At 58.0% G+C, this 57,671-nt stretch carries 51 protein-coding genes, 1 tRNA gene and 2 pseudogenes (1 of these 54 running past the window's edge); 24 read left to right on the top strand and 30 right to left on the bottom strand.

The genetic code is table 11. The features are described from left to right. Positions 1 to 176: 176 nt before the first annotated feature. The 4 genes from RRU01S_RS07995 to RRU01S_RS08010 form a co-directional block, all read right to left on the bottom strand. Entirely contained in the window at positions 177 to 1,055 is an 879-nt protein-coding gene (locus RRU01S_RS07995) for a dienelactone hydrolase family protein (RefSeq protein WP_045229909.1), read from the bottom strand. Positions 1,056 to 1,171: 116 nt separating this feature from the next. Further along, positions 1,172 to 1,573, bottom strand: coding sequence for an MAPEG family protein (locus RRU01S_RS08000; protein ID WP_045229910.1), 402 nt, complete (start codon positions 1,571 to 1,573; stop codon positions 1,172 to 1,174). A 104-nt stretch (positions 1,574 to 1,677) separates the two neighbouring features. Beyond that, complete coding sequence (guaB, locus tag RRU01S_RS08005) at positions 1,678 to 3,183, bottom strand: IMP dehydrogenase (protein ID WP_045229760.1); 1,506 nt, start codon at positions 3,181 to 3,183, stop codon at positions 1,678 to 1,680. Between the two features lie 176 nt (positions 3,184 to 3,359). Further along, positions 3,360 to 4,343, bottom strand: coding sequence for an MBL fold metallo-hydrolase (locus tag RRU01S_RS08010; protein ID WP_108722588.1), 984 nt, complete (start codon positions 4,341 to 4,343; stop codon positions 3,360 to 3,362). Between the two features lie 213 nt (positions 4,344 to 4,556). Between RRU01S_RS08010 and RRU01S_RS08015 the strand changes: the two genes are divergently transcribed. Further along, positions 4,557 to 5,954, top strand: coding sequence for an MDR family MFS transporter (locus tag RRU01S_RS08015; RefSeq protein WP_045229762.1), 1,398 nt, complete (start codon positions 4,557 to 4,559; stop codon positions 5,952 to 5,954). A 38-nt stretch (positions 5,955 to 5,992) separates the two neighbouring features. On the opposite strand, the gene RRU01S_RS08020 is transcribed toward RRU01S_RS08015, so the two are convergent. The 3 genes from RRU01S_RS08020 to RRU01S_RS08030 all read right to left on the bottom strand — a co-directional run bounded on the left by RRU01S_RS08020 (position 5,993) and on the right by RRU01S_RS08030 (position 8,523). Further along, positions 5,993 to 6,718, bottom strand: a complete 726-nt coding sequence (locus tag RRU01S_RS08020; RefSeq protein WP_045229763.1) for an RlmE family RNA methyltransferase — start codon at positions 6,716 to 6,718, stop codon at positions 5,993 to 5,995. Between the two features lies 1 nt (position 6,719). After that, entirely contained in the window at positions 6,720 to 8,261 is a 1,542-nt protein-coding gene (locus tag RRU01S_RS08025) for a Ppx/GppA phosphatase family protein (protein ID WP_081880029.1), read from the bottom strand. Between the two features lie 185 nt (positions 8,262 to 8,446). Then, positions 8,447 to 8,523 (bottom strand) — tRNA-His (locus RRU01S_RS08030). Positions 8,524 to 8,919: 396 nt separating this feature from the next. Here RRU01S_RS08030 and RRU01S_RS08035 point away from each other — a divergent pair. Next, positions 8,920 to 12,516, top strand: coding sequence for an ATP-binding protein (locus tag RRU01S_RS08035; protein ID WP_045229764.1), 3,597 nt, complete (start codon positions 8,920 to 8,922; stop codon positions 12,514 to 12,516). Positions 12,517 to 12,710: 194 nt separating this feature from the next. Then, on the top strand, positions 12,711 to 14,285 hold the full coding sequence (locus RRU01S_RS08040; RefSeq protein WP_081880037.1) for an ABC transporter permease: 1,575 nt from the start codon (positions 12,711 to 12,713) through the stop codon (positions 14,283 to 14,285). Positions 14,286 to 14,502: 217 nt separating this feature from the next. Here the strand turns inward: RRU01S_RS08040 and RRU01S_RS08045 are convergent, their stop codons facing one another. From RRU01S_RS08045 to RRU01S_RS08065, 5 genes are all read right to left on the bottom strand, one after another. Further along, positions 14,503 to 15,315, bottom strand: a complete 813-nt coding sequence (locus tag RRU01S_RS08045; protein ID WP_045229765.1) for an ABC transporter permease — start codon at positions 15,313 to 15,315, stop codon at positions 14,503 to 14,505. A 2-nt stretch (positions 15,316 to 15,317) separates the two neighbouring features. Continuing rightward, entirely contained in the window at positions 15,318 to 16,226 is a 909-nt protein-coding gene (locus RRU01S_RS08050) for an ABC transporter permease subunit (RefSeq protein ID WP_045229766.1), read from the bottom strand. 13 nt (positions 16,227 to 16,239) lie between these two features. Then, on the bottom strand, positions 16,240 to 17,382 hold the full coding sequence (locus RRU01S_RS08055; protein WP_045229913.1) for an ABC transporter ATP-binding protein: 1,143 nt from the start codon (positions 17,380 to 17,382) through the stop codon (positions 16,240 to 16,242). A 78-nt stretch (positions 17,383 to 17,460) separates the two neighbouring features. Beyond that, positions 17,461 to 18,558, bottom strand: a complete 1,098-nt coding sequence (locus tag RRU01S_RS08060) for a polyamine ABC transporter substrate-binding protein (protein ID WP_045229767.1) — start codon at positions 18,556 to 18,558, stop codon at positions 17,461 to 17,463. Positions 18,559 to 18,691: 133 nt separating this feature from the next. Continuing rightward, complete coding sequence (locus RRU01S_RS08065) at positions 18,692 to 20,110, bottom strand: helix-turn-helix domain-containing protein (protein WP_045229768.1); 1,419 nt, start codon at positions 20,108 to 20,110, stop codon at positions 18,692 to 18,694. A gap of 237 nt (positions 20,111 to 20,347) precedes the next feature. Between RRU01S_RS08065 and aceA the strand changes: the two genes are divergently transcribed. Together aceA and RRU01S_RS08075 are read left to right on the top strand one after the other, a co-directional pair. Continuing rightward, entirely contained in the window at positions 20,348 to 21,637 is a 1,290-nt protein-coding gene (gene aceA, locus RRU01S_RS08070) for an isocitrate lyase (protein WP_045229769.1), read from the top strand. Positions 21,638 to 21,724: 87 nt separating this feature from the next. Then, positions 21,725 to 21,970 (top strand): SMc00767 family acetate metabolism repressor, encoded by a 246-nt coding sequence (locus tag RRU01S_RS08075; RefSeq protein WP_045229770.1) that lies wholly within the window; start codon positions 21,725 to 21,727, stop codon positions 21,968 to 21,970. Between the two features lie 8 nt (positions 21,971 to 21,978). Here RRU01S_RS08075 and RRU01S_RS26455 read toward each other — a convergent pair. The 3 genes and pseudogenes from RRU01S_RS26455 to RRU01S_RS08085 all read right to left on the bottom strand — a co-directional run. Further along, positions 21,979 to 22,080, bottom strand: a pseudogene (locus RRU01S_RS26455) (LysR family transcriptional regulator); the annotation flags it as partial. A 53-nt stretch (positions 22,081 to 22,133) separates the two neighbouring features. Further along, complete coding sequence (locus tag RRU01S_RS08080) at positions 22,134 to 22,769, bottom strand: LysE family translocator (protein ID WP_045229771.1); 636 nt, start codon at positions 22,767 to 22,769, stop codon at positions 22,134 to 22,136. 238 nt (positions 22,770 to 23,007) lie between these two features. Then, positions 23,008 to 23,880, bottom strand: coding sequence for a LysR family transcriptional regulator (locus tag RRU01S_RS08085; protein ID WP_045229772.1), 873 nt, complete (start codon positions 23,878 to 23,880; stop codon positions 23,008 to 23,010). 82 nt (positions 23,881 to 23,962) lie between these two features. Here RRU01S_RS08085 and RRU01S_RS26060 point away from each other — a divergent pair, with 82 nt between their 5' ends. Further along, positions 23,963 to 24,289 (top strand): hypothetical protein, encoded by a 327-nt coding sequence (locus RRU01S_RS26060; protein WP_131367775.1) that lies wholly within the window; start codon positions 23,963 to 23,965, stop codon positions 24,287 to 24,289. A gap of 115 nt (positions 24,290 to 24,404) precedes the next feature. On the opposite strand, the gene RRU01S_RS08095 is transcribed toward RRU01S_RS26060, so the two are convergent. After that, positions 24,405 to 25,589 carry a BaiN/RdsA family NAD(P)/FAD-dependent oxidoreductase gene (locus RRU01S_RS08095; protein WP_045229774.1) on the bottom strand — a complete coding sequence of 395 codons (1,185 nt, stop codon included), beginning with the start codon at positions 25,587 to 25,589 and terminating at the stop codon, positions 24,405 to 24,407. A 128-nt stretch (positions 25,590 to 25,717) separates the two neighbouring features. Here RRU01S_RS08095 and RRU01S_RS08100 point away from each other — a divergent pair, with 128 nt between their 5' ends. From RRU01S_RS08100 to RRU01S_RS08125, 6 genes are all read left to right on the top strand, one after another. Continuing rightward, entirely contained in the window at positions 25,718 to 27,154 is a 1,437-nt protein-coding gene (locus RRU01S_RS08100; RefSeq protein ID WP_045229775.1) for a glutamine synthetase family protein, read from the top strand. A 10-nt stretch (positions 27,155 to 27,164) separates the two neighbouring features. Then, complete coding sequence (locus RRU01S_RS08105) at positions 27,165 to 28,451, top strand: NAD(P)/FAD-dependent oxidoreductase (protein ID WP_045229776.1); 1,287 nt, start codon at positions 27,165 to 27,167, stop codon at positions 28,449 to 28,451. Positions 28,452 to 28,605: 154 nt separating this feature from the next. Continuing rightward, the gene (gene zwf, locus RRU01S_RS08110; protein WP_045229777.1) at positions 28,606 to 30,081 is read left to right on the top strand and encodes a glucose-6-phosphate dehydrogenase; all 1,476 of its coding nucleotides are present in this window, start codon (positions 28,606 to 28,608) and stop codon (positions 30,079 to 30,081) included. A gap of 13 nt (positions 30,082 to 30,094) precedes the next feature. After that, positions 30,095 to 30,793 carry a 6-phosphogluconolactonase gene (gene pgl, locus RRU01S_RS08115; RefSeq protein WP_045229914.1) on the top strand — a complete coding sequence of 233 codons (699 nt, stop codon included), beginning with the start codon at positions 30,095 to 30,097 and terminating at the stop codon, positions 30,791 to 30,793. A gap of 84 nt (positions 30,794 to 30,877) precedes the next feature. Beyond that, a complete protein-coding gene (gene edd, locus RRU01S_RS08120; protein ID WP_045229778.1) occupies positions 30,878 to 32,698 on the top strand; it encodes a phosphogluconate dehydratase in 1,821 nt (606 codons plus the stop codon). A gap of 5 nt (positions 32,699 to 32,703) precedes the next feature. Then, positions 32,704 to 33,069: a nuclear transport factor 2 family protein gene (locus RRU01S_RS08125; RefSeq protein WP_045229779.1), complete on the top strand. Its 366-nt coding sequence runs from the start codon at positions 32,704 to 32,706 to the stop codon at positions 33,067 to 33,069. A gap of 9 nt (positions 33,070 to 33,078) precedes the next feature. Here the strand turns inward: RRU01S_RS08125 and RRU01S_RS08130 are convergent, their stop codons facing one another. From RRU01S_RS08130 to RRU01S_RS08155, 6 genes are all read right to left on the bottom strand, one after another. Then, entirely contained in the window at positions 33,079 to 33,435 is a 357-nt protein-coding gene (locus RRU01S_RS08130; RefSeq protein WP_045229915.1) for a hypothetical protein, read from the bottom strand. A gap of 301 nt (positions 33,436 to 33,736) precedes the next feature. Next, a complete protein-coding gene (locus RRU01S_RS08135; protein ID WP_045229916.1) occupies positions 33,737 to 34,825 on the bottom strand; it encodes an ABC transporter ATP-binding protein in 1,089 nt (362 codons plus the stop codon). Between the two features lie 20 nt (positions 34,826 to 34,845). After that, positions 34,846 to 36,522 carry a beta-galactosidase BglA gene (gene bglA, locus RRU01S_RS08140; RefSeq protein WP_045229780.1) on the bottom strand — a complete coding sequence of 559 codons (1,677 nt, stop codon included), beginning with the start codon at positions 36,520 to 36,522 and terminating at the stop codon, positions 34,846 to 34,848. Positions 36,523 to 36,529: 7 nt separating this feature from the next. Next, positions 36,530 to 37,690 (bottom strand): carbohydrate ABC transporter permease, encoded by a 1,161-nt coding sequence (locus RRU01S_RS08145; protein ID WP_045229781.1) that lies wholly within the window; start codon positions 37,688 to 37,690, stop codon positions 36,530 to 36,532. Position 37,691: 1 nt separating this feature from the next. Further along, entirely contained in the window at positions 37,692 to 38,705 is a 1,014-nt protein-coding gene (locus tag RRU01S_RS08150) for a carbohydrate ABC transporter permease (protein WP_045229782.1), read from the bottom strand. Positions 38,706 to 38,815: 110 nt separating this feature from the next. Continuing rightward, a complete protein-coding gene (locus RRU01S_RS08155) occupies positions 38,816 to 40,177 on the bottom strand; it encodes an ABC transporter substrate-binding protein (protein WP_045229783.1) in 1,362 nt (453 codons plus the stop codon). Positions 40,178 to 40,462: 285 nt separating this feature from the next. Here RRU01S_RS08155 and RRU01S_RS08160 point away from each other — a divergent pair, with 285 nt between their 5' ends. Further along, positions 40,463 to 41,485 (top strand): substrate-binding domain-containing protein, encoded by a 1,023-nt coding sequence (locus RRU01S_RS08160; protein ID WP_045229917.1) that lies wholly within the window; start codon positions 40,463 to 40,465, stop codon positions 41,483 to 41,485. Positions 41,486 to 41,500: 15 nt separating this feature from the next. Here RRU01S_RS08160 and folD read toward each other — a convergent pair whose 3' ends face one another. Together folD and RRU01S_RS08170 are read right to left on the bottom strand one after the other, a co-directional pair. Next, entirely contained in the window at positions 41,501 to 42,400 is a 900-nt protein-coding gene (gene folD / locus RRU01S_RS08165) for a bifunctional methylenetetrahydrofolate dehydrogenase/methenyltetrahydrofolate cyclohydrolase FolD (protein WP_045229784.1), read from the bottom strand. 82 nt (positions 42,401 to 42,482) lie between these two features. Continuing rightward, positions 42,483 to 44,291 (bottom strand): GumC domain-containing protein, encoded by a 1,809-nt coding sequence (locus RRU01S_RS08170; RefSeq protein ID WP_045229785.1) that lies wholly within the window; start codon positions 44,289 to 44,291, stop codon positions 42,483 to 42,485. A gap of 202 nt (positions 44,292 to 44,493) precedes the next feature. Between RRU01S_RS08170 and flgB the strand changes: the two genes are divergently transcribed. From flgB to fliP, 10 genes and pseudogenes are all read left to right on the top strand, one after another. After that, positions 44,494 to 44,883, top strand: a complete 390-nt coding sequence (gene flgB / locus RRU01S_RS08175; protein WP_045229786.1) for a flagellar basal body rod protein FlgB — start codon at positions 44,494 to 44,496, stop codon at positions 44,881 to 44,883. A gap of 1 nt (position 44,884) precedes the next feature. Continuing rightward, the gene (gene flgC / locus RRU01S_RS08180; protein ID WP_045229787.1) at positions 44,885 to 45,301 is read left to right on the top strand and encodes a flagellar basal body rod protein FlgC; all 417 of its coding nucleotides are present in this window, start codon (positions 44,885 to 44,887) and stop codon (positions 45,299 to 45,301) included. After that, a complete protein-coding gene (gene fliE / locus RRU01S_RS08185; RefSeq protein ID WP_045229788.1) occupies positions 45,301 to 45,648 on the top strand; it encodes a flagellar hook-basal body complex protein FliE in 348 nt (115 codons plus the stop codon). Before flgC ends, fliE begins: the two co-directional genes overlap by 1 nt. Positions 45,649 to 45,666: 18 nt before the next feature. Then, positions 45,667 to 46,455 carry a flagellar basal-body rod protein FlgG gene (gene flgG, locus RRU01S_RS08190; protein WP_045229789.1) on the top strand — a complete coding sequence of 263 codons (789 nt, stop codon included), beginning with the start codon at positions 45,667 to 45,669 and terminating at the stop codon, positions 46,453 to 46,455. A gap of 16 nt (positions 46,456 to 46,471) precedes the next feature. Further along, positions 46,472 to 46,960, top strand: a complete 489-nt coding sequence (gene flgA / locus RRU01S_RS08195; protein WP_045229790.1) for a flagellar basal body P-ring formation chaperone FlgA — start codon at positions 46,472 to 46,474, stop codon at positions 46,958 to 46,960. Between the two features lie 83 nt (positions 46,961 to 47,043). Next, positions 47,044 to 48,081 (top strand): annotated as a pseudogene (locus RRU01S_RS08200) (flagellar basal body P-ring protein FlgI); the annotation flags it as partial. Further along, on the top strand, positions 48,081 to 48,608 hold the full coding sequence (locus tag RRU01S_RS08205; protein WP_052816045.1) for a MotE family protein: 528 nt from the start codon (positions 48,081 to 48,083) through the stop codon (positions 48,606 to 48,608). The pseudogene RRU01S_RS08200 and the gene RRU01S_RS08205, both read left to right, overlap by 1 nt. After that, positions 48,605 to 49,330, top strand: coding sequence for a flagellar basal body L-ring protein FlgH (gene flgH / locus RRU01S_RS08210; protein ID WP_045229791.1), 726 nt, complete (start codon positions 48,605 to 48,607; stop codon positions 49,328 to 49,330). The genes RRU01S_RS08205 and flgH overlap by 4 nt, the downstream gene beginning before the upstream one ends. 71 nt (positions 49,331 to 49,401) lie before the next feature. Continuing rightward, complete coding sequence (locus tag RRU01S_RS08215) at positions 49,402 to 49,923, top strand: flagellar basal body-associated FliL family protein (RefSeq protein WP_045229792.1); 522 nt, start codon at positions 49,402 to 49,404, stop codon at positions 49,921 to 49,923. Next, entirely contained in the window at positions 49,920 to 50,657 is a 738-nt protein-coding gene (gene fliP / locus RRU01S_RS08220; protein WP_045229793.1) for a flagellar type III secretion system pore protein FliP, read from the top strand. The genes RRU01S_RS08215 and fliP overlap by 4 nt, the downstream gene beginning before the upstream one ends. A gap of 144 nt (positions 50,658 to 50,801) precedes the next feature. Here the strand turns inward: fliP and RRU01S_RS08225 are convergent, their stop codons facing one another. Genes RRU01S_RS08225 through flhA form a run of 6 tightly spaced genes read right to left on the bottom strand, consistent with a single transcriptional unit; the run spans position 50,802 to position 55,572 of the window. After that, the gene (locus tag RRU01S_RS08225) at positions 50,802 to 51,335 is read right to left on the bottom strand and encodes a hypothetical protein (protein ID WP_045229794.1); all 534 of its coding nucleotides are present in this window, start codon (positions 51,333 to 51,335) and stop codon (positions 50,802 to 50,804) included. Beyond that, a complete protein-coding gene (locus tag RRU01S_RS08230; protein ID WP_045229795.1) occupies positions 51,332 to 51,697 on the bottom strand; it encodes a hypothetical protein in 366 nt (121 codons plus the stop codon). The genes RRU01S_RS08225 and RRU01S_RS08230 overlap by 4 nt, the downstream gene beginning before the upstream one ends. Positions 51,698 to 51,717: 20 nt before the next feature. Next, positions 51,718 to 52,275 carry a rod-binding protein gene (locus RRU01S_RS08235; protein WP_045229796.1) on the bottom strand — a complete coding sequence of 186 codons (558 nt, stop codon included), beginning with the start codon at positions 52,273 to 52,275 and terminating at the stop codon, positions 51,718 to 51,720. Between the two features lie 40 nt (positions 52,276 to 52,315). Further along, complete coding sequence (locus RRU01S_RS08240) at positions 52,316 to 52,723, bottom strand: hypothetical protein (protein ID WP_045229797.1); 408 nt, start codon at positions 52,721 to 52,723, stop codon at positions 52,316 to 52,318. Positions 52,724 to 52,732: 9 nt separating this feature from the next. Then, complete coding sequence (gene fliR / locus RRU01S_RS08245; protein ID WP_045229798.1) at positions 52,733 to 53,485, bottom strand: flagellar biosynthetic protein FliR; 753 nt, start codon at positions 53,483 to 53,485, stop codon at positions 52,733 to 52,735. Further along, positions 53,482 to 55,572 carry a flagellar biosynthesis protein FlhA gene (gene flhA, locus RRU01S_RS08250; RefSeq protein WP_045229799.1) on the bottom strand — a complete coding sequence of 697 codons (2,091 nt, stop codon included), beginning with the start codon at positions 55,570 to 55,572 and terminating at the stop codon, positions 53,482 to 53,484. Before flhA ends, fliR begins: the two co-directional genes overlap by 4 nt. Before the next feature lie 290 nt (positions 55,573 to 55,862). Here flhA and RRU01S_RS08260 point away from each other — a divergent pair, with 290 nt between their 5' ends. Next, positions 55,863 to 57,671, top strand: partial view of a DUF1217 domain-containing protein gene (locus RRU01S_RS08260; protein ID WP_045229801.1) — the 5' portion only. 375 nt of this gene lie beyond the right edge of the window; only the first 1,809 of its 2,184 coding nucleotides appear in the window; it begins with the start codon at positions 55,863 to 55,865; its stop codon lies beyond the right edge, outside the window.

Genomic DNA, 57,671 nt, shown 5'->3' on the forward strand with positions numbered 1-57,671 from the left:
CCCTCAGGTGGGGAGATCGGCTGGGCGCGCGCTTCTCACTTCATTCGCAACTCTCGAAATGGCCGGGAGCTAACCACGAGTCGATCTCCCCCCTTGAGGGGGAGGTGTCCGGCAGGACAGAGGGGAGTGAAGCCAAACCCTCCGTGCTATCCCGTCCCAAACGCCCCCTCACCCAATCACCCCAAATTCTTCCGAAAGAAATCCACCGTCCGGCCCCACGCCAGATCCGCAGCCTTCTTGTCATACCGCGCACTGGACGTGTCGTTGTTGAACGCGTGGTTGACGCCGTCGTAGACGAAGATTTCGAATGTCTTGCCGTTGGCTTCCAGGGCTTTGCGATAGGCGTCGATGCCTGCATTGATGCGCTCGTCCAGGCCACCATAGTGTAAAAGCAACGGCGCCTTGATGGCGGGGACGTCTTCTGCCGGGGGCTGGGCACCATAATAGGCGACGCCGGCGTTCAGGTCTTGCGACTTCGTGGCGAGGCGGTTGACGAGACCACCGCCCCAGCAGAAGCCGACGGCACCGACCTTGCCATTTGCTCCTTCACGCTTGGCCAACCACACACGTGTCGCTTCGGCATTGGCGACCGTGGCGGCCATATCAAGACCGCTGAACATTTCGCGCGCCTTGTCTTCATCCGCTGGCGTTCCGCCCTGCGGTGAGAGAAAATCAGGCGCAAGCGCGACGAAGCCTTCAAGAGCGACACGGCGGGCGACATCGCGAATATGTGCGTTGAGGCCACGGTTTTCGTGAATGACGATGACCGAGCCCACAGGCGCAGACGCGTTTTTGGGCGTCACGAGATAGCCCTTCATCTCACCGCTCGCGCCGGGATAGGTGACATCTTGTGCCGTTAGCTGTTCATCGGTTTCCGGAACGATGGCCGCCTGCGCGCCGCTTGCGGCCAACATCGGGGCGATGGCGGCTGCCGCCGCACCGGAGCCTGCCAGAAGCGTCAGCTTTTCCATGAATTTTCGGCGATCGAGGCTGAGATGCGTGTAGTCATCATAGGCATCGATCATGGCCTGGGTGATATTCGGCTTGTCCGTCATCATGTTCTCCCGCGTGAACCGTTGTGCACGACAGTAACGCAAAGTCGGGAAAAGCGATGCAGGACGCCTACTTCAGCGAAACAACTTTTCGCGATCCCCCTTCAGACGCTCGAAAGCTATTCCAGCGCCAGCCAGATGGCGAGCCAGCCCCACATCATGATCAGTGCCGCAAAGCTGATGGCGAAAGCGGGGGCGCGGTAACGCAGCCTGTTGCTGGTGACATGCACATAGGAATGCGCGTAGCGGGCGATGACGAATATCCAGCCGAGGATGATGGTGGCGATGTTATCGGCATCAGTGATGTAGAGAAGCAGGCAGGCTGCATAAAACAGCACCGGGATTTCGAACTGGTTGGCGATGTTCTTGTTGACCAACTGGCTCTGGGACGCCTCTTCGCCCGCATCGCGGAAGCGCTTAAAGGCGTCCTTGTTCGTGAATGTATATTTTTTTCGTCGAATGAAAAGAAGCACATAGAGACCGAAGACCAGAAAGGCGTGGGCGATCATGGGCCAGAACATTGCGGTCGTCGGTGACATCTTTCTTCCTTTCAGCAAAACGCTCCCCGAACGCATGTGTTCGGAGAGCGTGTCTGTATTGCCATGTTACATCTGAAGACGAAAGATCAAACTGCGCCGGGGTAGTTCGGGCTTTCGCGGGTGATGGTCACGTCATGGGCGTGGCTTTCGCGCAGGCCCGCGCCGGAAATGCGCACGAAGGTGGCACGTTCCTGGAAGTCCTTGATGGTGCTGCCGCCGACATAACCCATGGCAGCCTTGAGACCGCCAGCGAGCTGGTGCAGCACGCCGGAGACCGGACCCTTGTAGGGCACCTGACCTTCGATGCCTTCCGGCACCAGCTTCAACGTGTCGCGCACTTCCGCCTGGAAATAACGGTCTGCCGAGCCGCGCGCCATGGCACCCACAGAGCCCATACCGCGATAGGCCTTGAAGGATCGGCCCTGATAGAGGAACACTTCACCGGGGCTTTCATCCGTCCCGGCCAGCAGCGAGCCGATCATGACGGCGGATGCACCGGCAGCGATGGCCTTTGCAAAGTCGCCGGAGAACTTGATGCCGCCATCGGCGATAACGGGGATGTCAGCGTCGTGAGCGGCTTCCACCGCAGACATGATGGCGGCGAGTTGCGGGACGCCGACACCGGCAACGATGCGTGTCGTGCAAATTGACCCTGGACCGATGCCGACCTTGACGCCATCTGCGCCCGCGTCGATCAGCGCCTTGGTGCCTTCGGCCGTTGCAACGTTACCGGCCAGAATGCGAACGGAGTTCGACATCTTCTTGACCTGCGTGACGGCATCGAGAACACGCTGCGAGTGACCATGCGCCGTATCGACCACCAGAAGATCGACACCGGCGGCAATCAGGCGCTCGGCGCGTTCGATGGCATCTGCACCCACGCTGATGGCGGCAGCGGCGCGAAGACGACCCTGCGCGTCCTTGGTCGCGTTGGGGTTGAGCTGCGACTTTTCGATGTCTTTGACGGTAATGAGGCCGACGCAATTGCCAGCGCCATCGACAACCACCAGCTTTTCGATGCGATGTTTGTGCAGAAGGCGGCGGGCTTCCTGCTGGTCGACGCTGCTTTCCTTGACCGTCACGAGGTTTTCGCGGGTCATCAACTCATAGATCTTCTGGGCAGGGTCGGAGGCAAAACGCACGTCGCGGTTTGTGAGAATGCCGACGAGGCGTCCTGACTTATGACCGCCGGAGCCACCATTCTCGACAACGGGAATACCGGAGATGCTGTAGGTCTTCATCAGCGCCTGCGCTTCTGCAAGTGTCGCATCCGGGCCGATGGTGACAGGATTGACGACCATGCCGCTTTCGAACTTCTTGACCTGACGGACCTCTTCGGCCTGTTCGACCGGGGAAAGATTGCGGTGGATGACGCCGATGCCACCAGCCTGCGCCATGGCAATGGCAAGACGACCTTCGGTGACCGTGTCCATGGCAGAGGACAGGATCGGCAGGTTGAGTTCGATATCACGGGCGATACGGGTGGAGATATTCGTCTGGCCGGGCATGACTTCGGAGTGCCCCGGCTGAAGCAGCACGTCGTCGAATGTCAGAGCATCGAGACCGGTGGGGGTTTGAATAATGCGAGCCATGGCCAAATTCCTATTTTGAAAATGCATGGCCGTCCCGGAACGAATGTTCACCCCGGCGCCCTGCAAAGGATTGCTTGGAAGTTGGCGAGGGCTGGTAACACGTTCATGACAGGAAGGAAACAGAAAAAACCCGGAAACATGTTCCGGGTCTTGCTGTTGCAGTGATGCAGCAGATGTCAGATGTCGAACTGGTAGGATTTCGGCACGAAGCGATAGCCCACGTCCTGGCGTTCGGCGTAACCCACCGATGGGAACGGCATATGGTAGCCAAGGAACGGCAAGCGATCCGTGGAGACCATGTCGAATACCTTCTTGCGGCTGGCGGCGGCGGCTGCCTTGTCCATGTCGAAGCGGACTTCCCAGTCAGGACGCTGAAGCGACAGTACGAAATGGTTGGCCGTATCGGCGGTCAGCACTAGGTGCTTGCCTTCCGACTCGACGTGGAAAATCATGTGGCCGGGCGAGTGACCGAAGGCGGCAGCGCTGGTAATGCCGGACACGACCGTTGCACCATCACCGATGAAGGTAGCCTTTTCCGCCAATGGCTTGACGTTGGCCAGCACGGCTTTTTGCCCGCCTTCAGCCGGCGTGCCTACGCGCTTTGCATCCGTCCAGAAATCATACTCGACCTGGCCCATGACGTATCTGGCCTTCGGAAACGCAGGAGCGCCCTTTTCCATCAGGCCGCCAATGTGGTCGCCATGCATATGCGTCAGCACGACCACGGTCACGTCTTCGGGCTTGTAGCCCGCGGCAGCGAGACCCTCGAGCAGACGGCCATTGCCGGCTTCGCGGCCGCTCTCACCAAAGCCCGTATCGAACAGGACGAGGTCGGAGCCGGTGTTGATCAGTGCCGGCGAAAAGCCATTGACGAACTGCTCGGTGGGCAGGAAGTTTTCCTGCAGCAATGCGTCGATCGTTTCAGCGTTCTGGTTGGTGCCGAATGTCTCACCCGGCTTGCCGGAGGGGCGAGAACCGTCTTTGACGACAAGAACTTCGAAATTTCCGAGTTTGAAGCGGTTTGTTTCGGGTGGCATTGCGTGATCGACCTTCATGGATGTTTGCGGTTGGGTGGCTTGCGCGAATGCCGTACCGCGCAGCACGAAGGGTGCAGCCAGAGCGCCGAGCCCTGCGGTGGCAAACAGGCTGCGCCTGTTCATCGTCAATAAATTCTTCATGAAATCCTCCGGTATTATTCGCCTCTGCATTGCAGCATTAGCATTGGTAAACGCCAATATTATGCAGAAAGATCCGTTTCACACAGACGTGATGGAAATCTCTAAATTGCCGAATGTTTAGTTGGCAAATCGCGCGCGCAGGCGTAGGTAACACTCAACGACCCTATCAGGATGCGGTCTTTCCGCAATCATCCCATGAACCGCGTCATTCCGCTTATACTCGCCGTTGCTCTTTTCATGGAGCAGATGGATTCCACCGTCATCGCAACATCGCTGCCCGCGATTGCCGCCGACCTGAATGTCGGGCCGATCACGCTCAAGCTGGCCCTGACCTCCTACATGGTGGCGCTGGCGATCTTCATTCCCATCAGCGGCTGGATGGCGGATAAATTCGGCGCCAAGAAAATCTTCCGCATCGCGATTGCCATTTTCGTCATCGGTTCGATCTGCTGCGCGGTGTCCTCGTCGGTGGTCGAGTTCGTCGTCTCGCGCTTCCTGCAAGGCATGGGCGGAGCGATGATGACGCCGGTCGGGCGATTGGTTCTTTTGCGGACGACGAAGCGCACGGAGCTCGTCTCCGCCATGGCACTTTTGACGATTCCGGGCCTCGTGGGACCGCTGACCGGCCCGCCGATTGGCGGCTTCATCACGACCTATTTCTCCTGGCACTGGATTTTTCTCATCAATGTGCCGATCGGCGTCATCGGTATCTGGCTGGCAACCATCTTCCTGCCGGAGATCGAAACCACCAATCCGCCGCCGATGGATACGAAGGGTTTCATCCTCTCGGGCATCGCCGCATCGGGCGTCGTGTTCGGTGTGTCGGTCGTCAGCCTGCCTGCCCTGCCGCCCTATATCGGCATAGCGGCGACCATCGTCGGCTTTATTTGCGGCTACTGGTATGTACAGCACGCAAAGCGTCACCCGGCACCCATCCTCGATTTCAAGATTTTCCGAAATGCCACGTTCCGCGCCGCATCCGTGAGCGGAACGGTGTTTCGCATTTCCACCGGCGCCATTCCTTTCCTGATGCCGCTGATGTTGCAGATCGGGTTCGGGCTCAATCCATTCCAATCGGGCATGATCACGTTCGCAGGGGCGATTGGTGCCATTACCACCAAGTTCATGGCACGGCGTGTGTTTGCGGCGACGGGCTTTCGAACCATATTGATCGGGGCAGGCGTCGTCGGTGCCTGCACCACGGCCGCCAACGCGTTTTTCACGCCCGACACGCCCTATCCTCTGATCATGATCTTTCTGGTGACGGCGGGCTTTGCCCGGTCGTTCTTCTTCACCGGCACGAATGCGCTTGGCTATTCCGATATCGACGATTCGCAGGCAAGCCAGGCGACCTCGATGGCATCCGTATTGCAGCAGATCAGCCTTGCGCTGGGTGTAGCCTTTGCCGCCACCATTCTCGAAGTCAGCAGTTACGTGTCGGGTGAGCATCTGCAACTGGCCGACTTCCACACGGCCTTCACGATTGTCGCCATCGTGTCGCTGCTTTCCATCCTGCCGCTGATTGCCATGGACCGGAGCGCGGGCGCTGCCGTTTCGGGACATCGCGACAAGTCATCACAGCCAGCGGAGTAGGATAAGGTGCGCCGCTTTGGCGCAACCTCCATTCGGCTTTATTCGGCGTCGTAAGCAACCGGTTCGACCGGTTTGCGACCTTTGAAGTGCTTGGCCAGCAGGAACATTTCCACCGATTCAGAGCGCGACGAGGCGGGTTTGATGTGGATGACCTGCTTGAAGTTTTGCTTCAACATATCCAGCAACGCTTTTTCCGTGCCGCCCTGGAAGGTCTTGGCCAGGAAGTGGCCACCCTCGGCCAGCACCTGCACGGCAAAATCGGCTGCGACCTCGCACAAATGCATCGTGCGAATATGATCGGTCTTCTGATGACCGGTCGTGGGCGCTGCCATATCCGACAGAACCAGATCCGGTGTTCCCCCGACAGATTCGATCAGAAGGTCCGGTGCGCTGGGGTCAAGGAAATCGAGATGGAGAATCTTGACGCCAGGAATGGCCTCGATCTCAAGGAAGTCGATAGCCGCCACGCGGATATCGTCTTCCGTCGAATCCGTGACCTTGGCGGCAATCTGCGACCAGCTTCCCGGTGCCGCACCCAGATCGATGATGCGGCGTGCATCTTTCAGGATTTGGTGCTTGTCGTTGATTTCCAATAGCTTGAACGCCGCACGGGCGCGGTAACCTTCGAGCTTGGCACGCTGCACATAGGGGTCGTTGATGTGGCGCTCGATCCAGCGGCGGGAAGACGGCTTCAGCTTTGCCTTCTTTACCTTCTGGCCGATCTTGCGTCCGGTACGGTTGGTACTCGTGGGCGCCTTGCTCATATCAAACTTTCCGTTCCGCTGTGCCTTGCATCTGTGCGCGGCGAATTCGTGTCCGGCGCCAGGCGCCATCATCTGCCATCATATCCGTCAAAAGCCCCTCGCGAAGCCCCCTGTCGGCAACCCGCATGCGCCTGGACGGCCAGCGTTTGCGAATGGCCTCCAGAATGGCGCAACCAGCCAGAACCAGATCGGCACGATCCGGCCCGATGCAGGCGTTGGCGGCACGGCCTGCGAAATCCCAGGCCAGCAGCTTGTCCTGCATGGCCGTGACTTCATCATCCGACAGCCAGAGGCCATCGACCTTACGACGATCATAACGGGGCAGATCGAGATGTACACCGGCAAGCGTTGTGACGGTGCCCGATGTGCCGATGAGGTGAAAATCCTCCTGGGGAATTTCGCCCAGCGGCGGGCAATGGAAACCATCCAGCAGGCCTTCGACTTCGCCAACCATGGCGGCAAAGACCTCAGGCGTGACATCGCGCCCACCATGGCGTTCCGACAATGTGACGACGCCGACCGGCAGCGATGTCCAGTGGGTGATGTGGTTGGCCAGCCGGTTGGAGCGGTTTTCGCCCACGCGAATAACGGCAATCTCGGACGAACCGCCACCGATATCGAACAAAACGACGGAGCGCGCTTCACGCCCTACCAGCGATGCACAGCCTGACACCGCAAGCCGGGCTTCGGTTTCGCGGCTGATGATTTCCAGTTGAAGCCCTGTCTCACGCGTCACCCGTGCCAGAAACTCTTCGCCATTCACCGCCGCACGGCAGGCTTCCGTCGCGATCAGCCGCATGCGGCGGATGGAGCGTCCAGCAAGCTTGGAAGCGCACACACGCAACGCTTCGACCGCACGATCCATGGCATCGTCCGACAGGCGTCCGGTCGAAATCAGGCCCTCGCCTAAGCGCACGATGCGCGAAAAGGCATCCACGACGCGAAATTGTCCGGGGCGTGTTGGCTGAGCGATGAGGAGACGGCAATTGTTGGTGCCGAGATCGAGCGCGGCATACATATCCGCACTACCGTCGAAACCGGCGTCACGGAAGTTCGTCTGCGCACGCGCATGCGGACGAGCGTGATCTGCCGATGATGGCGTGTGCGCTTGCGATGGCGAACCATGTTGACCGGCGCAGGGTTTGGGCGCATGGGTCGGCACAAGCGGTCTGCCTTGCGGGCCGCGATGATTGCGCTTTCCGTTGCGCGCCTCGCGTTTGCCTTGGGAGTTCGGCGCCTGGGAAACCTGTTCGCCATTCGCGTTGGCCAAAGCCGGGTCCTGCGGTGGTTTCGCACCGCCCTGCCCGCGCCTGCGACGCTTGCGCTTCTTCGGCTCCGAGTCTCGCTCGTGAGCGCCATTTGGTGTGGAATCCGCCTGGGGATCGGCGCCGTGAAGCTGCGGCGAAGCGCCAGCGTTCCGGGCCTTGCCGTTACGCCTGCTTTTGCCACGACGGGAGCGCTTCGCATTCCCTTTTTCCACCGCCGATGCCCCTGATTCCGACGGCTTTGTGCCGTTGCCGGGGTCGATCACTGTCTTATCCATTCCGCCGCGCAAAAGCCTGAAGCGATGCTGCTGGCGTCCATAAAGGTTACGTTGGGTCCAGCATACCAGCGCATGGCATTTTCGCCAACCGATTTTTGAAACGGGATGCAACAGGACGATAACGGGATCACGGCACGAAACACTCGTGAGGCGTGACAGTGATCATCGGGCATTCAGTGGAAAAATGGTACGGTTGGGGGGAATTGAACCTCCGACCTCAGGTGCCACAAACCTGCGCTCTAACCAACTGAGCTACAACCGCATATGAAACGCCGCGTCGGCGTCACGGGGGCTCACATACGGGGAGTTTTCCGCTTTTGCAAGTCCTTCGACAATTTTTGCGAAAAAAGCTTGGGAAAGCAAGCACCTTTCCACGCAGGCACCTGTCCATTGCAAAAAGCTCTGGATTGCTGCCTCACCTTGCGTGAAGGTGATTGCAAAGTGGTGCCGCACGCCGCACATTCAAGATGATCTGAGAAGCATCCGCAGGCGTGGCGCATTAACTGTGTTTGGCAATTCCCACAGCAGATGATGGACCGATCCACGCTGGGAAGTTATTTAAGATTCTGTTAACATCAAGCCGATGCAGGCTGTATGATGCCTTATGATGAGGTCGTGCGGTTGCGTGAGGTCAGGTCGTGCCAGAATAGGTTTCCACATGCCCGCCGTTCAATATCCATTTATCGACATTGCAGTGCATGAGCGTGTGCGCGAACATTTTGGCCGCGGCGAAGCCATGGCGCTGTTTTCGATGGACCTGCAAAACACGCTGTGGGCCAACGGACGGGGCGCCGCACTGTTCGGCACGCCGACGATCTACGACTTTCTAGAGCGCGGGCCAAAGCCGCAGGACGTCACCTTCCGGCAACTGGCGGCAACGGCTGCACGGTTGACGCAGACCGGCGACAGCAAGTCGTTCACGATCCGCATTCATTCCGGCTTCAAGAGCGTGTCCATCATCGCCACGGCCGAAATCATCGAGGCCGAAGCCGGTCAGCAGGCCATCCTGTTTTCCGCGCCAATCGACCAGACAACACCATCGCTGGAAGAGCGCGCCCGCCGGATGATCGAAGGGTTCGATGACCCTGACATTCACATGGCCGTGCTGGACGCAGACAGCAAGATCGTGGCGGCATCGCCAGGTTTTTCGGCTCTTGGCATCACCCCTGGAACGACCCGCACGCTCATTTCCATGGCATCCACACAAGTCGGTAAGCTGGTGAAGCGGCCGGTGCCCGCTGGCAAGGGCTATCTGCCAGCGGCAGTCGGTCAACTCTCGAAAGAGCCCGACCTCAATCTGCTGTTCGTGGTCGAGACCGTCATCGGAACACTCGACCCGTCCAGCGAATTCACCGAAGCCAAGCCGGACGTGCAACCACTCACTCCTGTTGTCGAGGCCGCTCCGGTGTTGGATGAGGTGCGGGAGCAGGCTGCCCAAGACTTCGATGAGGTTCTGGAATCAGTTGCGCAGATCGAAGAAATTGCCGAACCGCAGGACGTGAGCGACGATATCGATGTGGTGACCGAGCCTGACGTGGTTGAGGATGTTGCGGAAGCAGTCGAGCCTGAGCCTGAAGTGGAGCCCGCAGTCGCTGTCGAGCCTGAAGACGAGCCGGTGGTCGTTGATGAGGCAGCGCAGCCAGACGATAAGACAGACGCCGAGCTTCCGCTTTTTGCGCAAGACACGACAGACATGCCAGCGCCGGACGAGGTCCCAGAAGCCGAACAGCCCCCCGTCACCGAGCCGCAAGCCATCGAAGACAAGGGGTTCGTCTTCGAGCCTAACCGACGGGCGTCTCGCTTTGTCTGGAAGATCGATGCCACGGGGCATTTCACTTCCATTTCGCATGAATTTGCCGATGCCGTCGGGCCGAAGGCGGCCAATGTGGAAGGCATGAGCTTTGCCGATCTCGCGGCCCTGTTCAATCTCGACCCCGATGGCAAGATCGCTGAACTGCTAAACCGGCGGGATACGTGGTCCGGCAAGACCATCTACTGGCCCGTGGAAGGCACATCGCTGACGGTGCCGATCGATCTGGCGGCACTGCCGACCTACACACGCTCGCGCGAATTCGACGGCTTCCGTGGTTTTGGCATCGTGCGCCTTGCCGATGCTGTCGAAGATCCCAATGCCGTGGGCCTGTCTCTGGTCGATGATGCACAGCCAGAGTTAGACTCTGTTGACGTGGCTGAAGACGATACCGTCGATGAGAGCGTACTGTTTTCTCTGCCGGCAAATGATGATGAGGCGGACGCTGAGGACAATGCACCGCGCAGCTATGAGCCGCCGGACATCGAAGTACCGGTTCTGAAAATCACCGAAACGCCGAACAGACGCTATTCCGACAAGGTGGTGCAGCTCGAAGAACGCCGCAGCAGAGGCCGCGACGAGCTGAGCGCCAGCGAACAGGCCGCCTTTCAGGAGATTGCGCGCACGTTAAAGCCGGTCGCTGAAGAGGCGATGGACGTACCAAGTGAGGATGAGGCGCAAACACAGGACGTGATCGAGATTGTCGAAACGTCTGAGGCGGAACCGGCCCCGCCTCACGTGGCGGACACGAATGAGGCTGCCGAGGAGCCACAAGATGTGGCAGCGCCCTCAACACCGGAAAACGACGACGATTTTGCCGCCTATACGCGCGGCGATGAACCTGTGAGCTTCCTGCTTCCGCAACCATCGGCGCGCAGCGCAGACAACGACCACGACGATGAGACTGGGTCGGAAAGACCGGGTCCACTGCGCCACGGTGCCTCTCTGACGGCTGACGCCGTGGACCAGATGCCGATTGCACTGCTGATCCACAGTGGCGACCGGTTAATCCACGCCAATCCTGAATTCCTGCGTCTCACCGGCTATGGCGATGTTTCTGAACTGGCCGAAGTCGGCGGTCTCGATGCCCTGCTTCAGCGCGATGAACTCGACGCGATGACTGATCACTCTGGTGGCATGATGGCAGTCAGCGCTGAAAACGATCTGATCCCGGTCAGGGCGCGGCTGCAATCCGTGCGTTGGGAAGAGGCAAGCGCCTTGATGCTGTCGCTGATCCCGAACGAAGAGAAAAGTGCAGCGCCCCTCCCCGCCAATGAAAATATCCAGGCTGACAGTGCCGAGACGGACATCGAGATGACCGGGCTGAAAGGTCAGGTCGAGGAGCTGCATTCCATTCTCGAAACAGCAACGGACGGTGTCGTTCTTCTCGATGAGGACGGTAGCATCCGTTCGCTGAACAGGTCTGCCAGCGCGCTGTTCAACTATGACAATGACGAGGTTACCGCCAAGCCCTTCGTGACGCTGTTTGCGCATGAGAGCCAGCGCGCGGTGCTGGATTATTTGTCCGGTCTTGCCAATAATGGCGTGGCCAGTGTGTTGAACGATGGCCGCGAGGTGATCGGCCGCGAGGCATCCGGCGGTTTCCTGCCGCTGTTCATGACCATCGGCCGGCTGAAATCCTCCAACGGCTACTGCGCGGTCATTCGCGACATCACGCAATGGAAGCGCACCGAAGAGGATCTGCGCAACGCCAAACGCGCCGCAGAAACGGCCAATGCCCACAAGACCGATTTCCTGGCGCGCGTCAGCCATGAAATTCGCACGCCTTTGAATGCGATCATCGGCTTTGCCGACATGATGGCGACGGAGCGCTTTGGGCCTGTCGGCAACCCGCGTTACATCGAATATTCCAACGACATCGTGCGCTCCGGTCGCCACGTTCTGGATATCGTCAATGATCTCCTCGACATCTCGAAGATCGAGGCGGGACAGATGGATGTGGAGTTCAAGGCTGTCGCCCTGAACGATACGATCGCCGAGGCCGTTTCCATCGTGCAGCCGCAAGCCAACAACCAGCGCGTTATCATTCGCACGGCCTTGTCGCCATCGGTGCCGCAGATCGTTGCCGATCTTCGCTCGATCAAGCAGATCATGCTAAACATTCTGTCGAACGCCATCAAGTTCACCCCATCCGGCGGGCAGATCGTGGTGTCCACTGCGTATGAGACAAATGGCAGCGTCAGCCTGCGCATTCGCGATACCGGCATCGGCATGACGCGCTCGGAACTGGAGCATGCGGTGAAGCCGTTCCGCCAGGTTTCAGCCTCCAGCAGCCGTGTGCGCGGTGATGGAACCGGCCTTGGCCTTCCGCTGACCAAGGCCATGGTCGATGCCAACAGGGCCAATTTCTCCATTACCTCGACACCGAATGAAGGAACGCTGGTGGAAATCAGCTTCCCATCGCAGCGCGTGCTTGCGAACTGAGGCCATAGAGGATTAGCAATGGTGTGAAGCGTCTCCGCTTCCACACCATTGATGTTTCCGTATCGGCCAAAGACTGTGGCGCAAGGATAAGAACATTGTCGCTGTCCCCACCCCTTTCTACCATCTCGCGATCCAGAGAACGTGTGGGTTCGGGACTGTCGTTCGGAACGGCGGTGCTTGCGCTGGCCGTTGCCATGCCGCTGATTGCCATTTTCTCTATTGCCGCAACGGGTGGGACCGATGGCTGGCGGCATCTGCTGGTCAATGTATTGCCGCATGCAGGTGCGCAAACGCTGATGCTTTTGGTGTTGACCGGTACAACGACCGCGTTTTTCGGCATTATCGCCGCATGGCTCGTCAGCACATTTCAGTTTCCCTTGCGCCGTCTTTTATCCCTGGCGCTGGTGTTGCCACTGGCCATCCCTTCATATCTTGCGGCTTATGCGTTCGGTGAGTTTCTGGATTTTACCGGGCCGGTGCAAAGCGCTGTGCGCACGCTGTTCGGATTTCAAACCATCCGGGATTACTGGTTTCCCGACATCCGCTCGCTTGGTGGCGCGGTATTGGTGCTCAGTTCTGTTCTCTATCCGTATGTTTACCTCTCCGTTAGGGCAGCCTTTGGTTTGCAGGGCCGCTTTGCGACCGAAGCCGCGAGAACGCTGGGGGCGAGCCCTATGCGGATATTTTTGTCGGTGCAACTGCCCATGGCCCGGCCCGCCATCATCATCGGCTTGGCGCTGGTGTTGATGGAAACGCTGAACGACATCGGCGCGGTGGAGTATCTCGGTGTTCGCACGCTGACCTTTGCGATCTATGAGACATGGCTCAATCGCGGCAATCTTGGCGGCGCAACGCAAATCGCCTCGGTGCTCATCATCCTCGTTGCCACCCTGATCATCGTGGAGCGGAAGGCGCGAAGCCGACAGCGTTTCTCTGCCACTAAATCCACTGCCATGACACAGCGTTTCGGGTTGCAAAGCCTAACCGCTGGGCGTGGATGGGCGGCGACCGCGTTCTGCCTCCTGCCCGTTCTTTTCGGCTTCGCGATCCCCGTTCTCGTTCTTGGCAGCTATGCCATCAAGCGGCTCGGCGGGCTTGCGGACCCCAAGCTCGTCAAGGCGCTGGCACACAGTGTGGAAATCTCCGCTTCGGCGGCGCTGATCACGCTGGTCTGCGGCTTCACCTTTGCCTATGTGCAGCGCGTCAACACATCGCCGCTCGCGCGTTCGGCCAGCCGCATCGGCTCGCTGGGTTACGGTATTCCCGGCACGGTGCTGGCCATCGGCGTGCTCTTGCCGCTGGCTGCGCTGGATAATGCGCTGGACGGTTTTTTGCGGCTCCACCTCAACTATTCGACCGGACTTCTTCTGTCTGGAACGACATTCGCGATCATCTACGCACACAGCGTCAGGTTCATGACGCTGGCGGAAGGCAACATCGATGCGGGCTTCCAGAAGCTTTCGCCGCATATCGACATGGCGGCACGCACACTCGGGCGCACCCGTTTTCAGACGCTCGTCACCGTGCTTTTGCCCAATATCCGCCCGGCGGCCATCACCGCTGCATTGCTGGTCTTCATCGAATCCCTGAAGGAACTGCCGGCAACCATCATGCTGCGTCCCTTCAATTTCAACACGCTGGCCACGCTGGTCTATGAGGATGCATCGCGCTCGCGCGTTCAGGACGCTGCCCTTCCCGCCTTGATCATCATCGCAGCCGGCCTCATTCCCGTCATCCTCGTCTCGCGGTCTCTCGACGAGAAGGCATAATGCAAAAGAAAAGGCAGCCGAAGCTGCCTTGAAGTTGTGCTTATAACGAGAGCAGGAATAAAACTGACGTCATGTCTTTGGGCCACCGGCCCGCTCACCCGCTCATCGAGTGCACCCACGTTGGGCTACATGTGCAGCAACTCCTTTTAACAAATTGTTAAAAGAGCGATCGCCGGTTTCATGGGCAAGAAGTCCTAATTTAACGTCTGAAACGCGATCACCCTTTCGCCGCCGCATGCTCATCGCGCATGCGCTGTAATTCGCCTCGTTTAGACGCAATGGAAGCGCAGATGACGCCGACTGTGACGAGCGCGATCAGGATGGTGCAGATGGCGTTAATCTCAGGCGTCACTCCGAGGCGCACCTGCGAGTAGATCTTGATCGGCAGCGTCGTGGCACCCGGCCCGGTGGTGAAGCTGGCGATGACGAGATCGTCTAGCGACAACGAAAAGGCCAGCATCCACCCGGCGACGACTGCGGGCAGGATGAGCGGCAGGGTGATGCGGAAGAAGGTTTTGACGGGTGGGCAACCCAGATCGAGCGCCGCCTCTTCCAGACTGCGGTCGAAGGTCAGCAGGCGTGACTGCACGACGATGGCCACGTAGCACATGGTGAAGGTGGTGTGGGCAATGACCACGGTCCAGAAGCTACGGTCAACGCCGACCGCCACGAAGAGCAGCAGCAGCGATAGGCCGGTGATCACCTCCGGCATGACCAGTGGTGCATAGATCATACCGGAAAACAGGATGCGGCCCGGAAAACGGGAAAAGCGTGTGAGTGAGAGTGCCGCCAGCGTGCCGAGAATGGTGCCGATAGTGGCGCTGAGAACGGCCACGCGCGCGGTGATCCATGCCGCATCCATCAGGCCCTGGTTGGACCACATGGAGCTGTACCATTGTAGCGAAAACCCGCCCCACACCGTGACCAGCTTGGAGGCGTTGAAGGAATAGATCACCAGAATGATGATGGGGATGTAGAGAAAGGCAAAACAGAAGGTGAGAATGGTCGTATCGAACTTGCCGCGCTTCATCGCTATGCCACCTTCTTCTGCTGGTTCTGGAAGATGGCAATGGGCACGACAAGCAACAGCAGCAACAGAACGGCAACGGCGGATGCCAGCGGCCAGTCACGATTGCCGAAGAATTCCGTCCACAGCGTCTTGCCGATCATCAACGTTTCCGCCCCGCCCAGCAGATCGGGAATGACGAACTCGCCGGTAATGGGAATGAAGCAGATCATCGAACCGGCAATGACGCCGGGCAGAGACAATGGGAAGGTGATTTTCCAGAACGCCTTCCATGGTGGGCATCCCAGATCATTGGCCGCCTCCAGCAGTGTCGCATCCAGTTTTTCCAGCGCGGCGTAAAGCGGCAGCACCATGAAGGGCAGGTAGGAATAAACGATGCCGATGAAGACGGCGGTATCGGTGCGGAAGATATTGACCTGTTCGTTCGGCCCGAGAAGTCCGATGGTCTGGAACAGCAACGTCAAGAGGCCTTCGGGCTTCAGAATTCCGATCCACGCGTAAACGCGGATGAGGAAAGATGTCCAGAACGGCAGGATGACCAGCATGACCAGCGTGGGTCGGATGGTGCTGGGTGCACGCGCCATGGCCAGCGCCATGGGATAGCCGATCAGCAGAAGAAGGAAGGTCGAGATGAAGGCGATGCGCAGCGACGACAGATAGGCTTCGATGTAAAGCGGGTCTTCCGTCAGAAACAGATAGTTCTCGAAATCCAGCTGCGAAAAGAAATCACCGATCTTGGCAAAGCCTTCGAAGACCGGCGTATAGGGCGGCATGGCGATGGCGGTGTCTGAAAAGGAGATTTTTAGAATGATGAGGAAGGGTGCCGCGAAGAACAGCAACAGCCAGAGATAGGGTATGGCCACCACCAGCCAGCGGGTGGGGCTTTGCCGGTTTTCCGGGGACGAAATCGCCATGTTCAACCCTCCCTCAGCGTGTGAGAACCAGACCGGAATCGGCTTTCCAGTTGAGCCAGACCATATCCCCGAAGGTGATGGGGCGGTCCACCAGACGCGAGACATTGGCCTGCGCTGCACGGATGACGCGTCCATCGTCCAGCTTGACGATGAAGACCGAGAAGTCGCCGAGATAGCCGATATCCCAGACCTCGCCATGCGCAACGTTCGGAGATGTCTCGGCGGGTGCATCCAACGAGATGCGGACCTTTTCCGGGCGGACGGCAAAGGCCACCCTGTCACCGATTGCGGCTGCGCAGTCCTGCTCCACGGTGACATCAAGACCATCGCAGTCCAGTTGCACGGCAGGGCCTGTCTTGGAGGTGACGGTGGCGTCGAAGATGTTGATGTCGCCGATGAAATCCGCCACGTAACGGCTGTTCGGGGCTTCGTAAATTTCAGCCGGTGTGGCCACCTGCGCGACAATCCCCTTGTCCATGACGGCAATGCGGTCCGAGACCGTCATCGCTTCTTCCTGATCGTGCGTCACGATGAGGAAGGTGGTGCCGAGCGTTTGCTGGAGGTCCATCAGTTCGAACTGGGTTTCCTCGCGCAGCTTCTTGTCCAGCGCGCCGAGCGGCTCATCCAGCAGCAGCACTTTAGGCCGCTTGGCCAGAGAGCGCGCCAGCGCCACGCGTTGCCGTTGCCCACCGGAAAGCTGGCTGGGCTTGCGTTTGGCAAACTCGGTGAGCTTGACCATGCGCAACATTTCCTCGACGCGGAGCTTGATATCGGCCTTGGGCAGACCATCCTGCTCCAGCCCGAAAGCGATGTTCTTTTCCACCGACATATGCGGAAACAGGGCGTAGGACTGGAACATCATATTGGTCGGTCGCTTATAGGGCGGCACGCCGGAGATGTCCTTTCCCTGCAAGAGGATACGACCTTCCGTTGGCTCCTCGAAACCGGCCAGCATGCGCATCAGCGTGGTCTTGCCGCAGCCGGATGGGCCGAGCAGCGAGAAGAATTCGCGCTCGTAAATATCCAGCGTCAAATTATCCACGGCGACGAAATCGCCAAACCTCTTGGTGACATTCTCAAACCGGATGAACGGAGCTGCCGCCGGATCAGTCCATGGAGAGAATTTGCGTTTAACCGGGCCAAGAGATTTCGCCATGAACTGTCCCATCTGCTGTATGAAGAGGCTGAACGAGAAAGGGGCAGGAGTTTCCACCCGCCCCTTTTGAAAACCCGGTCAGCTGCCGGTTTTTATCTGGGTCCAGACGCGGTTGAGAACGCGCTGTTCTTTCGGTCCATAGGGCGAAATGGTGAAGAGCTTCTTCATCGTCTCCGCATCCGGGTAAACGCCCGGGTTCTTGGAGACGGCTTCATCCATCAAGGCCTGCGATGCCAGATTGCCGTTGGCATATTGCACGTAGTCGGACGCCTTGGCGGCAACATCAGGCTTCATCATGAAGTTGATGAAGGCGTGCGCGGCTTCGACATTCTTGGCATCAGCCGGGATGGCAAAGGAATCCATCCAGATATAGGTGCCCTCCTTGGGAATGACGTAGTTCACTTCAACGCCGTTCTTGGCTTCTTCGGCGCGGGTCTTGGCCTGAAGAATGTCGCCGGACCAGCCGATGGTGATGCAGCTGTCGCCATTGGCCAGCTCATCGATATAGGCAGAGGAATTGAACGTCTTCACCGAAGGGCGGATCGCCTTGTAGACATCGCCACCCGCTTCCAGATCAGCGGTTTCCTTGCTGTCCGGGTTCTTGCCGATGTAGTTCATGGCAATGGCGAAAGTTTCGTCGGATGCATCGAGAATGTTGATGCCGCAGGACTTCAGCTTGGCCGCATTTTCAGGCTTGAAGAGAATGTCCCAGCTATCGACCTTAACATCGCCCAAGGCAGCCTTGACCTTGGCCACATTGTAACCGATGCCGGTGGTGCCCCACATGTAGTTGACGGCATATTCATTGCCCGGATCATACTGCGACAGGCGCGTGGTGATTTCCGGCCACATGTTCTTGAGGTTCGGCAGCTTGGATTTGTCCAGCTTCTGGTAGACCCCAGCCTTGATCTGACGCGCCAGGAACGGGGATGTCGGGGCTACCACATCATAACCGGAATTGCCGGCCAGCAGCTTGGTTTCCAAGACTTCGTTGCCATCATACACGTCGTAAACGACCTTGATGCCGGTTTCCTTGGTGAATTCTTCCAGAAGGGCAGGATCGATATAGTCGGACCAGTTGTAGACGTGGACGACCTTCTCCTGCGCAAATGCGGTGCCAGCGGCCAGAACGGCTGTGGCAACGGCGAGGCTGAAACGAAGCGAACGATGTTTCATGATATCTCCTGTTTGAACGCGCCGTGGGAGAGCGCGTGATCCCCTTGTTTTGCCAGAGACTAGAAAGGAAAAGTTGCGGCGGCAAGCAGGAAATGTGCAGCGCGGCAATTTCAAACAATTGTGTTGAAAGCACTCACTGAAAATCGAAAACGCTCAAGCCCGTCACCATTTCATCCAGCCCCAGCGGCCGCGTCAATGGAGCCTCCGCCCGCGACAAACAGCCCTGCCGCTCACACAGCCGACAGGACGGGCCGATGGCGATGGTACCGGCCTTGATGCCAACGACATCGCCATAGACAGTCTCTTTCGCCAGCGCCGCATCGCAGGCTACCATGACAGCCGTGCGACGAATGCGCTCTCCAAACCCCGCCTGTGGGCCATCCAGCGAGCGGGCGATGGTGAGGTAAGCCCCACCATCCGGCATCTCCACCTGTTCGGCCAGCACCTGCCCAGGCTGGGCAAAGGCGGCGTGAACATTGAGCTTGACGCACTGCCCACCGAACTTTGCCTGCGGAAAGCCTTGTGCACCCGCCTTGCGGAAGCGGTTTCCGGCGCTGTCGATTTCCATCAGAAAAAACGGAATGCCGGAAGCACCGGGACGCGCCAGCGTGACGAGGCGGTTTGCCGCCTGCTCGAAAGAAACTTTGAAGCGCCCGCGTAGGATATCGATATCGTATCGCGCCCGCTGGGCGGCAGCCAGATATGCGCCGTAGGGCATCATCAGTGCGTGGGCGGCGTAGCGGGCAAGCTCGAACCGAGCGATGCGCTTGGCCTCCTCGCCTGATAGCGCCAGCGCTTGCAGTTCTGCACCAATCTCCTCCGTCAGCGCTAGAAGACAGGCCTCCATCGCCATTTCGCGCAACTGGTCCTGTGGCGACAGGCGTTCCGAAAGAAACAGCCGCATGGAGTGGCGGTCGTAACGTCGGCGCAGGTTGGGCATGGCATGAACAGGCATGGAGCGCACGACGATGCCGTGGTTTTTCTGGAGCCAGCTTTTCAGTGCCTGCGCCAAGTCGTCACCGGGAGACAGTGCTGCATGAAAAGCTTCTGCTGCCACATCCAATTGCGCGAAATGCGCCGTGCGCCGCTCGAAGATTTCCCTGATTTCGTCGATCGGTATGCGGGTGGCCGAGAGCGTGGTCTGGCGCCCTTCCCGCGCCAGAAGGTCCGACAGATCGCTCAGGCGCTGCGCCTGCTCCTTATAGGCGCGGTAAAGCTTGGTGATGCCGCTGGCCGCATTGGGTGCCGCTTCCGCCACCTCCACCAGTTCCTGCCCCGAAGGCACCTCGCCCGCCAGCAGCGGATCGGCAAAGACCTCCCGCAACTGGCTGGCAATGCCGCCGCTTTCGCCCTGCAAGTCGTCCAGATCGACCTTATAGACGGAACTGAGCTTCAACAGCAGCTGCACGGTCAGCGGGCGCTGATTGCGCTCGATGAGATTGAGATAGGACGGCGAGATCGACAGCGCCTCGGCCATGGCCGTCTGCGTCAGACCCAATCCGTTGCGCACGCGCCGCACACGCGGACCTGCAAATATCTTGGCTTCCACCAGAGCCTCCTCCCTTTACAAATATACACAAGATTAGTCGCGCACGATTTTTACAAAATTTACAATTTTACAACGCCATCCTGTCAAAGACGATACAGCATGACCTCTTTCAAGTCACTGATTTTCCTTTTTATCTGGTGTAAAAATAATCGAAACTGTAAATTCAGTCACATCGGAGCACACATCATATTGGAGTAATGATGTGTGGACGGATTTACGGTTCTGTTAAGGGAGAGAGACATGACTGATTTTTACAAACTGGTTCCAAACGCACCACATGGACGTTTCGATGGTATCGAGCGCACCTATACGGCAGCGGATGTGGAAAAGCTGCGCGGCTCCGTCACCATCCAGCATTCGCTTGCAGAAATGGGTGCGAACCGGTTGTGGAAGCTCATCAATGAAGAGAGCTACATCAATGCGCTGGGCGCACTCTCCGGTAATCAGGCCATGCAGATGGTTCGCGCCGGTCTGAAGGCGATCTATCTATCGGGCTGGCAGGTTGCGGCAGACGCCAACACGGCATCGGCGATGTACCCGGATCAATCGCTTTACCCGGCCAATGCAGCGCCTGAACTGGCAAAACGCATCAACAAGACCTTGCAGCGCGCCGACCAGATCGAGACTGCCGAAGGCAAGGGCCTGTCCGTCGACACATGGTTTGCGCCCATCGTTGCTGATGCGGAAGCCGGTTTCGGTGGCCCGCTGAATGCGTTCGAAATCATGAAGGCCTTTATCGAGGCCGGTGCTGCGGGCGTTCATTATGAAGACCAGCTGGCGTCGGAAAAGAAATGCGGCCATCTGGGCGGCAAGGTTCTGATCCCGACGGCTGCGCACATCCGTAACCTGACGGCGGCGCGTCTGGCGGCAGACGTCATGGGCACACCGACGCTGGTCATCGCCCGCACCGATGCCGAAGCCGCCAAGCTTCTGACGTCCGATATCGATGAGCGCGACCAGCCCTTTGTGGATTATGATGCCGGACGCACGGTCGAAGGCTTCTATCAGGTGAAAAACGGGCTGGAGCCCTGCATTGCCCGTGCCAATGCCTATGCGCCCTATTGCGATCTGATCTGGTGCGAAACATCCAAACCGGATCTGGAACAGGCGAAGAGATTTGCAGAAGGTGTTCACAAGGTGCATCCGGGCAAGAAGCTGGCTTACAATTGCTCGCCATCCTTCAACTGGAAGAAACACTTGGATGATGCGACGATTGCCAAGTTCCAGCGCGAACTCGGTGCCATGGGCTACAAGTTCCAGTTCATCACCCTTGCCGGGTTCCACCAACTCAACTACGGCATGTTCGAACTGGCACGCGGCTACAAGGACCGGCAGATGGCAGCCTATTCGGAGCTTCAGGAAGCGGAGTTCGCCGCCGAAATCAACGGCTACACCGCTACCAAGCACCAGCGCGAAGTCGGCACCGGCTATTTCGATGCGGTCTCGCTCGCCATATCCGGCGGTACCTCATCCACCACGGCGATGAAGGAATCGACCGAACACGACCAGTTCCGCCCTGCTGCGGAATAACAAGCATGTCGCGCAAAAGTGTGAAGCGGTTTTGCGGTAACGACATGCGACAAACAAGCTTCAAGCCCATTGAACGGAGGAAAACCAATGGCTTCGATTTCAAGAGTTAAGGAACGTACCGAGGAGCAATCCTCATCCATGAGCCAGGATCAGCAAAGCGCGATCCGCATGTTGGCCAATGATCTGCACCGCCTCAACCAGGCGGTCATGAATGCGGTTGAAGCCGGTGTATCGGTCGAACTCGTCCGCTCCGCCCGCCACCACGGCGGTGATGGAAACTGGGGTGACCTGCTGATCCCCGTCATCGTCGCGCAGGGCAAGGCGGCAGCATAACCACAATCTCAAGCCGGGCGGTTGTGCCGTCCGGCGAAGAGATCGGAATGCCCCTTGATAAGCTTCACCATACGATCCGCCACCGTCCTGATATCGCGACGGTGGCGGTCCACTTTTGTATGAGGCTATGCTGGAGGTTGATGCAGCAGAAGGTTTTCTGAAGTTAGTCTCTGGCCAATTTGTAAGCTGAAAAAGCAAATACCAGACCCAATGTACCGTCTATCCAACGCCGCAGCCGACTATACACAGACACCATTTTCGGTGTCGAAAACAGAATAGCAATTAACGTGTAGAACACGACGGAAAATAAAATCGTGCCTGAAAGGACTGCAAGTATTGTCCAGACGGGAGCATTCGGTTCGATGGCAAGAGCGATGATCGCCACCCAAGTCAGAACTGCTTTTGGATTGGCAAGATTGAGAGCACAGCCACGCAAAAATACGTTGATCGTGCTGTATTCCTTTTTGCCAGTGAGGCTCACGTCGATATCGTATTTTGAGAACGCCGAAGCAAATGCCTTCCAAGCAAGGTACAAGAGATAGAAACATCCGAGGATGCGGATGATGTCGAGAATGCCGGCATAGGCTACGAGCAAAGTGGACAGACCGAGAAACGCAAGAACTCCCCACACCAACGCGCTAGCCGCAATACCCAGCCCCATCGCGATACCGGCTTTCCGACCCGACTCCATGGCAGTTCCCATCGTTGCTAACATCGCAGGCCCTGGGCTAACTGCCGAAACAACATATGTCGTAAAAGCGAGCATAATGCCGGGCCAATAGGAATGAATTGAACTCATATCGCTTTCCTTGAAATTAAAAACGCCAATCGAAGCAGTCTCACACTCTCAGATTTGACGTGAAATTCCCCGTACAACAAGCGCCTAAATTGCAGCATTTACAAATTTGACGTCAGCAAAACTTAAATTGATAAATCCGCATGATGAAGTTTGCTGGATCACCTTTCTGATAACTGCGACAGAACCGGGACAAGTTGCTGATCCCAGTCAGGGCAAGGCTGCGGCGTAATCTAGCCTCTCAAGCCGGGCGGTTGTGCCGTCCGGCGAAGAGATCGGAATGCCCCTTGATCAGCTTCACCATGCGATCCGCCACCGTTCTGATGTCACGACGGTGGCGGTCTTCGTTGTTCATGACGATCCATTGCTTGTGGCGCAGGTCCTCGATGACCTCACCCTCGCGCACCAGCCGGGCATCGGCATCGCCGATGAAACAGGGCAGCACCGCCACGCCTGCGCCAGCCAGTGCCAAATCCAGCAAGGCCGTCGGACGGTTGACCGTTACCACGATGCTCCCTGACATGTTTTCGTGCGGCCATCGCAGATAGGCGGAAATTGCGCTGTCGGTGGAAACGGCCACCCAACGGTCACGGATGGACGCTGCGGCATTGCGCAGTCGATAGGCCGCATAGGCAACATCGCCGGTTTTGATGGCGGCGAGATTGCGTTCTTCCGGCTCGAACGCGCGGATGCCGATATCGTTTTCGCGGTGGGCCAGGCTGGCCCGTTGTTCAGCAACAAAGAGATCGACGCGGAAATCATCCCGCTCGCTGCAAATCGCTGAAAAGTTGGTAGTCAGCAGATGGGCGTTCCAAGTGCCTGCGGCAATGCGCACCAGTGACGAAGCCGCCCCGGATTTGCGCCAGCCGTCGATATTGCGGGCCGCGTCTTCCATCGCTTGAAGCTGGTCCAGCAGCGCGCGTCCATCGGCGGTCAGCACATATCCTGTCTGGCTGCGCAGAAAGAGAGATTTGCCAAGCGTCTGTTCCAGCTCCAGCATCCGCCGCCCGATGGTCGCGGCACTGAGGCCCGACTTTGCAGTCGCACCGGTAAGGCCACCGCTGCGGGCGACATCGAGGAAAATCTGAAATGCATCCCAGCCAAGGTTTTTCATCAGTGAAAAACATAGGACATTCTCGGCTGCATATAAATCAAAAAATATAGCTCATGCTTGAGCCTCAAATACGGAGGCATTTATGCAAGAGCTTTATTCGGCACTGGCTTTGTTGAAGATTACCCGTCCCGACACGCCACGAAACGCGAAGGAAGCGGAAGACAGGTTTTATGCAGAGGCCGCGCAGGCGTCAGCGTCTTGGCGATATGCCAAAGCTGTCACCACATTTTGCGGCTATGCGATGAAAAACTTAGTGCAACAGCACGAGAAACGCAGCAATCGCACATGCCGAAATCAGAGTCAGGCGGAAGGCGTAGACAGTGGTGTCATTGGCGGTGCGAGCAATCGCGATGGCGCGGGCGGGTTTTTTGGACATCATCATGAGCGGCTTCCTGAACGAGAAACATAACCGATCGATGCCGGGTTCCGGCGTCCAGCGGGACATCATGTATCAACTTGCGTTGTGCTGGCATTCGATCAGCATGACTCCGCGTCTCTTAATAAGGCATTAAGATGTCGAGGCTTTACACAGATTCCCCGGCGGCGTGGCCGGATGCCCATGCCCACTGGAAATTATAGCCACCCAGCCAGCCCGTCACATCTACGCACTCACCGATGAAATAGAGGCCCGGCACGGTTTTCGCCTTCATGGATTTGGAGTCGAGATAAGTGGTATCGACACCGCCGAGCGTGACTTCAGCGGTGCGATATCCTTCCGAACCGGAGGGCTTTATGGACCACTCCTGCACGGCGGCAGTCACCCCGCCCAACGTCTTGTCGGACATATCGCCGATGTTGCCGGTAACCCCTGCCCGCTCCACCACATGCTGCGCCAGCCGTTTCGGGAGGATTTCGCCTAGCACAGTTTGGGCAGACTGGCGGCCATTGGTTTTCTTTGCCGCTTTCAGATGGCCAAGAATGTCCAGATCGGGCTCCATCTTCAGGCTGATCTCATCGCCCTCGCGCCAGTAGGATGATATTTGTAGGATGGATGGGCCGCTCAATCCTCGGTGCGTGAACAGCAAAGCCTCATTGAAAGAGGTCTTGCCATGGGAAATTTCGGCTGGAACGGCGATGCCGGAGAGAGCCGAGAGCTTTTCAAGCTGCGTCGGCTCGAGCGTCAGCGGCACGAGGCCGGGGCGGGTTTCGATGATGCCGAGGCCGAATTGGTCGGCAATGCGGTAGGCAAAACCGGTCGCGCCCATTTTGGGAATGGATTTCCCCCCTGTCGCCAGCACCAAACTTTCCGTTTCGATGATGCTGGATGAGGTCGCGACGCGAAAGCCGCCGGTGGGAATTGCGTCCACCGAAGCAATCTCCGTTTGCAGCCGTAGTTTCACGCCCACCGCCTGCATTTCGGCCAGCAGCATGCGGATGATGTCCTTGGCGCTGTCGTCGCAGAACAGTTGGCCGAGCGTCTTTTCGTGCCAAGGGATGCGGTGCTTTCCGACCAAGGCAATGAAGTCTCGCGGCGTGTAGCGGGCCAAGGCGGATTTGGCGAAATGCGGATTGCTCGAGAGGTAGTTCTTTGGGCCCGCATGGACATTGGTGAAGTTGCAGCGCCCACCGCCGGAAATGCGGATTTTTTCGCCTGGTGCCTTGGCGTGATCGATGACGATGACGGAACGGCCGCGCTGACCGGCACGGATGGCACACATCATGCCAGCGGCGCCTGCGCCTAAAATCAGCACGTTACATTTTTCCGTCATGGAGTTTCCCTAGTTTCGGTGTACTTCCTCTTTTCGAAGTCAGGTCTGTTGTCAATGGCGCTTCCCCCCTCGCCAATTGCCAAAGTCTGACTATGATAGTGCCAATCGAAACACAAAGCCGGTGATTTATGCCTCCCAAGAAAACCATGCTCCATCCGAAAAAACCGGCAAACATGGCGAAGAAAATACAAGTTGACGTCTCTCCAACGCGGGGTTGCTCCACATGGCGCGAAGCTGCGCAGTGGCTGAAAGCTCGCGGTATCGAAGACATCGAGTGCATTACCCCCGACCTTGCGGGCGTTCCCCGCGGCAAGATGATGCCGACCTCCAAATTTACCGGCGATACATCGCTGGCGCTGCCATCCGCGCTTTACCGCCACACGATCTCAGGCGAATACCCGGATGAAACGGCGAACTTCCGTTATGAGCCGCGCGATAGCGACCTGAAGCTGGTGCCCGACCTGTCCACGCTCTGCGTCGTGCCGTGGGAAAGCGACCCCACCGCACAGGTCATTTGCGATGTCGTGGATCAAGAAGGCAAATTCGTTCCCTATACACCGCGCAACGTGCTTCGAAACGTGCTCGATCTTTACAAGGACAAGGGCTGGAAGCCGGTCGTTGCGCCTGAGATCGAGTTCTATCTCGTTGCCATGAACGACGACCCGGATTACCCGCTGCATCCGCCCAAGGGCCGCTCGGGCCGCTCCATCGTCGGTGGGCAGAGCTATTCGATTGCCGGTATCAACGAATTCGACGAGTTGATCGACGATATCTATCACTTCTCGGAAAAGCAGGGTCTGGAGATCGACACGCTGATCCATGAAGAAGGTCCGGCGCAGCTGGAAATCAACCTGCGCCACGGCGATCCTATCGAGCTGGCCGATCAGGTGTTCCTGTTCAAGCGCACCATCCGCGAGGCGGCGCTGAAACACGGCATCTATGCCACCTTTATGGCCAAGCCGATGCAGGGCATGCCGGGTTCGGCCATGCATATTCACCAGTCGGTGGTGGATATCGAAACTGGCGATAACGTGTTTTCCAACAAGGATGGCAGCCCGTCGAAGGAGTTCTTCTCCTTCGTCGGCGGTATGCAGCGTTATGTGCCGAATGCCTTGGTGATGCTGGCACCTTACGTGAATTCTTACCGCCGCCTGACGCCTGACATGGCCTGCCCGGTGAACAATGCCTGGGGTTACGACAACCGCACGACGGCGTTCCGCGTGCCGATATCAGGCCCTTCGGCGCGGCGCGTGGAAAACCGCCTGCCAAGTTCCGATGCCAACCCCTATCTCGCCATCGCGGCGTCTCTCGCCTGCGGCTGGCTTGGCATCATGAACAATATCGAGCCGACCGAGCCGACCTACGAGACGGCGAACGAAGGCTCCATCGAGCTGCCACGCGGCCTCTTGGAAGCGGTAGCTCTGCTGGAAAGCGAGCCACAGCTGGAGCGCGTTTTCGGGCATGAATTCGTCGGCCTCTATGCTGGTTTGAAGCGTGGCGAGTTCGAGACCTTCATGCAGGTAATCAGCCCGTGGGAGCGGGAATTCCTGCTGCTGAACGTGTGAGGGTATACCCATGACATGGCAAAGCCCGATAGCGCCCGGCATGTCCTGGTATCAGGACAGTCTGAGCGAGCGGCCCGAATATGCGGCGATGGATGGTTCGCGCACGGTGGACGTGGCCGTCATCGGCGGCGGCTTCACTGGTTTGCAGGCGGCCTATAATCTTGCCAAGGCGGGCATTTCTGTCGCGCTTGTCGAAGGTTACAGGTTTGGGGATGGCGCATCCGGGCGCAATGGCGGGCAGTTCGGCACCGGCCAGCGGGCATGGCCGGATGATCTCGAAAAGGACATCGGCTTTGAGCGCTCCAAGGCGCTGTTCGACATTGCCGAGAGCGCCAAGCACTATGTGTTGGATTTCGCCCGAGAGCACGCCATCGACATGGAGTTTCTGCCGGGACAGTTGAATGTTCTGCACAAGGCGTCTTACGAGAAGGACTATCGCAAATGCGTCGAGGCCATGCGCAGTCGTTATGGCTACAGCCATGTCTCCTTCATGGAGAAGGCTGAGACGGCGCAGCGGCTGGGCTCAGACCATTATCATTTCGGCGTGCGCGACACCGGCACCGGCCATATCCATCCGCTGAAACTCGTCATTGGGCTGGCGAAGGCGGCGAAAGCGGCAGGCGCGCAAATCTTCGAGATGACGCCTGCAAAATCCATTGCGCAGTCGGGCGGCAAGACGCTGATCGAAACGCCGTCCGGCACCATCACCGCCAACCGCGTGTTGATTGCCACCAATGCCCATATCGGCAATCTGGAGCCGGTCACGGCAGCGCATGTCATGCCGATCCGCTCCTTCATCGGCGCAACTGTGCCGCTGGATGATTTTCCTGATGTCATCCCGGGGAAAGAAGCGGTGGCCGACAGCCGTTTCGTGGTGCGCTATTTCCGCAAGACGCCGGATAACCGGCTGCTGTTTGGCGGGCGCGAGGCCTATACGGCGGATTCGCCGCGTGACATTTCCAAACACATCCGCAAGCAGATCGCGGAAATCTACCCGGCCTTGAATGCCATCGAGATGACCCATGCATGGGGTGGATCGGTGGGGATCACGCTGACGCGTCAGCCCTTCGTGCGCGAAGTGATGCCGGGTGTGATGTCCATCGGTGGCTATTCCGGCCATGGCGTGATGCTGGCGAACTATTGTGGCAAGCTTTATGCGGATATGGTCGTCGCCAAGGACAGGACGCTGGACCAGTTCGCCTCGCTGGATGTCCCGTCTTTTCCGGGCGGCACGACATTGCGCGCACCCCTGCTGTTTCTGGCGCTTTCATGGTACGCATTGCGCGACAGGTTTTAATTGAGCGTTTGGAGCAGATGTTCGTGAGACATCCTCATAGTGAACAGAAACAACGGCTTGCACGCAAAATTCATAAATTCTTACAACACGTCTGGCATTTTTAAATCGATTAGATTATGGATGCCCTCAACATGGAAAGATCGAGAGAATCGGTATGAGCAGTCAAATCATTCCAGTAGAGCCCTTCGATTGCGTCGTCTTCGGCGGCACTGGCGATCTGGCCGAGCGCAAGCTTCTGCCAGCCCTTTACCACCGTCAGGTGGAAAACCAGCTGTCAGAACCGACACGCATCATTGGCGCCTCCCGTTCGGTCATGACCCATGAGGAATACCGCAAATTCGCACAGGATGCCCTCAAAGAGCATCTCAAGAAGGGCGAATATGACGATGAACAGGTCGCGAAATTCTGCGCCCGCCTGTTCTACATTCCCGTCGATGCCAAGTCCGATGGCGGCTGGGACAAGTTGAAGAAGCTGCTGGACGAAGGCAAGGATCGCATCCGCGCCTTTTATCTGGCCGTAGCTCCCGGCATTTTCGGCGACATCGCCTTCAAGATCCGCGATCACAAGCTCATCACCAAATCCACCCGTATCGTCGTGGAAAAGCCGATTGGCCGCGATCTGGCCTCTGCGCTGGAACTCAACGACACGCTGGGCAATGTCTTCAAGGAAGAGCAAATCTTCCGTATCGACCACTATCTCGGGAAGGAAACCGTGCAGAACCTGATGGTGCTGCGCTTTGCCAATGCGCTTTACGAGCCGCTGTGGAACTCCGCCCATATCGACCATGTGCAGATCACCGTTGCCGAATCCGTCGGCCTGGAAGGCCGTGCCGGATATTACGACAAGGCCGGTGCCCTGCGCGACATGGTGCAGAACCACATTCTGCAATTGCTGTGCCTCGTTGCGATGGAGCCCCCCTCCTCCATGGACGCGGAAGCGGTGCGTGACGAGAAGGTGAAGGTCCTGCGTTCGCTGAAGCTGATCGATGAATCAAACGTCGAAAAGCTGACGGTGCGCGGTCAATACCGTGCCGGCGCTTCTGCCGGTGGTCCTGTGAAAGGCTATCTGGAAGAGCTGGAAGGCGGCGTTTCCAACACCGAAACCTTCGTTGCCATCAAGGCCGAAATCGCCAACTGGCGCTGGGCTGGCGTGCCGTTCTACATCCGCACCGGCAAGCGTCTTGCGACCCGCGTGTCCGAGATCGTCGTCACCTTCAAGCAGATCCCGCATTCGATCTTTGATGATGCGGCGGGCAAGGTCGAGGCCAACAAGCTGGTCATTCGCCTTCAGCCGGATGAAGGCGTCAAGCAGTCGCTGCTCATCAAGGATCCGGGTCCGGGCGGCATGCGCCTGCGTCAGGTTTCGCTGGATATGAGCTTTGCACAGGCCTTCAACGTGCGCAGCCCCGATGCCTATGAGCGCCTGTTGATGGACACCATCCGCTCCAACCAGGCCCTGTTCATGCGCCGCGACGAAGTCGAAGCTGCGTGGAAGTGGGTCGATCCTATTCTGAAAAGCTGGGAAGCCGTGGGCCAGGGCGTTCAGGGTTACACCTCAGGCACATGGGGACCGAGCGGTTCGATCGCACTGATCGAGCGCGATGGTCGCACATGGCACGAAGCCGATTAAGGGGGATATGCAGATGATTGGGCAGGAGCATATCTTCGCAAACGGCCAGGAACTGGCAGAAACGCTGGCAAAGGACGTCGCCAAGCGTCTTGAAGACGCGGTTTCCGAGCGCGGCACGGCAAGCATCGCCGTCTCTGGCGGCTCGACACCGAAGCGCTTCTTTCAGGAGCTCTCGAAACATCAGCTGGATTGGAAGAACGTCAGCGTGACGCTGGTGGACGAGCGTTTCGTGCCGCCGGAAAGTGATCGTTCCAACCACAAGCTGGTGGCCGACAATCTGTTGCAGAACGCCGCGACCTACGCATATTTCGTGCCGCTCTACCAGTTCTTCGCCACCACGGAAGATGCCGCAACGCTGGCAACCGTCAAGACGGAAGCGATCTGCGATCCCTTCGATGTCGTCATTCTGGGCATGGGCACGGATGGCCATACTGCCTCTTTCTTCCCCGGCGGCGACAATCTCGAAGAAGCACTCGATCTCGATGAAGAGCGCGCCGTTCTGCCGATGACGGCGGAAACGGCTGGTGAAGATCGTTTGACCTTCAATCTTTCCGCTCTTCACGATGCCCGTTTTCTGGTGCTGCACATCGAAGGTGCGGCCAAGAAAGAGACGCTCGATCAGGCGAAATCCGATCTGGACGAGGAAGAGATGCCCATCCGGGCCGTCCTCAACCGCGCGGAATCGCCGGTGAATATCTACTGGGCGCCCTAAGGCCCGGGCTTTAAACAGCAACAGGATCACCGGCCGACGTCCCAAGCGTCTGGCCGATGATCTACAAGGACAGGATGAACGCCCATGGCTGCCGACCCGCGTATTCAGGCTATCACGGCCCGTATCGTCGAGCGCTCGAAACCTTACCGCGAGATTTATCTCGAAAGGCTTCGGCTTCAGGTAACCAAGGGTGTGCATCGCTCCGTTCTGTCCTGCGCCAATCTGGCGCACGGATTTGCGGTCTGTTCCCCCGCCGACAAGGACATCCTTGCCGGCGACCGGGTCGGAAATCTCGGCATCATCACGTCCTATAACGACATGCTCTCCGCGCATCAGCCGTTTGAGGTTTACCCGAACCTGATCCGGGAAGCCGCCAAGGAAGCGGGCGGCATTGCGCAAGTTGCCGGTGCGGTTCCAGCCATGTGCGATGGCGTGACGCAAGGACAGCCAGGCATGGAGCTGTCGCTGTTTTCACGCGATGCGATTGCCATGGCGGCTGGCATCGGCCTTTCGCACAATATGTTCGATGCTGCCCTGTTCCTCGGCGTCTGCGATAAGATCGTACCGGGTCTGGTGATCGCGGCGCTTTCCTTCGGCCATCTGCCCTCCATCTTCATTCCGGCAGGGCCTATGACATCTGGCCTGCCCAATGACGAGAAGTCCCGCATTCGCCAGCTTTACGCCGAAGGCAAGGTCGGACGCGCCGAATTGCTGGAGGCCGAATCCAAATCCTATCACGGTCCCGGCACCTGCACCTTCTACGGCACCGCCAATTCCAACCAGATGCTGATGGAAATCATGGGCTTCCATATGCCCGGCTCCTCCTTCATCAACCCCAACACGCCGCTGCGCGATGCGATGACGCGTGAAGCCACGAAGCGGGCGCTGGCCATCACCGCGCAGGGCAACGAGTTTACGCCAGCGGGCGAGATGATCGACGAGCGCTCCGTGGTCAACGGCGTTGTCGGCTTGCATGCTACGGGTGGCTCCACCAACCACACGCTTCACCTCATCGCCATGGCGCGGGCGGCTGGCATCGTGCTGACATGGCAGGATATCTCCGACCTATCGGACGTGGTGCCACTGCTTGCGCGCGTCTATCCGAACGGCATGGCAGATGTTAACCATTTTCACGCCGCGGGCGGCATGGGCTTCCTCATCAAGCAGCTTTTGAAGCAGGGCTTCGTGCATGATGACGTGCGCACCGTGTTCGGTCAGGGGCTTGAAGCTTATACGATCGAGCCCACACTGGATGAAAATGGTGCGGTAGCGCGCACCGCCGCGCCGGAAGTGAGCCACGACCCGAAGGTTCTGGCCAGCGTGGAAACACCGTTTCAGCCAACAGGCGGTCTGAAGATGCTGACCGGCAATCTGGGCAAGGCCGTGATCAAGATTTCTGCCGTCAAGCCCGAGCGTCACATCATCGAAGCCCCGGCCATCATTTTCCACGACCAGCAAAGCCTTCAGACCGCCTTCAAGGAAGGCAAGCTGAACCGGGACTTCGTCGCCGTGGTCCGCTTCCAGGGGCCGAAGGCCAACGGCATGCCGGAATTGCACCAGCTGACGCCGCCGCTCGGCGTGTTGCAGGATCGCGGCTTCAAGGTGGCGCTGGTCACCGACGGTCGCATGTCCGGCGCATCCGGAAAGGTGCCTGCCGCCATCCACATGACGCCTGAGGCTGTCGATTGCGGCCCTATTTCGCGCATTCAGGATGGCGACATGATCAGGCTCGACGCGATTACCGGAACGATCCAGGTGCTGGTCTCATCCACAGAGCTTGCGAGCCGCGAGCCTGCGACCGCCGATCTTTCCGACAATGAATGGGGCATGGGCCGCGAGCTGTTTGCGCCGTTCCGCCGCAGCGTCGGACCCGCCGATCAGGGCGCCAGCGTGTTTGCGAGTTAAGGCCCATGGATCAGCAGGACGCAGCCTACCCTGTGCAGATGCAGCTGGAGGCCTATAACGCCCGCGACATCGACGCCTTCATGCCGTGGTGGGCGGACGATTGCCAATACTATGTCTTTCCCGATCAACTCGTCGCCAGCAGTGCCGAGGAAATTCGCGAGAGACACGTCGAGCGGTTCAAAGAGCCAAACCTGCACGGCAAGCTGCTGCATCGCATCGTGATGGGCAACACCGTGGTCGACCATGAAACGGTCATACGCAGCTTCGCGGACGGCCCCGGAGAGTTGGACGTCATCTGCATCTATGAGATCGTGGGTGGAAAGATTGCCAAGGCGTGGTTCAAGATCGGCACGCCCAGGCTTTACGGCTGAGCTTAAGGGCTACCAGGCCCTGACATCGAGCTTGCGGTCGCGGTGCGCCGGGTGCGTGCTGAACACGAAGATGCGGTCCATATCCTTCTTGCTGAGAATATGCAGGAAGCGGACGTGGATGGTGTTGTTGGGATTGACCTTCAGCAAAACGCATCCAATTTTGGTGATGCGGGCATCGGGAATGTCGAGGTAGAACTGTTTCGGCAGATTGTATTGCGTCAGAAGCGCCAATATCGCCTCCGACTGGGAAATCTTCAGCACGTCGCACCGGCGCGACGCCATGTTCATCACGGCCTTCTCGGTATATTCGATGCGGGCGGCATTCATCGTATCTTCCATTTTGAACCGCGCCTCGCGGTCGTACATGAAAGATTCTTCCTTGCTGAGATAGGTGGGTTTACCGATGTCCGCCCGGGCGTTCACTGCCGCAATCCTTTTTGTTATTTTTCACGGATAAAGACTAGCCAGAACTCCTTAAGAATTTCTGTCATCGTTTCGATATGAAACACATATCAGGTTTGGCTGTGGATACCGGTCACTTCCCGCAGAGGATGTACGGCCAAAATTTTTAAGCCTTTGATATAAAACGCTTATGTCGTTCTTTGAACTGCAATGCAGAGTAGGAACGGCTCGATTTTATGGTTAAAAAGCCGTTCCAAAACGCCTTTTAGCGCCTGTAAGTCTGGCCTTGCGCATCGAACAGATGCAGCTTTTGGGACGGTGCGGAGAAGCGCAAAACCTGACCTTTTTTGGCTTCCGCAATACCGGGGATTTTGACGATGATCGGCTCCTGTCCGGCAGGTGCTTCGAGGTAGAGAAGCGTCACCTCGCCGAGTGCCTCCACGATGGAAACCTTGCCTTCGAACAGGTAGTCGTCACCCGTCGAAATGGACAGGTCTTCAGGCCTCACCCCAAAGGCTGCGGCCTTGCCCTCTTCGCCAGCAGCCGTCGCAATCGGGACGATGAGTGATTTACCATCGGCAAGCGCCAGCGCCGTCTGCGCACCTGTCGTCGTCACCTTACCGGAGATGATGTTCATGGCCGGAGAACCGATGAACTTTGCCACGAACAGATTGGCGGGGTTTTCGTAAAGATCGAGCGGTGCACCGACCTGCTCGACACGACCGCCGTTCAGCACGACGATGCGGTCGGCCAGCGTCATGGCCTCGACCTGATCGTGGGTTACGTAGATCATCGTGGTATCGGCCATCTGTTCGGACAGCTTGGCGATCTCGATGCGCGTCGCGACACGCAGGGCGGCGTCGAGGTTCGACAGCGGCTCGTCGAACAGGAAGACCTTGGGATTGCGGCAGATGGCGCGACCGATGGCGACACGCTGGCGCTGACCGCCGGAGAGTGCTTTCGGCAGACGCTCCAAATACTGCGTCAGTTGCAAAATGTCGGCAGCGGCGCGCACGCGGCGGTCGATCTCCTGCTTGTTTTCCTTGGCGATCTTCATGCCGAAGGCCATGTTGTCGTAGACGGTCATATGCGGATAGAGCGCATAGGACTGGAACACCATGGCAATACCGCGCCGCGAAGGCGGGATTTCGTTGACCAGTTGGCCATCGATATACATCTCGCCGCCGGTGATCTCTTCCAGCCCGGCAATCATGCGCAGCAGCGTGGACTTGCCGCAGCCGGACGGGCCGACGAAAACGATGAACTCGCCCTGTTTGATGTCGAGATCGATACCGTGCAGGACTTTGACCTGCCCGTAGGATTTGCGGATATCCTTCAGAATAACGCCAGTCATGCCGTGTCCTCCCTCAATCTTCAGGCGTGGCGGGCGAAGAAAGCGCCCCATGCCGGTAATGTAACCTCGTTGCCGCTCTGCTCTGCGGTAAAGCAGTGCCCATCCAGAACCTGCCAGTCACCATCCGGCAGCGTGGCCACCGACGGTTCAGCCGACAGGTTGAAGAGGCACAGCACCGTCTCGTTGCCCAGCGTGCGGGTATAGCTCGATACAGTACCGACCACTGGCTGGAACTCGATCTTGCCCTTTGCAAAGGCCGGATGCAGTTTGCGGAACGCCAGGAAGCGGCGGTAATGCTCCAGCACCGATGTCTCGTCGCCCTGCTGGGCGCTGACGGCGCGTTGCTTGTGTTCAGGCGGAATAGGAAGCCAGCCCTTTTCGGCGGTCGAGAAGCCTGCCAGCGCATGGCCCGCATCCCAGACCATCGGCGTGCGGCAACCATCACGGCCTTTGAATTCCGGCCAGAACTGAATGCCGTAGGGGTCCTGCAAATCTTCGAAAGCGATATCGGCTTCGGTCAGGCCAAGCTCTTCGCCTTCGTAGATGCAGACAGAGCCGCGCTGCGTCATCAGCAGTGCCGCCAGAACCTTGGCGAACGCGTCCTTGTCTTCCACCACATCGCCCCAACGGCTGATATGGCGCACGACGTCATGGTTGGAGAACGCCCAGCAGGCCCATCCCTCTGGTGCAGCTTGGGCAAATTCCGCCTGCACATCGGCCACGCGCTGCGGGGTCAGCGCATCCGGCGCCAGGAATTCGAAGGCATAGCACATCTGCATCTTGTCATCGCCGGAGGTATACTCGCCCACGATCTCAAGGCCACGCTGGCTGTCGCCGACTTCGCCGACAGCGGCGATATCCGGGAACTCATCCAGCACGGCACGGAAGCGCTTGAGAAAGGCGATATTCTCAGGGCGGTTCTTGTCGTAGATGTGCTCCTGAAAATTATAGGGGTTCACGGCAGGTGCTGTGGAGGCGTTACGCCGCTCCGGTGCCAAGGCCGGGTTGTTGCGCAGTTCCTTGTCGTGGAAGTAGAAGTTGATGGTATCTAGACGGAAGCCATCGACGCCGCGCTCCAGCCAGAAGCGGGTAATGTTCAACAGCTCCTGCTGCACCTCTTCATTGTGCAGGTTGAGGTCCGGCTGCGAGGTGAGGAAGTTGTGCATGTAATATTGCATGCGCGTGGGGTCCCACTGCCAGCCGGAACCGCCGAAGATGGACAGCCAGTTGTTGGGCGGAGTACCGTCAGGCTTGCCATCGCTCCACACATACCAGTCCGCTTTGGGGTTCTGGCGGCTGGAGCGGCTCTGCACGAACCATGGGTGCTGATCGGACGTGTGTGACAGTACGAGGTCGATCATGACGCGGATGCCAAGGCGATGCGCTTCGGCAATCAGGCCATCGAAATCCGCCAGCGTGCCGAACATGGGATCGACATCGACATAGTTGGAGACGTCATAGCCGAAGTCTTTCATCGGCGAGGTGAAGAAGGGCGAAATCCAGATCGCGTCTGCGCCGAGCTTTGCGATGTGTTCCAGACGCGAGGTGATACCCTTGAGGTCACCGATGCCATCGCCGTTGGAATCCTGATAGGAGCGCGGATAGATCTGGTAGATCACGGCACCGCGCCACCAATCCTTATCGCGCACGAGAGCAGAAGACGTCATTGCAGTATCCTGTGTGGTATGGGCATTCATGGATGTATCAGCCTCCCTTGACCGAGCCCGTCAGCAGCCCGCGCACAAGGTAACGTTGGAGGGCAAAGAAAACGCAGAGCGGCACGATAATGGTGACGAAGGCCGATGCGGTGAGGATTTCCCAGTTGCCGCCGCGCGAGCCGAGCAGCGCATTCAGGGCACCCGTCAGCACCAGCTCGTCCTTCTGCGTGCCGAGGAACACCATGGCGACCAGAAGGTCGTTCCATGTCCACAGGAACTGGAAGATCGAGAAGGATGCGAGCGCCGGGAACGACAGCGGCAGGATGATCTTGACGAAGATTTCGAAATCGCTAGCGCCATCGACACGCGCGCTTTCGATGATCTCTTTGGGAAGACCGGCGATGTAGTTGCGTAGCAGATAGATGGCGAGCGGCAGGCCGAAGGCCGTATGCGCCAGCCAGATGCCCGCATAGGTCTTCGACGGCACGCCGAAGACGTTGCCGATCCAGTTATAAAGCTGCAACAGCGGAATGAGCGACATTTGCAGGGGCACGACGATGAGGCCAACGACCATGGCAATCATCAGCGAGCGACCGGTAAACTTCATCCACGACAAAGCATAGGCCGCAAAGGCTGCGATGAGGATCGGGATCACAGTGGCCGGAATGGCGACCGTCAGCGAGTTGACGAAGGACTGACCGATGCCCTCAGAGGTCAGCACCGTGCGATAATTGTCGAGCGTGAAGATGGGCGGCGTGGCCACGGCGAGATAGACGCGCTTGGCGCGCGAGCCTTCGAAGCTCGCATTCTTGCTGTATTGATAGGTGCCGTCTTCGTTGATGACGAGGTTTTCGCCATCGCCCAAGTCAGCCGTTGTGCCAGCCTCGAAAGCAGCCGGTTCCTGCACGCGCACTCCGAAGGCCGAAATCTTGCCACCGGCACCATTTTCGAAGACGTTGCCAGCGATGACGAAGCGGTCGCCTTCTTGGCGTTGCGTGGCGGGATCGGCAAGACGCGACGCCTGCGTCTGGCTGGAACTGGAGAATGCCGTCCACCAGCCGGAAACCACGAGCTGGTCTTTATCTCGCAGCGAGCTGACGAGAATGCCGAGTGTCGGCAAAAGCCACAGCAGCACGACAAAGAGAACGCTGATATGGACGATGAGGCGTGGCAGGCCGACGCGGCGAATGCGGGTTGCGATGCTCATATCAGCGGCCCTCCATTTCGCTGTTGGCCTGACGGATGTTCCAGATCATGATCGGCGTGACCGCTGCCATGATGACGAGAGCGATGACGGCGCTTCGTCCGCTATCGCCGCCGCCACGGAACATCCAGTCGAACATGAGGTTGGCGAGAACCATGGTGTTCCATTGCCCGTTGGTCATGGTCAGAACGATATCGAAGACCTTGAGAACGAGAATGGTGATGGTCGTCCAGACCACGGCGATGGTGCCCCATATCTGCGGCACGAGGATTTTCCAGAAGATTTGCCATCCATTGGCGCCATCGATGACAGCCGCCTCGACGGTTTCCTCCGGGATGCCGCGCAGGGCCGCTGACAGGATGACCATGGCAAAGCCGGTCTGGATCCAGATGAGGATGACCATCAGAAAGAAGTTGTTCCAGAAGGGCATGGAAATCCACACCTCCGGGTTACCGCCGAAATATTCGACGATGGCGTTGAGAAGGCCGATCTGAACTTGCCCCTCGCCGCGATATTCATAGATGAACTTCCAGATGACCGATGCGCCGACGAAGGAAATGGCCATCGGCATAAAGACGATGGACTTGGCAATGTTGCCCCACCAGATGCGGTCGGTCATGACGGCGATGACGAGGCCGAAGAATGTGCAGGCGGCGGGCACGACGGCGAGCCAGAGTATGTTGTTGAAAATCGACTGTCGGAAACCGGCATCGAAAAACGCCCAGCGGTAGTTTGCGAGGCCAACGAAGTTATCGCCGGTTCTGTCATGGAAGGACAGGATGAAGGTCGCGATGACGGGATAGACAAGATAGACGGTCAGCAACAGCAAGGCCGGACCAACGAAGAGCCATGGCCGAACGGCTGCCCGCCGGTTCAGGTTGCGGGAGGCGTGAATGACGTCGCCATCCTTCAGCGGGAAGATGAGTTGCAGCGCCTTGTCCGAAAGCCAGTAATAGGCGGCGCAGGCGAAGACGCCGACGATCATCACGCCGAGCGCCGAAACGATCTGGGTAATCATGTTCCCTCCCCGTTATTCCGTCTGTGCCTGAAGACGCGCAATGGCCGCCACGCAGGCACCTGCAAAGAACGGCCCGGCAATGGCTTCCCACTGCCGGGCGGAGCATCTGCTTATTTCAGGCCGTCCCAGGCCTTTTGAATGTCGTCGCCCACCTGCTGCGCAGACTTGCCGCCGACGAAATCGACCATCCCGGTCCAGAAGGCGCCAGCACCGATCTTGCCGGGCATCAGGTCGGAACCGTCGAAGCCGAAGCTGGTCGCGCCGGTCAGAATTTGTCCCTGACGCTTGGTCTGCTCGCTGGCATAGGTATCGAGGTTGACGTTCTTGTAGGGTGTCAGGAAGCCGGATTGTGCCATCCAGACTTCATGGGCAATCGGCGTCTTCAGGAACTCGACGAAGGCGCGCGCGGCCTTGGAATCCTTGGTGATCGTGAACAATGTTCCCGCACCCAGAACCGGCTTTCCAAGCTCAGGCTTGGACGCAAATGTCGGCATGTAAAAGAAATCCACATCCGTTCCGACCTTCGTACCCTCGGGGAAGAAGGATGGAATGAACGAGGCCTGACGGTGCAGGTAGCATTTCGGCGGAATATCGAAGAGGCCCTTGGGACTATCGCGGAAGTCGGTGGAGGCCACCGCTGCAGCACCGCCGCTGACATATTTGTCGTTCTTGGCAAACTTGCCGAATTCCTCGATGGCAGCAACGACACGTGGGTCGTTGAACTTCACCTCATTCGTCGTCCACTTCAGATAGACATCCAGCGGCTGGGTGCGCAGCATGAAGTCTTCGACCCAGTCGGTGCCCGGCCAGCCCGTTGCGCCACCGGAACCGAGACCGATGCACCAAGGCGTGCCGCCGTCTTTCACGATCTGATCGCTGAGCTTGACGAGGTCTTCGACGCTTTCTGGAACCTTGTAGCCAGCTTCCTCGAAGTTTTCAGGCACATACCAGACCAGCGACTTCACGTCAGCCTTAAACGGGAAGGCGAAATAGGCCTTCTGGCCATCCTTGCCTGGGTACATGCCCAGATCAACCCAGGACTGGCCTGCACCGTAATTATCTTTCACCCAATTCGCCGTCTCATCGCCCAGCGGCGTCAGCAGACCCTTGGCGGCGAGGTCGGCCAGAAGGCCCGGCTGCGGCAGGATCGCGACATTGGGAGGAGAGCCGGCCTGCGTATCGATGACGATCTGCTGCTCGTAGTTTTCAGAGGAGGAGTAGCGGACGTTGACGCCGGTCGCTTCGCCGAAATAGGCCAGGACCGACTGGAACAGCGCCTCGTCTTCACCACGCCATGGTCCGAAGATCGTCAGCGTTTCGCCCTTCAAGCTGGCATTGGCAGCCTTGTAGTCTTCGTAGCTTTTCCAGTTGAACTTGGCGTCTTCGCCGGGCTTGAATTTGAGCTCCGCCGCAAAGGCCGCTCCCGACAGAAATGTGGCGATGGCCACGGTCGTCCAGAAAGTCTTTTTCATGTGATTTTCCTCCCATCACATTGTCAGGCTATCACCCGCAAAAAATCTTCAAAGCGCTTTGGCTGCCTATTCATCTCACTGAGATGGAACATGAGTCAAGACCTCCGCGCAACTATGACGGCTTATGCTCGTCTCCTGCAGTGCAATAAAATGATTGTGCGGCAGAAAATATCACTTTCCAATTGTGACCATCCATAAGAATTGCTAATCTCCAAAGCGGTTTGGGAACTCCCTTGGCGAATAATGGTTCCATGGGTGGAGAGTGAAAAAGGAGGGCTGCGCACCATGAACCTGAAGCAATTGTCGCAGCTGCTCGGCATTTCCCAGACCACCATCAGCCGTGCGCTCAATGGTTATCCCGAGGTCAACGCCGAGACACGGCGCAGGATCATTGAAGCCGCACAGAAAACCGGTTACAGACCCAATGCCGCAGCCCAGCGCTTGGCAACCGGCAAGATGGGTTCCATCGGCCTGGTCATGCCGACCGGGCCGGAGCATCAATCCGACGTGCATTTCGGTGAGTTTCTGAGTGGGCTGGGAGAGGCATCCGCCCGCAACGGCTTCCACCTCGTCATCATGCCCACCGATCCGGCAGATGAGGAAGAGGCATTGCGGGAGCTTGCCGCAAGCGGCAGCGTCGATGGCATCTATCTCGCCTATATGAAGAAGAACGATCCACGCATCGCGATGATGCAGAACCTGTCGATCCCTTTTATGGTGCATGGCCGCTCCTGGGGTGTGGAGACGGATTATCCCTATCTCGACGTCGACAATGAGACGGCGTTTCGCGATGCGACCTCGCTTCTCCTGCAACTCGGCCACCGCAACATCGCGCTGCTGAATGGGCCCGAAGGCTACGACTTCACCTTTCGACGTCAGCGCGGCGTGGCGGCGGCGCTTGGCGAACATGGCGGTGAGCTGAACCCTGACAATGTCAGCCACAGTTTCATGAGCGATGAGGCCGGTTATGTGAAGATGGAGGCGCTGCTGTCGCGCACAGATCGGCCCACCGCCGTCATCTGTGCCTCAACGGCTCTGGCACTAGGCGCCGTGCGGGCACTCAATCAACGGGGCTTGAAACCCGGCAGAGACATATCGATCATCGCCCATGACGACGTGTTGCCGCTGCTGAAACCCGTCAATTTCTCCGTGCCGCTGACCACCACCCGATCATCCTTGCGGGCGGCAGGCGCGCGGATTGCCGAGCGGCTGATCGGCCAGATCAAGAGCGGCGAAAAGGACAGCCTTCAGGAGTTGTGGAAGGCAGAGCTCGTGGTGCGCGGATCGACGGGCCCGGCACAAAACTGAGTCCGCTCCCTATGGTCAGAATGTCGGTGCGGGTTTTCCAAGCGCGCGGTGTGCGGCAATGACCGTATTGGCCATCAGCATCGCAATCGTCATCGGCCCGACACCACCCGGAACGGGTGTGATGGCTGCGGCGACAGTGCTCGCCTCATCATAGGCGACGTCTCCCACCAGCCGTGATTTGCCCTCGCCCTTTTCGGGTGCGGGAATACGGTTGATGCCGACATCGATAACCGTCGCACCTGGCTTGATCCAGTCAGCCTTGACCATCTGCGGACGGCCAACAGCGGCAACCAGAATATCGGCGTTGCGGCAAACGTCCGCCAAATCCTTTGTGCGCGAATGGGCCATCGTCACGGTCGCATTGGCGTTGAGCAGCAATTGCCCCATCGGCTTGCCGAACAGGTTGGAACGACCGACGACCACAGCGGTGAGGCCGGAAAGATCGTCGCCGTGAACGCTGCGGACCAGAAGCATGGAGCCCGCTGGCGTGCAGGAAATCAGTCCCGTTGCCATATCGCCGGTCGCGAGCTTGCCAGCATTGACGAAGCTCAACCCATCCACATCCTTTTCAGGCAGAATGGACTGGATGACGGGGTCGGCATCAAGATGTTTCGGCAGCGGCAATTGCACCAGAATACCGTGGATGGACGCATCCGCATTCAAGGTAGCGACCAGCGCTTCAAGTTCAGCCTGCGTGGTGTCTTCGGCCAGCGTATGCTGGACGGAATTGAAGCCGCATTCCTTGGCCGTCTTGCTCTTGGAGTTAACATAGGCATGGCTGGCCGGGTCGTTGCCGACGATCACAACGGCAAGTCCGGGTTTGACGCCCGTCTGTTGTTCCAGACGTTCCGCCGCCTCGCGAACGGTTGCCGTAACAGATGCCGCCTTCGCCTTGCCGTCGATTACCACTGCCATATGCCTGCCTCCTGGAAACGAGATATCTATCTAGCGTCCTAGTGGCGTCGGGCATAGTGCATTTTGATGGAAAAACGGCGTTTCAGGCCTGATTGCTCTTGTCGTCCTGACGGGCGGCATGTTCGGACAATTGCTCGCGCAATATCACCAGCTCCTGTCGCAGGGCGCGCAACTCTTCGGTTTCCGCCTGCGCATGGTGCGCTTTTCCGGCAAGGGCGGCAGCCAGCAAGGGCGGCAGCTTGAAGGTTGGAACGTCGCGCTGTTCATTGGCGACATGGACGGCATTGGTCAACAGAACCTGGCGAACACGCTGATCGAGCGGAACATCATTGGCGGGCTCGTCATGCACAGGTTCAAGCTCGGCTTCGGTCTCTACCGCTGTTTCGGCCTGCGCTGCGATGTCGGCCGACTCTGCCACATCCTGTGATATCTCAGCTTGTTCTTCTGCAGTCTCCAGATCATCGAAGATGCCTGGCTCTATCTCAACAGCTTCAATCACTGGCGGCTGCTCCGGCGTGACATCAACCACAGGCACCTCGGGCTCCGGCGTCTGAAGAAGGCCATGCTCCTCTTCGCTTTCCGACCGTCTGAAGCTCAAAACGAAGAGAGACAACAACAGGCCAGCCGCCGCACCGGCCAGCGCCATGGCCATTGCGGTAAAGGCATCATAGTTGGCGACCCCGGCTTCAGCCTCTTTTATCAGCTTCGCACTGACGCGCGGCTTGGCCGAGAACGTGCCTGCGGCTTCGCTGGATAGAACATAGTCGGTTCGCGCCTTCTCGAGCGCAGTTTCCAGCCGCGCCAAATCCGCTGGCGCCTGCCCCATGGCCTGCAACTGGCTGTCGAGCTCTGCGCGGCCACTGGCTTGCGAGTCCAGCGCAGCCGTAACCGTCGCCTGCTCCCGCTTCAAAGTCTCCAGCACACGGCGCATGGTCGGCATCGCGGCGGCGCGTGCTGCGTCCAATGTTGTTTGTGCTGCAATTGTTTTGGGGTGTTTCGGGCCGTAATCGACGCTGATCTCCGCGAGCGCGAGCTTTGCCGTGGCATAGCTGTCGCGGATGGGCTCGAGCGGTGCGAAGATGCTGAGCGGTGGCAGCGTTCTGTTCAGGACATCATCGACCTTCATCGCGGAGGCGGTGGAGATGGCGTCTGCCAGTTCCGTGCTTTTGCCATGCAAGTCGGCGGCGAGTGCGTCGTCTTCACGCAGTTTCTGCTGCAAGCTCTGTATGCGCGAGACCGCGTCATTGCCATGGCGCATCTGGAAACCGGTCAGCGCCGCTTCGGCACTGTCGAGCGCCGCACGCGCCTTCTCGACGGCCTGAAGCTCGGGCGCCTGCTGTTCGACGCCGATCTGCTTGATGACGAGTGTCGCCATATGGTCGGTAATCTCTTGGGCGGCCTGGGGTGTCGCCGCGGTCACCGCAACGTCGATTTCTCCATCTGATGGCGCAGAGGAGATGGTGACGGCATCTTTCAGGGCCGTTTCGGTTGCGCCGACCAGCGCCTCGCCGCTCTTGCCGCCGCTGAGGAGGTCGAGCAGAACGGACAGATGCCCCTGTGTTTCAACGCCAGTCAAATCCTGTGGCTGAAGCTTCAGCTCGGAGACTGTCAACCCCAGCGAGATCGGCGACATCAGGTTGTCGCGTACCTGCGCTGCGATGTGCTGGACGCTGGCCGCGTTGGCGCGCGGGTCTGAAACCTTCACGCTTGCTTGCGAGACATAGCCCTTCAGGCCGGGGTCAAGCAGCAGTCCGGGTAGAAAAAAACCGCCTGTGGTCAAAGACACAACGACGCCAGCCGACAGGAGATGGCGGCGCCACGACGACGTAACGCCGCGTGCGGGCAGTTCATCGCCTTTCGGCGAAACATGTCTGTCGTTCTCAAAAACCATCGCAAACCCATAGGGTTAGATCACATTCCACGGTCGGAAATATAAACGAAGTCTAAACCGACAAGGCAAACAAATGGTTAATGACGCCTGCTCAACCGCGCCCTGACCCGGCTCTGGCCCCTGCCGCACAAAGCCATCGTCCGTAAGTCCCGCGCAAGATTGTGGACCTAAACCGGGTTCAAGTTAAACACGGAGAATTGTCATGCAGCCGATTCAGCTGTTTGCGTTGGCATCCCGGCAGGCCGAATGGCTTTCTGTCCGTCAAGAAGTCGTCGCCACCAACATTGCCAATGCCAATACACCAAAGTTCCAGGCGAAGGACGTCGTGTCCTTCGATTCCGAACTGCAGTCGGCTGGCATGCAGATGGCCCGCACGAACCCGGCCCATATGGAGCTGGCGATGGCAGGCGGCGGCAAGATCGCGATGCAGAATGCAGAACTGGCCAACGAAATCGGCATTCAGGAATCCGGCAACACAGTGTCGCTTTCCAAGGAAATGGCAAAGACAGGCGAGATCAAGGGGCAGTTCGAACTGAACGCGCAACTCGTTCGCTCTTTTCACAACATGATGTTGACAGCGGTGGGCAAGTAACATGGACCCTTTAAAGTCCTCGATGAAAATTGCAGGAAGCGGGATGGAGGCTCAAGCCACCCGTCTGCGGATCGTCTCTGAAAATATCGCGAACTCACGCACAACAGGCGACACGCCAGGTGCTGACCCCTATCGCCGCAAGACGATTACGTTTGCAAACGAGATGGATCGCGCCTCGCAGACAAATCTCGTCGGTGTCAAGAAACTCGGCGTCGACCGTTCCGACTTCACGCAGGAATACGATCCCGACAGCCCGGCTGCCGACGCCAAAGGCATGGTGAAGCTTCCGAACGTCAACATGCTCATCGAGATGGCCGACCTTCGCGAAGCCAACCGCGGTTACGACGCCAACCTGCAAGTTATCAAACAGACACGCGACATGGTTGCCTCAACCATAGACTTATTGAAAGGTCAGTGATGATCGACGCCATTAGCAGCCTGAAATCATTGACCAGTTCCTCGACGCTCGACGGCGTCAAGGACGTCACCTCCAGCCTGACATCGCTTGCAGGAAGCGCCGTATCGACGGCCGCAACGGCAGCCAGCGGCCCCACCTTCGGCAGCGTGCTGGGCAGCGTCGCATCGGACGCAGTGGAATCCTTGAAAAAGGGTGAAGCCATGTCTTTCGCGGGCATTCAGGGCAAGGCCAACACGCGTGAAGTCGTCGATGCCGTCATGCAGGCCGACCAGACACTCAAGACCGCCGTGGCTCTGCGCGACAAGATCGTCTCGGCCTATCTCGACATCGTGAAAATGCAGATCTGACGCTTAAGGACATAAAAGATGAGAGCACTAGCTATTGCAGCGACGGGCATGGATGCCCAGCAGACAAACCTTGAGGTCATCGCGAACAACATCGCGAACATCAACACGACCGCGTTCAAGCGCGGCCGCGCCGAATTTACCGACCTTCTCTACCAGACAGAACGCGCTCAGGGCGTGATGAACCGCGCCAACCAGTCCATGGTTCCAGAAGGCGCCAACATCGGTCTTGGCGTGCAGACGTCTGCCGTGCGCAAGCTACACATTCAGGGCGAAATCAGCCAGACCGGCAACGATCTCGACGTGGCCATCGTCGGAAAAGGCTGGCTGCAGGTCGAAGGCCCCGAAAACACCACACTCTACACCCGTGCAGGCGCGCTGAACCGCGATTCCACCGGTCGTCTGGTCACCGTCGATGGTCTGCCGGTCCTGCCAGCCATCACCATTCCGATCGACGCGACAGAAGTCACGATCAGCACGGATGGAAACGTGTCGGCACGCATCGGAACAGCCACCAACCTGACACAGCTTGGCCAGTTGAGCATGAGCAACTTTGCCAACGAGGCAGGTCTGAAGCCTTTGGGCGACAACCTCTTCCAGCAGACGGAAGCATCCGGTAACGCAGTTGACGCGACACCTCAGTCTGTCGGCTTCGGCTATATCAAGCAGCATTATCTGGAAAGCTCGAACGTCGATTCCGTCAAGGAAATCACCGACCTGATTTCTGCGCAGCGTGCGTATGAAATGAACTCCAAGGTCATCACAACCGCAGACGAGATGGCGACGATCGTCAGTCAAAACCTGAAGTAACCGAAGGTAGGGTAACATGAAGTTTCGCCCGAAAATCGTGCCTGGCAGTTTCTGCACAATGGCGCTGGCGCTCACGGCAACTCTGATGGTGTTTTCACCGCAGGCCGCTTTTTCGCAGCAAAAACACGCCGTTGTTCCAACAGGCACCATCTTTCCCGGCGAAACCATTACCCGCGAACGGGTGACGGAAGTTCTCGTCACCAACCCGAACCTTGCGCCCGGCTATGCCGACGATGCCAAGCTTGTGGTCGGCAAGGTTTCCAAGCGCACGCTTGTGGCGGGACGCACGATTACGGTTGCCGATCTGCGCGATCCATTCGCAGTCCAGCGCGGCGCTGCAATCAGGATCACATACTCCATGGGCGGCATGAACCTCTCGGCCTCCGGCACCGCCATCGAAGATGCGATGGCGGGCGAAGTCGTTCGTGTTCGCAACCGCGACACAGGTGTGACCATCACCGGCACGGCCATGGAAAACGGGACCGTGGAGGTTTTTGAGAAATGAATGTCCGCCAGGGTCTGATGACAGCTGCATTGGTCGTTGCCACGCTTTTCGTGACGACTCCCGTTGCCTATTCCCAATTCAATGCCCGTGTCAAAGACGTCGCTTCCTTGCAGGCCGGACGTGAAAACCAGTTGATCGGCTACGGCCTGGTCGTCGGCCTTCAGGGGTCTGGCGACGGCATGCGCTCTTCGCCGTTTACCGAGCAATCCATGCGGGCGATGTTGCAGAACCTCGGCATTTCCATGCAGGGAAACCAGAGCGGTTCGAAGAATGTCGCAGCCGTTATGGTCACAGCCAATCTCCCGCCTTTCGCAAGTCCGGGTAGCCGCCTCGACGTCAATGTCAGCTCGCTGGGTGACGCGACATCGTTGCGCGGTGGCACGCTGATCATGACATCCATGTCCGGCGCCGATGGGCAGATCTATGCCGTGGCCCAGGGATCGGTCATCGTGTCGGGCTTTAACGCTGAAGGTCAGGCGGCCCAGTTGACGCAGGGTGTGACAACGGCCGGACGCGTGCCAAGCGGCGCCATCATCGAACGTGAACTGCCGTCGCAGTTCAAGGATTCGGTCAATCTGGTTCTCCAGCTGCGCAACCCGGACTTTTCGACATCCACACGCATTGCCGATGCCATCAACAATTATGCCAAAACGGCCTTTGGCGAACCCATTGCCGAAGCGCGCGACAGCCAAGTCGTCTACATCCAAAAGCCAAGAACGGCGGATCTGACACGGCTGATGGCCAATATCGAGAACCTGTCGGTCGAAACAGACACGCCTGCCAAGGTTGTGATCAACGAGCGCACAGGGACGATCGTGATCGGCGCCGATGTTCGCATCTCCCAGGTCGCGGTCAGCTACGGAACCTTGACCGTTCAGGTCACCGAAACTCCGCAGATAATTCAGCCCGAACCCTTCTCGCGCGGTCAAACGGCCGTCCAGCCGCAAACCGATATTGCCGCACAGGCCACCGGCGGTCCCGTCGCCATTCTCAACGGCCCGAACCTCCGCTCGCTGGTGGCTGGCCTCAACAATATCGGCGTCAAGCCCGACGGTATCATCGCCATTCTTCAGGGCATCAAATCAGCCGGCGCGCTGCAAGCAGAACTGGTGCTACAATGATGGCAAAAGTGTTTGAAATCTTCACTCCACGCCGGGTTCTGCTCGCTGTGTTCGTCCTGACCGCAGCCCTACCTTCCGCCAAGGCGCAAGAGCAGGTTCGCGTCACCACGGGTGAGACAAGCGGCCAGGAAATCCAGCAATATTGCACCAACATCGTCGATCAGGCCCGCGACCAGCGCTACCTCCTGCAAAAACAGGATCTCGAAAAGCTGCAAGCCGATGTCGACAACCGCATTGCCGTCATGGAAGCGCGCAAGGCCGAGTATGAAGACTGGTTGAAGCGTCGAAACGACTTCATGCAGCAGGCCGAGGCCAACCTCGTCAACGTCTACAAGACGATGAAGGCGGATGCCGCAGCCCCGCAGCTGGAACAGGTCAATCCGGGTCTCGCCGCCGCCATCATCATGAAATTACCACCTCGCCAGTCGAGCCTGATCCTTGCGGAGATGGATGCCAAGAAGGCAGCCACCGTTGCTTCGATCATGTCCAGTGCGACCGATAAAACCACATCAAGAGACCCGTCATGAACAAAGCGCTTATCCTAGCCCTCGCCGCATCATGTGTTCTGACTGGCTGCTCCAGCGTGACGCAAAACCAGACCTTACGCGAAATCGGCAATGCGCCGGCCATGAGCCCGATCGGCAGCGGCTTGCAGTTTAGCCAGGCCCCACAACTCGCATCCTACCCCAAGCAGCCTCTTCACTCTGCCAGCGGCTACTCGCTGTGGAGCGACAGCAAGGCGGCGCTGTTCAAGGATGCGCGTGCGCTCAACATCGGCGACATTCTGACCGTCAACATCCAGATCAACGACAAGGCGACCTTCGACAACGAAACCGACCGGACGCGGAAGAACAACCGCGAAACCGGCTGGAAGGCCAATGCCGAAATTCTCGGTTGGAAGCCCCAGGCCGATTCCAACTTGAGCTTTGACAATACCAGCGAGGCCAACGGCAAGGGCTCGATCAGCCGCGCCGAAAAGCTGACGCTTCTGGTGGCTGCCGTCGTGACCGGCATTCTGGAAAACGGCAACCTGCTGATCAGCGGCTCACAGGAAGTGCGCGTCAACCACGAAGTTCGCATCCTGAACGTTGCCGGCATCGTGCGTCCGCAGGATGTGAATTCCGAAAACACCATTTCCTACGAGAAGATCGCGGAAGCCCGCATTTCCTACGGTGGCCGTGGTCGCATCACGGAAATCCAGCAGCCGCCGGTGGGCCAGCAGGTCGTCGACCTGTTCTCACCGATCTGACCGCGTAAACCGGTATTTGGCCCGTTGCATTCCGCACGGGCTATACTCCAAGACAGACGTTAGAAGCGATCATGAGCCTCACCACCACCGAACCAGTTGCACCAAAGAAGCCATCGATCATCGTGACCGCCGGCGTCATTGCTGTGCTGTCTCTCTTGGGACTTGGTGGCGGATGGTTTGTTGGACAGACGCTGCTTGTCCCCTCGGTGCCGACGGTGACGCCGCCGCCCGCGCACGCACCTGAAGCGGCAGCTGCTGGTCATGAAGCTGCTGCGGCTCCCGCTGGCGAACACGGCGCGGCAGGTGCTGCGCCGAGCCTGATCCCGCTCGACCCCATCGTCACCAACCTCGGTTATCCCAACGACAACTGGATCAGGCTTGAGCTTGCTCTGCAATTTAACGGACCAGGCGACACCGCACTTGCCCAGGACCTGCATGAGGAAATTCTGACATATCTCAGAACCGTTTCCCTGCAACAGCTTCAGGGCCCTCGCGGCTTTCAATATCTTAGGGATGACCTAAGAGAAATCGTTGACCTCAGGTCTAAAGGGCGCGTATCCAAGGTTCTCTTCAGAACCTTTGTGATCGAATGATTCGAAAAATTGTCCTGCTGCTTGCGATAGTCCTGATCCCAGGGATCGCATTCGCCCAACAGACACCGGCTGATTTGCTCAATCTGCCGCTGGATGGGTCTGCGGCTGCGTGGATCATTCGCACCTTCGGGCTGCTGACGGTTCTGTCCATCGCGCCCGGCATCTTGATCATGGTGACGAGTTTTCCTCGTTTCATCATCGCTTTTTCCATTTTGCGCTCCGGCATGGGCCTTGGAACCACGCCGTCTACGATGATCCTCACCAGCATGGCGATGTTCATGACGTTCTACGTCATGGCGCCGACATTCGAGCGTTCCTGGCAGGATGGCATTCAGCCGCTGTTGCAAAGCCAGATCACCGAGGCGCAAGCTCTGGAGCGGGCGGCCGAGCCTTTTCGAACGTTCATGGTGGCCAACACACGCCCCAAGGATCTCGCCCTCTTCGTTGATCTGGCCATCGAGCGGAACCAGGAAACGATGAACGGGACCGTTCCACAATACCGGGTCCTCATCCCCGCTTTCATGCTGTCTGAAATCCGTCGCGGCTTTGAAATCGGCTTTCTCATCATCCTGCCGTTTCTCGTCATCGACATGGTGGTCGCCACGATCACCATGGCGATGGGCATGATGATGCTGCCGCCGACATCGATCTCGCTGCCGTTCAAAATCCTGTTCTTCGTCCTCATCGATGGCTGGAACTTGCTGGTCGGTTCACTGGTCAGATCGTTCTATTGATCTTGTCAGGCGCTGATCGCCCATCAGACCGATACCGTTTTCCCCAACCGAACTGACGACACAAAAAACCTCCTGAACTGGCATCGACCAAATTCAGGAGGTTTGAAGTTATCCGTGTGCTGTCGATTTGCCTTGGCGGCTTTATCAGTGACCCGAACTGGCAGCAGCTGGTGCCGGGGGTGGTGCGTCAGTGTTGACGAGGATTTTCTGCGGTTTCTTGTTGGGGTCTCTCGCTTCGATGTCCTCCTTGGAGATGAAATCCATCTGCTCGATGAGAACATCCTTCACCAGCGGCTTTTCCAGACGCGTGTTCAGACCGTCCTTGATCCTGGCCTTGAAAGCAACCACGTCGAACTTGCCGGCATCCTTGATGTCGACGATCTTCTCGCCCACCAGCAGCGTGTAGAGCTCATCGGTTAGAAAGGTGGGAACCGGAACGGTCACTTCCTTCAAAGCGTCTTCGTCAACCTGAAGGCTGGCGCGAACGAGGAAATAGCCGGAAACCTTACCGTTCGCCACCACGGGCAAGGTCACGGTTTCGCTCTGAACGAAATGCGGAGGCGGTACCACCTCCCCATTTTGATCTGTGGCACTGTTTCCCCCGAACGTAACGGCGGCGTAAACGCCGCCCAAGGTCACCAGGAGAACCCAGACACCTGTCGCGATCAGCTTGATCATTGCGCCTCGCGTGCGAACTGTTCAAGCGAATAGGTGCCGTCGTCTTCGGCACGCTTGGCAGCATTCTTCAACAGATCGACAACGGCCTTCACGGCGTTGAGATTGGCTTCGACGCGCCGTGTGTTGATGGCGAGCTTGGACTTGATATCGAGGATCTGGCGCTTGTGGGCAGCGGCAATTTGCGCTCCGTCCACGTCGCGCAGGAGCATGCTGAGTTCGTAGAGGCAGCGGCTCTTATGGGCGTTCGACAGCTTGAAATCGAAATCAGGATCTTTGCCGATGCGCTGGTTTTCGTTGTCGATCACCGTTTCAAGGCGTCCGAGAATAGCCTGTGTTCTATAGTCGTTGTTCACAATTTCCATGTCTTTCAGCGCTCCGCCGCTTAACTTTCAGTCTTGTTGGATTCGGCTACAGAAAATGTGCGCCGCTGGAAGTCCGTCACCATGCTGACTGCAAGGCTCTTGTCGTCTTCGTTCATTTTCGTCGTCGGGGCTTCAGCATTGCGCATCTTTTGCATGGCCTGTGAGTAGGCCTGCTCGGCAATGCCGATACCGCCGCGCTTGGAAACCGCATCTGCCATCTGCTCGGCCATCATGCTTTTCCAGAAATCGCCAGCCGAACCCTTGCCGTAAACCTCTTCGCTGTCCTTCGGCATCATGTTCTGGAGCATGGTGGAAAGAACACTGGCCTCAAATTTGCGGTAGGTTTCGGGAATTTTCTCATCGGTTTTCAGATGTTGGATATTGCCAACACCGGCCTTGCCGGCTGCCGTATCGATGCTGTTGATGGCGGATGCAAAGCCTGCATTGCTCGCCGTCAAGACCGACGCTTCGTTGGCTGCGCTCACCGAGCGCAGTTTTTCTCTTGCCGCCGTGACCTGTGTCGGGTCGGCTGCATTCACAACATCAAGCACAAGATCGCTTGGAGGAGAAATTGCCACGTCGTCATCCTTTCCGTTTTAATCGGATGACAGTACCAGCCTAACCTTGCTGGAGGCTGGTGTCTTTCATGCTCATCTGGAGATCGATCAGCTCATAAACGCTGTTGTCTTCTTGCACGCGCAATTCGTCGGCCCGCGCGGCATCCCGCTTTTCCTCAAGACGCTCACCCTTTTTGGTTTCCTTGACGACCTGCTGCTCCTGGCCTTTTTCCATAGCTTCCAGTCGCACGTCACGCGACAGCAACCTGCCGTGGCGCATGGCGTAATGTTTCAGCATCTGCTGGTGCAGCGGGTCGAGCGACGTTACATAGCCGCTCAATGTTTCGATCTTCTCGGCCAGTTCGTTGCGTTCGCGGGTCGTGATCGCAAGTTCGTTTTCGGCCATCTGCCTGATATGCCCTTGAACCTTCACCAGCCTCGAAAGCTTCTTGGATTTGAGCGGGTCCATATTCGAGCCTCATATATTCGCAAAAACGCGGAAGAAACCAGCCACGAACTGGCTGACCAGAGCTGCCATTCCGAAATAGAGCAGCAGCAAGCCACCGCCCAGAGCATAAGGCGTAGAGATGAAATAAACCGGTATCTGCGGCGCAAGCTTGTTGATCAGCCCCACGGCCACATGAAACAGAAAGCCGTACAAAATAAAGGGGCTGGCCACCCGCAGGGCGATGCTCATGGACGCAACCAGCGTATCCGTCAGCGTAATCAGCATTCTTTGCATGCTCATTCCACCACCCATGGGAATGGTCGTGTAGGAATCCACGATGGCGCGGAAAATGACGTGGTGGAAGTCGAGAATAAACAGCAGCAGCAGGACGCCGTAAGTCAACATACTCGAAAGCTGACTTTCGGACGTGTCCTCGAGCACGTCTTGGCCCGGTGGGCCGTTGAACGCAATCGCGGTGCCGATCGCGGTCGCGGCAAACTGCATTCCCAGCACGTAAAGATGGGCAATCATGCCGAACATGCCGCCGATGACCGATTCGAAAAACATGAGCTTGAAAAAGTTGGCGTTATCCATTTTCGCCAAGGGATAGATCACATCCCACATCAACGGCAGAATGGCCATGGAAAGGGCCAGCGCAAGGAGCAATCGAATTTGCATGGGTAATCTTGCCGAGGAAAATCCCGGCATGATCATCAGGCAGGCACCAATCCGGCAAAATGCCAGGAACAGCGCCATAATCGTTCCCTGCGGGTCTGAGATCATGAGATCGCGCCGAGTATCTTTATTTCCGTGCCCTTGGCCAATTCGACATGCGACAGCACCGGCAGCGTGCTGAAAAGGCGTTCTGTAATCATACGGACATATGAGCGGGTTTCGGGCAAAGTAACAAGTACGAATGGCAAGCCGACATCCATATATTCACGGATTACTTTGCTCGCCTCGTTGGAGAACTCTTCGACCTGACGCGGATCGATGTCAAACTCGATCACATCGCCCTTCGGATCGCGCTTGATGGCCTGCTGGAACACCACGTCCCACTTGGTGCCAAGTCTCAGAACGCGCAAAACGCCATTGTCGGAGAGATCGCCGCAAATCTGCTGGGCCATGCGGATGCGCACGTGTTCGACAATCTGTTCGGTGCGGCGAAGATGCGGTGCCAGTTCGGCCACCGCTTCGAGGATGAGGTGGAGATTGCGGATGGAGACCCGCTCTGCCAGCAGCAGCTTCAGAATTGCCTGCAAGCCTGAGTAAGACATGTGCGACGAGCAAATCTCGTCCGCCAGCTTTTTGTATTCCGGATCCAGCCTGTCGATGAGAACCTTCACGTCCTTGTAGGACAGGAGCATCGGCAGATTGTTGCGGATGACTTCGCTGACATGAGTCAGAAGCGCCGAGATATTGTCGATCGGGTGGAAGCCTTCTCGCTTCAAGTCTTCGACGAAGTTTTCCAGGACCGAAACGGCCGGCATGCCAAAGGCTGGTTCGCGAACCTCGTCGCCCGGGACCGAAGGTCTGCGACCCTTGCCGGTAATAACCAGAACTTCACCGACGCGCAGCGTGCTGGCTGCAACCGTCGTGCCGTGAATTCTGATCTGATACGACTTGTCGGGAATGGCGATATCGTCCGTGACCTTGATTTCGGGCACAACGAAACCGTATTGAGCGGCGAATTTCTTGCGCATTTTCCCAACCCGGAAACCAAGCTCCTGATGGGCACCCAGCAGTCTTGGAGAGACCTGCTTGCCAAGAGCGAGTTCGATTTCGGTGGTGCGGAGCGAATTCTTGACGGTGTCTTTTTCCGCTTCCTGCGTCTTGTTGTTCTGCTGCTCTTCGGCAACGCGTTCAGCAGCCTCTTCCTGCGCCAACTGGCGGGGGATGAACCATGCGCCGAAGGCAAGCAATCCACCCAGGAACATGAAGGGCAAAAGGGGCAAGCCCGGAATGATCGCGAGAACGAACATCAGGCCGGCGGCAACGCCGAGCGCCTTGGGGTAACCGCTGAGCTGATTGATGACGGCCGTGTCGGTGGAGCCCTTTGCGCCACCACGGGTAATGATCAGACCCGCGGCCAGCGACACGATCAGTGCCGGCACCTGCGAGACGATACCGTCACCGACGGAAAGCTTGACGAACACGTCGGCAGCTTCGCCGATCGGCATGCCGTGACGGAAGACGCCGATGATGATGCCACCGCAAATGTTGATGGCGGTGATGAGAAGACCCGCGACCGCATCACCACGAACGAACTTGGACGCACCGTCCATGGCGCCGTAAAAGGCGCTTTCTTCTTCCAGCTCGCGGCGTCTCAGCTGGGCTTCTTTCTCGTTAATGATACCGGCAGACAAGTCGGCATCGATCGACATCTGCTTGCCGGGAATGGCATCGAGGGTAAAGCGTGCGCCGACTTCCGCGATACGCGTCGCGCCCTTGGTGATGACGATGAAGTTCACCACGATGAGGATGAGAAAGACGATCAGACCGATGACGAAGTCGCCGGACATGACGAGGCTGGAGAAGCCTGCGATCACGCCACCGGCCGCATCGTGGCCCTGGTTACCGTGCGAGAGAATGACGCGCGTGGTCGCGATGTTCAACGCCAGGCGGATCATGGTCGAAATCAGCAGGATGGTCGGGAAGGACGAGAAATCCAACGGGCGTTGAATCCACAACGACACCATGAGGATGAGGACGGAGAACGCAATCGAGAACGCCAGACCCATATCGATCAGGAAAACCGGGATCGGCAAGAACAGGATGCAGAGGATGGACACGATACCCACCGCAAACCCGATGTCGCGACCGCGTGCCGCAACTTTGGGAAGGGGCAATATGCTCGAAGGCGTCGCCATTCTAACTCCATCTCTTCATGAGAACTTGCATAAACGTCTCGGCCTGCCCGTCATGGAAAAGCCATGCCGACCCATTGAACGCAGGTCGACACCCGAGGCTTAGTTCACCAAGCTTGCGCGAGAGTGGATGAAAGAGCATGTCGCCGTCTTTGGCAGGTAGGTCGATATGCGAGTAAAATATTAGGCTTTGGTTCAGACAGAAATTGTAATATATTGGCAGAGTTATTCGCGCGATGATGGCGTGTATGCTGGCCATGTCTTCACAAAGGCCACACTATGCAAGGCTACCTATGGCGTCGATTTCCACCTATACCAGCTATCTCACCGTCAACCGCGATATAAAGTCGTCGATGTCGACGGTTGCCAACCAGTCTTCGGTTGCGAAAGATACGGCCTATTACAAAGAAAAGATCGGCGACGTTAAAACGGTCGACGAGTTTCTGGGGGATTATCGTCTCTATTCCTACGCCATGAAAGCCTATGGTCTTGAAGACATGACCTATGGCAAGGCCTTTATGCGCAAGGTGCTGGAAAGCGATCTGAGCGACAGTTCGAGCTTCGCCAACTCCCTGACGGACAAACGGTATTTGCAGTTCGCCGAAGCGTTCAACTTCGAAGGCGACAAGAAGACAGCCCAGAATACGGCCCAGGCCAACAGCGTGACCGATGCCTACAAGGCGTCTTTTACGGCTGAAGAAACATCGATCAAGACGGAAAACACCTATTACGCCGCTCAAATCGGAAAAGTCACCGATCTGGACAGCCTCGTCAACAATACGCGGCTTCGCACCTATATGCTCGACGCCGTGGGTCTTGATTCCGCCTACACATCCAAAAGCTATCTCAAGCAGGTTCTGACGAGCGATCTCAGCGATCCCAACAGCGTTGCAAATCAGGCCAAGGATCCCGCCTGGAAGAAGCTGACCACTGCCTTCAATTTCAACACAGACGGCACCATAAACGGTAGCATTCAAACGGCTGACCAGATTGAAGACCTCAATCTGGATTACGTCTATAATCAATCCACATTTCCTTCGACCACCCTTGCCGATGCCAACAAGCGGTATTGGGAAAAGAATATCGCAGGCGTCACCAGCGCTTCTGATCTGGTGTCCGACAGCCGGATGGTCGAATATGTGAAAAAAGCATTCGACCTCAGCCCGACCATCATGGCCAGCAGCGTTGCAAGCTTGATGTCGAGCGAGAATTTCGCGACCACCTATGGCAACACGGCGTTGCTGGATTATTTCAACTTTGAAACCGACGGCACCCTGGCGAGTGGCAACACGGCCCAGACTGCCACGCAGACGACTGGCGTCAATACGCTCTACAAGGCAGCCTTTTCCAAAGAACAGTCCACCGCCATCGATGACGCCGTCGCCAATTACGAAAAGCGGGTCGTCGGCTTTACCAGCCTCGATGATTTTCTCGTCTCCAATAAGAAGGACGACGACAAAAACAACGACAGCGTCACCGAAGTCTGGGATGTGGCGCTTAGAGCATTCGGCATCGATCCCGAGGAAGTCACGCAATCGGAACTCAAGCGCGTCTTGACGAGCGATGCGAGCGACAAGAAGAGCTACGTCAACTCGCTTAAGGACGATCGCTTCGTCGAATTGAACAAGGCCTTCAACTTTACCTCCGATGGCACACTGAAAGCACCTGTTCTGGCGCAGTCGGAAAGCATCACGGAAAAATATGCCACCGATTACGAAAGCAACAAGGTCCGATCGCTGACGGGTTCGGCAAAAGATGCTGCCGTGAAGAAGTCGGATGCGGAAGTCGAATATTATAAGTCGCAGATGGCATCCATCACCACGACGAAGGATCTTCTGGCCGACACACGCGTGACCAACTTCATTCTCGAAGCCAATGGCATCGATCCGAAAAGTGTCGCCCCTGCCGACCTCAAGAAAATGTTCGAGTCCGATCTGTCGGACCCGAAGAGCTACGTCAACACACTGGAAGACGACAAATTCGCCCAGATCGTCGCATCCTTCAATTTCGATGCGAAAGGAAACCTGACGGCGGATGCCCAGCGCGGCGGCCAGCAGCGCGGCGCGGTTCTGGAAACGACCAATCAGTATGTTCGTCAAACC

Origin of the sequence: Agrobacterium rubi TR3 = NBRC 13261 (assembly GCF_000739935.1) — a bacterium.
In the GTDB taxonomy this organism is placed as follows: domain Bacteria; phylum Pseudomonadota; class Alphaproteobacteria; order Rhizobiales; family Rhizobiaceae; genus Agrobacterium; species Agrobacterium rubi.

Coding starts and splice junctions, on each gene's coding strand:
- RRU01S_RS08080 (WP_045229771.1), bottom strand. CDS start 22,769: ATGAGTTCAATTCATTCCTATTGGCCCGGCATTATGCTCGCTTTTACG.
- RRU01S_RS08105 (WP_045229776.1), top strand. CDS start 27,165: ATGACATGGCAAAGCCCGATAGCGCCCGGCATGTCCTGGTATCAGGAC.
- RRU01S_RS08050 (WP_045229766.1), bottom strand. CDS start 16,226: ATGGCGATTTCGTCCCCGGAAAACCGGCAAAGCCCCACCCGCTGGCTG.
- RRU01S_RS08020 (WP_045229763.1), bottom strand. CDS start 6,718: ATGAGCAAGGCGCCCACGAGTACCAACCGTACCGGACGCAAGATCGGC.
- RRU01S_RS07995 (WP_045229909.1), bottom strand. CDS start 1,055: ATGACGGACAAGCCGAATATCACCCAGGCCATGATCGATGCCTATGAT.
- RRU01S_RS08010 (WP_108722588.1), bottom strand. CDS start 4,343: ATGAACAGGCGCAGCCTGTTTGCCACCGCAGGGCTCGGCGCTCTGGCT.
- flhA (WP_045229799.1), bottom strand. CDS start 55,572: ATGGCGACGCCTTCGAGCATATTGCCCCTTCCCAAAGTTGCGGCACGC.
- guaB (WP_045229760.1), bottom strand. CDS start 3,183: ATGGCTCGCATTATTCAAACCCCCACCGGTCTCGATGCTCTGACATTC.
- RRU01S_RS08015 (WP_045229762.1), top strand. CDS start 4,557: ATGAACCGCGTCATTCCGCTTATACTCGCCGTTGCTCTTTTCATGGAG.
- flgG (WP_045229789.1), top strand. CDS start 45,667: ATGAGAGCACTAGCTATTGCAGCGACGGGCATGGATGCCCAGCAGACA.
- flgC (WP_045229787.1), top strand. CDS start 44,885: ATGGACCCTTTAAAGTCCTCGATGAAAATTGCAGGAAGCGGGATGGAG.
- aceA (WP_045229769.1), top strand. CDS start 20,348: ATGACTGATTTTTACAAACTGGTTCCAAACGCACCACATGGACGTTTC.
- bglA (WP_045229780.1), bottom strand. CDS start 36,522: ATGAATGCCCATACCACACAGGATACTGCAATGACGTCTTCTGCTCTC.
- RRU01S_RS08135 (WP_045229916.1), bottom strand. CDS start 34,825: ATGACTGGCGTTATTCTGAAGGATATCCGCAAATCCTACGGGCAGGTC.
- RRU01S_RS08045 (WP_045229765.1), bottom strand. CDS start 15,315: ATGAAGCGCGGCAAGTTCGATACGACCATTCTCACCTTCTGTTTTGCC.
- flgH (WP_045229791.1), top strand. CDS start 48,605: ATGAACAAAGCGCTTATCCTAGCCCTCGCCGCATCATGTGTTCTGACT.
- fliP (WP_045229793.1), top strand. CDS start 49,920: ATGATTCGAAAAATTGTCCTGCTGCTTGCGATAGTCCTGATCCCAGGG.
- RRU01S_RS08095 (WP_045229774.1), bottom strand. CDS start 25,589: ATGACGGAAAAATGTAACGTGCTGATTTTAGGCGCAGGCGCCGCTGGC.
- RRU01S_RS08060 (WP_045229767.1), bottom strand. CDS start 18,558: ATGAAACATCGTTCGCTTCGTTTCAGCCTCGCCGTTGCCACAGCCGTT.
- RRU01S_RS08225 (WP_045229794.1), bottom strand. CDS start 51,335: ATGATCAAGCTGATCGCGACAGGTGTCTGGGTTCTCCTGGTGACCTTG.
- RRU01S_RS08040 (WP_081880037.1), top strand. CDS start 12,711: ATGCCGCTGATTGCCATTTTCTCTATTGCCGCAACGGGTGGGACCGAT.
- RRU01S_RS08100 (WP_045229775.1), top strand. CDS start 25,718: ATGCCTCCCAAGAAAACCATGCTCCATCCGAAAAAACCGGCAAACATG.
- folD (WP_045229784.1), bottom strand. CDS start 42,400: ATGGCAGTGGTAATCGACGGCAAGGCGAAGGCGGCATCTGTTACGGCA.
- RRU01S_RS26060 (WP_131367775.1), top strand. CDS start 23,963: ATGCAAGAGCTTTATTCGGCACTGGCTTTGTTGAAGATTACCCGTCCC.
- RRU01S_RS08215 (WP_045229792.1), top strand. CDS start 49,402: ATGAGCCTCACCACCACCGAACCAGTTGCACCAAAGAAGCCATCGATC.
- edd (WP_045229778.1), top strand. CDS start 30,878: ATGGCTGCCGACCCGCGTATTCAGGCTATCACGGCCCGTATCGTCGAG.
- RRU01S_RS08170 (WP_045229785.1), bottom strand. CDS start 44,291: ATGGTTTTTGAGAACGACAGACATGTTTCGCCGAAAGGCGATGAACTG.
- flgB (WP_045229786.1), top strand. CDS start 44,494: ATGCAGCCGATTCAGCTGTTTGCGTTGGCATCCCGGCAGGCCGAATGG.
- RRU01S_RS08130 (WP_045229915.1), bottom strand. CDS start 33,435: ATGTACGACCGCGAGGCGCGGTTCAAAATGGAAGATACGATGAATGCC.
- fliR (WP_045229798.1), bottom strand. CDS start 53,485: ATGATCTCAGACCCGCAGGGAACGATTATGGCGCTGTTCCTGGCATTT.
- RRU01S_RS08025 (WP_081880029.1), bottom strand. CDS start 8,261: ATGGATAAGACAGTGATCGACCCCGGCAACGGCACAAAGCCGTCGGAA.
- RRU01S_RS08240 (WP_045229797.1), bottom strand. CDS start 52,723: ATGGACCCGCTCAAATCCAAGAAGCTTTCGAGGCTGGTGAAGGTTCAA.
- RRU01S_RS08155 (WP_045229783.1), bottom strand. CDS start 40,177: ATGAAAAAGACTTTCTGGACGACCGTGGCCATCGCCACATTTCTGTCG.
- RRU01S_RS08035 (WP_045229764.1), top strand. CDS start 8,920: ATGCCCGCCGTTCAATATCCATTTATCGACATTGCAGTGCATGAGCGT.
- RRU01S_RS08230 (WP_045229795.1), bottom strand. CDS start 51,697: ATGGAAATTGTGAACAACGACTATAGAACACAGGCTATTCTCGGACGC.
- RRU01S_RS08160 (WP_045229917.1), top strand. CDS start 40,463: ATGAACCTGAAGCAATTGTCGCAGCTGCTCGGCATTTCCCAGACCACC.
- RRU01S_RS08055 (WP_045229913.1), bottom strand. CDS start 17,382: ATGGCGAAATCTCTTGGCCCGGTTAAACGCAAATTCTCTCCATGGACT.
- RRU01S_RS08145 (WP_045229781.1), bottom strand. CDS start 37,690: ATGAGCATCGCAACCCGCATTCGCCGCGTCGGCCTGCCACGCCTCATC.
- RRU01S_RS08150 (WP_045229782.1), bottom strand. CDS start 38,705: ATGATTACCCAGATCGTTTCGGCGCTCGGCGTGATGATCGTCGGCGTC.
- pgl (WP_045229914.1), top strand. CDS start 30,095: ATGATTGGGCAGGAGCATATCTTCGCAAACGGCCAGGAACTGGCAGAA.
- RRU01S_RS08205 (WP_052816045.1), top strand. CDS start 48,081: ATGGCAAAAGTGTTTGAAATCTTCACTCCACGCCGGGTTCTGCTCGCT.
- RRU01S_RS08125 (WP_045229779.1), top strand. CDS start 32,704: ATGGATCAGCAGGACGCAGCCTACCCTGTGCAGATGCAGCTGGAGGCC.
- fliE (WP_045229788.1), top strand. CDS start 45,301: ATGATCGACGCCATTAGCAGCCTGAAATCATTGACCAGTTCCTCGACG.
- RRU01S_RS08085 (WP_045229772.1), bottom strand. CDS start 23,880: ATGAAAAACCTTGGCTGGGATGCATTTCAGATTTTCCTCGATGTCGCC.
- zwf (WP_045229777.1), top strand. CDS start 28,606: ATGAGCAGTCAAATCATTCCAGTAGAGCCCTTCGATTGCGTCGTCTTC.
- RRU01S_RS08000 (WP_045229910.1), bottom strand. CDS start 1,573: ATGTTCTGGCCCATGATCGCCCACGCCTTTCTGGTCTTCGGTCTCTAT.
- RRU01S_RS08075 (WP_045229770.1), top strand. CDS start 21,725: ATGGCTTCGATTTCAAGAGTTAAGGAACGTACCGAGGAGCAATCCTCA.
- flgA (WP_045229790.1), top strand. CDS start 46,472: ATGAAGTTTCGCCCGAAAATCGTGCCTGGCAGTTTCTGCACAATGGCG.